The sequence below is a fragment of the Peribacillus sp. NPDC096379 genome (assembly GCF_044762875.1).
Taxonomy (GTDB): Bacteria; Bacillota; Bacilli; order Bacillales; family DSM-1321; genus Peribacillus.
Map to the genome: position 1 here is coordinate 57,672 of NZ_JBIWFD010000003.1, position 57,671 is coordinate 115,342.

49 protein-coding genes, 1 pseudogene and 1 riboswitch (2 of these 51 cut by a window edge) are annotated in these 57,671 nt (G+C 37.5%); of the genes and pseudogenes, 3 read left to right on the forward strand and 47 right to left on the reverse strand.

Features of this window, described 5'->3' with window-relative positions; all coding sequences use genetic code 11:
* From ACIQZI_RS14410 to ACIQZI_RS14490, 17 genes are all read right to left on the reverse strand, one after another.
* Positions 1-93, reverse strand: partial view of a LacI family DNA-binding transcriptional regulator gene (locus ACIQZI_RS14410; RefSeq protein ID WP_062183576.1) — the 5' end (the start) only. 915 nt of this gene lie to the left of the window's left edge; the window shows 93 of its 1,008 coding nt (coding positions 1-93); the start codon lies at positions 91-93; the stop codon falls past the left edge of the window.
* Between the two features lie 219 nt (positions 94-312).
* Positions 313-1,845 (reverse strand): multicopper oxidase family protein, encoded by a 1,533-nt coding sequence (locus ACIQZI_RS14415; RefSeq protein ID WP_403075157.1) that lies wholly within the window; start codon positions 1,843-1,845, stop codon positions 313-315.
* 301 nt (positions 1,846-2,146) lie between these two features.
* Positions 2,147-4,291 (reverse strand): M28 family peptidase, encoded by a 2,145-nt coding sequence (locus ACIQZI_RS14420; RefSeq protein WP_403074141.1) that lies wholly within the window; start codon positions 4,289-4,291, stop codon positions 2,147-2,149.
* 301 nt (positions 4,292-4,592) lie between these two features.
* Positions 4,593-5,849, reverse strand: a complete 1,257-nt coding sequence (locus ACIQZI_RS14425; protein ID WP_403074143.1) for a glycoside hydrolase family 18 protein — start codon at positions 5,847-5,849, stop codon at positions 4,593-4,595.
* 304 nt (positions 5,850-6,153) lie between these two features.
* Positions 6,154-7,224, reverse strand: coding sequence for an S-methyl-5-thioribose-1-phosphate isomerase (gene mtnA, locus ACIQZI_RS14430; protein WP_403074145.1), 1,071 nt, complete (start codon positions 7,222-7,224; stop codon positions 6,154-6,156).
* Positions 7,181-8,464 carry an S-methyl-5-thioribose kinase gene (gene mtnK, locus ACIQZI_RS14435; RefSeq protein ID WP_403074147.1) on the reverse strand — a complete coding sequence of 428 codons (1,284 nt, stop codon included), beginning with the start codon at positions 8,462-8,464 and terminating at the stop codon, positions 7,181-7,183. The genes mtnA and mtnK overlap by 44 nt, the downstream gene beginning before the upstream one ends.
* Positions 8,465-8,545: 81 nt before the next feature.
* Entirely contained in the window at positions 8,546-9,076 is a 531-nt protein-coding gene (locus ACIQZI_RS14440) for a 1,2-dihydroxy-3-keto-5-methylthiopentene dioxygenase (RefSeq protein WP_062183594.1), read from the reverse strand.
* A gap of 142 nt (positions 9,077-9,218) precedes the next feature.
* Positions 9,219-9,860, reverse strand: a complete 642-nt coding sequence (locus ACIQZI_RS14445; protein WP_403074149.1) for a methylthioribulose 1-phosphate dehydratase — start codon at positions 9,858-9,860, stop codon at positions 9,219-9,221.
* The gene (locus tag ACIQZI_RS14450) at positions 9,857-10,540 is read right to left on the reverse strand and encodes a 2-hydroxy-3-keto-5-methylthiopentenyl-1-phosphate phosphatase (RefSeq protein ID WP_403075161.1); all 684 of its coding nucleotides are present in this window, start codon (positions 10,538-10,540) and stop codon (positions 9,857-9,859) included. Before ACIQZI_RS14450 ends, ACIQZI_RS14445 begins: the two co-directional genes overlap by 4 nt.
* Complete coding sequence (locus ACIQZI_RS14455) at positions 10,537-11,760, reverse strand: 2,3-diketo-5-methylthiopentyl-1-phosphate enolase (RefSeq protein WP_403074151.1); 1,224 nt, start codon at positions 11,758-11,760, stop codon at positions 10,537-10,539. Before ACIQZI_RS14455 ends, ACIQZI_RS14450 begins: the two co-directional genes overlap by 4 nt.
* Before the next feature lie 73 nt (positions 11,761-11,833).
* A riboswitch (SAM riboswitch) is annotated at positions 11,834-11,938 on the reverse strand.
* Between the two features lie 276 nt (positions 11,939-12,214).
* Complete coding sequence (locus ACIQZI_RS14460; RefSeq protein ID WP_403074153.1) at positions 12,215-12,337, reverse strand: hypothetical protein; 123 nt, start codon at positions 12,335-12,337, stop codon at positions 12,215-12,217.
* Positions 12,338-12,438: 101 nt separating this feature from the next.
* Positions 12,439-13,575: a M20 peptidase aminoacylase family protein gene (locus tag ACIQZI_RS14465; protein ID WP_403074155.1), complete on the reverse strand. Its 1,137-nt coding sequence runs from the start codon at positions 13,573-13,575 to the stop codon at positions 12,439-12,441.
* A gap of 243 nt (positions 13,576-13,818) precedes the next feature.
* Positions 13,819-15,345, reverse strand: a complete 1,527-nt coding sequence (gene ahpF / locus ACIQZI_RS14470; RefSeq protein ID WP_403074157.1) for an alkyl hydroperoxide reductase subunit F — start codon at positions 15,343-15,345, stop codon at positions 13,819-13,821.
* A gap of 12 nt (positions 15,346-15,357) precedes the next feature.
* Positions 15,358-15,921 (reverse strand): alkyl hydroperoxide reductase subunit C, encoded by a 564-nt coding sequence (gene ahpC / locus ACIQZI_RS14475; protein WP_403074159.1) that lies wholly within the window; start codon positions 15,919-15,921, stop codon positions 15,358-15,360.
* Between the two features lie 481 nt (positions 15,922-16,402).
* Positions 16,403-17,173, reverse strand: coding sequence for a TerC family protein (locus ACIQZI_RS14480; protein WP_403074161.1), 771 nt, complete (start codon positions 17,171-17,173; stop codon positions 16,403-16,405).
* A gap of 37 nt (positions 17,174-17,210) precedes the next feature.
* Positions 17,211-17,498, reverse strand: coding sequence for a YkvA family protein (locus tag ACIQZI_RS14485; RefSeq protein WP_062185020.1), 288 nt, complete (start codon positions 17,496-17,498; stop codon positions 17,211-17,213).
* 489 nt (positions 17,499-17,987) lie between these two features.
* Positions 17,988-18,749, reverse strand: a complete 762-nt coding sequence (locus ACIQZI_RS14490) for a TerC family protein (RefSeq protein WP_403074163.1) — start codon at positions 18,747-18,749, stop codon at positions 17,988-17,990.
* Between the two features lie 498 nt (positions 18,750-19,247).
* Here ACIQZI_RS14490 and ACIQZI_RS14495 point away from each other — a divergent pair, with 498 nt between their 5' ends.
* Positions 19,248-20,129 carry an EamA family transporter gene (locus tag ACIQZI_RS14495; protein ID WP_062183613.1) on the forward strand — a complete coding sequence of 294 codons (882 nt, stop codon included), beginning with the start codon at positions 19,248-19,250 and terminating at the stop codon, positions 20,127-20,129.
* Between the two features lie 189 nt (positions 20,130-20,318).
* Here the strand turns inward: ACIQZI_RS14495 and ACIQZI_RS14500 are convergent, their stop codons facing one another.
* Entirely contained in the window at positions 20,319-20,861 is a 543-nt protein-coding gene (locus tag ACIQZI_RS14500; RefSeq protein ID WP_403074166.1) for an NADPH-dependent FMN reductase, read from the reverse strand.
* A gap of 457 nt (positions 20,862-21,318) precedes the next feature.
* Here ACIQZI_RS14500 and ACIQZI_RS14505 point away from each other — a divergent pair, with 457 nt between their 5' ends.
* A complete protein-coding gene (locus tag ACIQZI_RS14505) occupies positions 21,319-21,957 on the forward strand; it encodes a spore coat protein (protein ID WP_062183619.1) in 639 nt (212 codons plus the stop codon).
* A gap of 321 nt (positions 21,958-22,278) precedes the next feature.
* On the opposite strand, the gene ACIQZI_RS14510 is transcribed toward ACIQZI_RS14505, so the two are convergent.
* From ACIQZI_RS14510 to ACIQZI_RS14585, 16 genes and pseudogenes are all read right to left on the reverse strand, one after another.
* Complete coding sequence (locus ACIQZI_RS14510) at positions 22,279-23,139, reverse strand: DUF421 domain-containing protein (RefSeq protein ID WP_403074168.1); 861 nt, start codon at positions 23,137-23,139, stop codon at positions 22,279-22,281.
* Between the two features lie 27 nt (positions 23,140-23,166).
* Entirely contained in the window at positions 23,167-23,373 is a 207-nt protein-coding gene (locus tag ACIQZI_RS14515) for a DUF1657 domain-containing protein (RefSeq protein ID WP_062183624.1), read from the reverse strand.
* 48 nt (positions 23,374-23,421) lie between these two features.
* Complete coding sequence (gene spoVAD, locus ACIQZI_RS14520) at positions 23,422-24,432, reverse strand: stage V sporulation protein AD (RefSeq protein WP_403074171.1); 1,011 nt, start codon at positions 24,430-24,432, stop codon at positions 23,422-23,424.
* Positions 24,433-24,692: 260 nt separating this feature from the next.
* Positions 24,693-24,896 (reverse strand): DUF1657 domain-containing protein, encoded by a 204-nt coding sequence (locus ACIQZI_RS14525; protein ID WP_062183630.1) that lies wholly within the window; start codon positions 24,894-24,896, stop codon positions 24,693-24,695.
* Positions 24,897-25,234: 338 nt separating this feature from the next.
* Complete coding sequence (locus ACIQZI_RS14530) at positions 25,235-25,486, reverse strand: YkuS family protein (RefSeq protein WP_403074173.1); 252 nt, start codon at positions 25,484-25,486, stop codon at positions 25,235-25,237.
* A gap of 768 nt (positions 25,487-26,254) precedes the next feature.
* A complete protein-coding gene (locus ACIQZI_RS14535) occupies positions 26,255-26,989 on the reverse strand; it encodes a response regulator transcription factor (RefSeq protein WP_403074175.1) in 735 nt (244 codons plus the stop codon).
* Positions 26,986-28,731: a sensor histidine kinase gene (locus ACIQZI_RS14540; protein WP_403074177.1), complete on the reverse strand. Its 1,746-nt coding sequence runs from the start codon at positions 28,729-28,731 to the stop codon at positions 26,986-26,988. The genes ACIQZI_RS14535 and ACIQZI_RS14540 overlap by 4 nt, the downstream gene beginning before the upstream one ends.
* 793 nt (positions 28,732-29,524) lie before the next feature.
* A pseudogene (locus tag ACIQZI_RS14545) lies at positions 29,525-29,665 on the reverse strand (NAD(P)H-dependent oxidoreductase); the annotation flags it as partial.
* A gap of 98 nt (positions 29,666-29,763) precedes the next feature.
* Positions 29,764-32,460, reverse strand: coding sequence for an S-layer homology domain-containing protein (locus ACIQZI_RS14550; protein ID WP_403074179.1), 2,697 nt, complete (start codon positions 32,458-32,460; stop codon positions 29,764-29,766).
* Positions 32,461-32,924: 464 nt separating this feature from the next.
* Positions 32,925-33,947 (reverse strand): TRAP transporter substrate-binding protein, encoded by a 1,023-nt coding sequence (locus ACIQZI_RS14555; protein ID WP_403074181.1) that lies wholly within the window; start codon positions 33,945-33,947, stop codon positions 32,925-32,927.
* Between the two features lie 55 nt (positions 33,948-34,002).
* Positions 34,003-35,298: a TRAP transporter large permease gene (locus tag ACIQZI_RS14560; protein WP_403074183.1), complete on the reverse strand. Its 1,296-nt coding sequence runs from the start codon at positions 35,296-35,298 to the stop codon at positions 34,003-34,005.
* A 1-nt stretch (position 35,299) separates the two neighbouring features.
* Entirely contained in the window at positions 35,300-35,797 is a 498-nt protein-coding gene (locus tag ACIQZI_RS14565; protein ID WP_403074185.1) for a TRAP transporter small permease, read from the reverse strand.
* Between the two features lie 383 nt (positions 35,798-36,180).
* Positions 36,181-36,591 (reverse strand): disulfide oxidoreductase, encoded by a 411-nt coding sequence (locus tag ACIQZI_RS14570; RefSeq protein WP_403074187.1) that lies wholly within the window; start codon positions 36,589-36,591, stop codon positions 36,181-36,183.
* A gap of 3 nt (positions 36,592-36,594) precedes the next feature.
* On the reverse strand, positions 36,595-37,290 hold the full coding sequence (locus tag ACIQZI_RS14575) for a DsbA family protein (protein ID WP_403074189.1): 696 nt from the start codon (positions 37,288-37,290) through the stop codon (positions 36,595-36,597).
* A 100-nt stretch (positions 37,291-37,390) separates the two neighbouring features.
* On the reverse strand, positions 37,391-38,248 hold the full coding sequence (locus tag ACIQZI_RS14580) for a M56 family metallopeptidase (RefSeq protein ID WP_403075164.1): 858 nt from the start codon (positions 38,246-38,248) through the stop codon (positions 37,391-37,393).
* Positions 38,248-38,661, reverse strand: a complete 414-nt coding sequence (locus tag ACIQZI_RS14585) for a BlaI/MecI/CopY family transcriptional regulator (RefSeq protein WP_403074191.1) — start codon at positions 38,659-38,661, stop codon at positions 38,248-38,250. The genes ACIQZI_RS14580 and ACIQZI_RS14585 overlap by 1 nt, the downstream gene beginning before the upstream one ends.
* Positions 38,662-39,369: 708 nt before the next feature.
* On the opposite strand from ACIQZI_RS14585, the gene ACIQZI_RS14590 reads away from it, so the two are divergent.
* Positions 39,370-40,737 (forward strand): hypothetical protein, encoded by a 1,368-nt coding sequence (locus tag ACIQZI_RS14590; protein ID WP_403074193.1) that lies wholly within the window; start codon positions 39,370-39,372, stop codon positions 40,735-40,737.
* Positions 40,738-40,847: 110 nt separating this feature from the next.
* Here the strand turns inward: ACIQZI_RS14590 and ACIQZI_RS14595 are convergent, their stop codons facing one another.
* The 13 genes from ACIQZI_RS14595 to ACIQZI_RS14655 all read right to left on the reverse strand — a co-directional run.
* Positions 40,848-41,834 carry a DMT family transporter gene (locus ACIQZI_RS14595; RefSeq protein WP_403074195.1) on the reverse strand — a complete coding sequence of 329 codons (987 nt, stop codon included), beginning with the start codon at positions 41,832-41,834 and terminating at the stop codon, positions 40,848-40,850.
* A gap of 42 nt (positions 41,835-41,876) precedes the next feature.
* The gene (locus tag ACIQZI_RS14600) at positions 41,877-43,568 is read right to left on the reverse strand and encodes an amylo-alpha-1,6-glucosidase (RefSeq protein WP_403074197.1); all 1,692 of its coding nucleotides are present in this window, start codon (positions 43,566-43,568) and stop codon (positions 41,877-41,879) included.
* A 443-nt stretch (positions 43,569-44,011) separates the two neighbouring features.
* Positions 44,012-47,065 (reverse strand): glycoside hydrolase family 2 TIM barrel-domain containing protein, encoded by a 3,054-nt coding sequence (locus tag ACIQZI_RS14605; protein WP_403074199.1) that lies wholly within the window; start codon positions 47,063-47,065, stop codon positions 44,012-44,014.
* Between the two features lie 38 nt (positions 47,066-47,103).
* Entirely contained in the window at positions 47,104-47,925 is an 822-nt protein-coding gene (locus ACIQZI_RS14610; RefSeq protein WP_062183677.1) for a carbohydrate ABC transporter permease, read from the reverse strand.
* Positions 47,925-48,851 carry a carbohydrate ABC transporter permease gene (locus ACIQZI_RS14615; protein WP_403074201.1) on the reverse strand — a complete coding sequence of 309 codons (927 nt, stop codon included), beginning with the start codon at positions 48,849-48,851 and terminating at the stop codon, positions 47,925-47,927. Before ACIQZI_RS14615 ends, ACIQZI_RS14610 begins: the two co-directional genes overlap by 1 nt.
* A 199-nt stretch (positions 48,852-49,050) precedes the next feature.
* Positions 49,051-50,289: an ABC transporter substrate-binding protein gene (locus tag ACIQZI_RS14620; protein WP_403074203.1), complete on the reverse strand. Its 1,239-nt coding sequence runs from the start codon at positions 50,287-50,289 to the stop codon at positions 49,051-49,053.
* Positions 50,290-50,476: 187 nt separating this feature from the next.
* Positions 50,477-51,304, reverse strand: coding sequence for a carbohydrate ABC transporter permease (locus ACIQZI_RS14625; RefSeq protein WP_253722623.1), 828 nt, complete (start codon positions 51,302-51,304; stop codon positions 50,477-50,479).
* Between the two features lie 2 nt (positions 51,305-51,306).
* On the reverse strand, positions 51,307-52,224 hold the full coding sequence (locus tag ACIQZI_RS14630; RefSeq protein ID WP_082675130.1) for a carbohydrate ABC transporter permease: 918 nt from the start codon (positions 52,222-52,224) through the stop codon (positions 51,307-51,309).
* 83 nt (positions 52,225-52,307) lie between these two features.
* Positions 52,308-53,600, reverse strand: a complete 1,293-nt coding sequence (locus ACIQZI_RS14635) for an ABC transporter substrate-binding protein (protein WP_403074206.1) — start codon at positions 53,598-53,600, stop codon at positions 52,308-52,310.
* Between the two features lie 84 nt (positions 53,601-53,684).
* On the reverse strand, positions 53,685-55,259 hold the full coding sequence (gene gcvPB / locus ACIQZI_RS14640) for an aminomethyl-transferring glycine dehydrogenase subunit GcvPB (RefSeq protein ID WP_403074208.1): 1,575 nt from the start codon (positions 55,257-55,259) through the stop codon (positions 53,685-53,687).
* A gap of 26 nt (positions 55,260-55,285) precedes the next feature.
* Positions 55,286-56,674, reverse strand: a complete 1,389-nt coding sequence (gene gcvPA, locus ACIQZI_RS14645; RefSeq protein WP_403074210.1) for an aminomethyl-transferring glycine dehydrogenase subunit GcvPA — start codon at positions 56,672-56,674, stop codon at positions 55,286-55,288.
* Between the two features lie 55 nt (positions 56,675-56,729).
* Positions 56,730-57,509: an SDR family NAD(P)-dependent oxidoreductase gene (locus ACIQZI_RS14650; protein ID WP_403074212.1), complete on the reverse strand. Its 780-nt coding sequence runs from the start codon at positions 57,507-57,509 to the stop codon at positions 56,730-56,732.
* A gap of 58 nt (positions 57,510-57,567) precedes the next feature.
* Positions 57,568-57,671: the final stretch of a sugar ABC transporter substrate-binding protein gene (locus tag ACIQZI_RS14655; protein ID WP_403074214.1), read on the reverse strand. The gene runs 1,165 nt beyond the window's last position; the window shows 104 of its 1,269 coding nt (coding positions 1,166-1,269); its start codon lies beyond the right edge, outside the window; the stop codon is at positions 57,568-57,570.

The following is a 57,671-nucleotide window of genomic DNA, read 5'->3' on the forward strand; positions in this document are numbered from 1 at the left end:
TATCTTTTTAACAGCTTCAGGATTTCTAAGCACTCTCGACACTGTAGCTGTTGATACATTCGCCAGTTTTGCCACATCACTCATTTTCACCATCTTCTTCTACCCCTTACCTAAAATGTAATCGATTACATTTATTATCTTGATTCTAACTTGTTCGTTTTAATTACGCAATAGTTTTTTGAAAATTTAATTAATTATAACCAATCAAAAAGACTCCAAGCCTACACCCAGAGCCTTCACAAGCTTTTCTTGCTGACGATATTGAACAAATGATCATATCGTTCCTTCGTTCATTAATAAATAATAAAGGTTTTATCGGATGACCATAAACGGTCTCATCATTTCATAATCTTCGTGTTCCAGCATATGACAATGCCAAACATATAAACCTGCAAACGTATCAAAATGCATGATAATTCTCGTTACTTCGTTAGGGTTCACCCTTACTGTATCTTTCAAGCCTCTTTCTTGTGGTTCAGGCGGCATCACTTGACTCGTATAGTGTATGACTCTCTCTTTTTTAAAACGTTCTACGTCAAATGTTCTCCGGTCGAGCACCTGGAAATCTATCAAATGAATATGAATCGGGTGAGTATCTTGCGTTACGTTAATGAAATTCCATATTTCAATTGTTCCTAATTTCGGATTTTCTGATATAGGCGCTTCCCAATCTTTATTATCTAATAACATAATTTCACGACCGTATTGATCGGTCGCCTGATCCAATGTAAGATGTCTTTCCCTAGAAGCAGTTTGTTCATTCATTTTGGGAAGTGTTTCTAAATAAGATGGGATAACACTCGTATCAATACTTTTAAGGGGAAGACTCACTCTAAATTCCATCACAGTACCCGTATTTTGACTGGCTGGCTGGCCAATTGGAAATGGTGCTGGTGCATCATTTTTCATGACAATATTTTTTCCCTCAAGATTGGTAAAATCAATAATAACTTCCGCTCTTTCTGCTGGAGCCAACGTGAGTTCTTTAATTCCAATCGGGTACTCCATAAATCCTCGATCTGTTCCGATTTGATACATATGTTGCCCTGAATCAAGCCTAATTCGATAGAAACGAGAGTTAGATGCATTCAACAGCCTAAACCGATATTTACGCGCTTCTACTTTTAAATAAGGCCATACTTTCCCATTTACAAGGTTTGTGTCCCCAAAAAATTCAGGAACAATCGATGTGTCTAATTCTTGAACTGTTTTATCCGGCTGCTTTGGGTAAAATAGCGAACCATCTTCATTAAATGATTTATCCTGTATGATAAGTGGGATATCATATTGACCACTAGGTAAGTTCAATAAACGTTCCCCTTGATTTCGAATAAGATAAAAACCTGCCAAGCCCGCATAAACATTAAGTCTAGTGATGCCGAGAGCATGATCATGATACCAAAGCGTAGATGCACGCATATTATTTGTATATTGATATATTTTCTTTTTGAAATATGGACCGACTTGTTCGAACCCTTTCGTAAACCAAGACTCTGGATACCCATCACTTTCCCATTCCACACTGGCACCATGTACATGTACGACCGTTCTTACATCTGGTACATCTCGATGGGCGCCGTGCACCGTATAATCAATCGGAAAAAGATGCTTCTTAGGAAGATTATTGATCCATTTAATCCATACTCTTTCGCCACTTTCCACCTCGATTGTAGGACCAGGATAACTTCCTTCATAGCCCCATACCGTTGTTTCCATTAACTCACTATGGAGGGATTGCCTAAATTCAGTCATATTTACTTCATAATACGTATCATATTGATTTTTTTGACAAGGTTTTAAAACGGGGGGAATTAGGAGTTCATCTACAAATTTAGAAAGAATCATCATTTTACTCCTTTATAGACTGCCGACTTACTATTACTTTATTGGATTTAGAGGATAAATATGCCGTTATATATTTTGAATAAAAGATCTCAGTTCTTATACTCATTCCGGAACATAATGGCCTAAAGTACTGGGCGTTCCCACTTTTCTATTACTCTGCTTTCACATTTATATGTCGTGATCATAGATAAGTAGTCTGACATCTTTCGTTAAAGCAGGGGGAAATTAATCGTTCAATGTATATACAATCCTTCCTACACAAAAAAACCAAACAACAAAATATCTGCTGTTTGGGTACCTATTATTCTACAATTGCATTCAGTTTTTCTTCCAATGCATGAACGTCACTTACTTCTTTATCAATTGTCTGCTTTAATAGAGCCTTTTGATTTTCTTTTGCATTCTTCAATGCTTGGATTTCAGCATCCACTTTCGGGTCTTTCGTATCAGACTTCGATTGAAGACTATTGATTACGTCAAATAGGTCTTCATGTCCGATGATTTTCCCATTCCCCCAGCTTAATCGGTCTGCCCCTTGGTCTAGTACCTGGTTCGTGAAAAAGTCGAATGTTTCACGATCAAAATGATACGCATACCAGTTATTATCAACGAGCCATAAATAATTATCAAGCGCAACATTCACATTTCCTTTTTGCAAAGCGTCTAATGCATGGTCAATCGCATCAAGGTTGTTCTGGGCATGTTCATGAGGAAAAAGCGGCTCATCTTCCCATGTTAGTTTCAAGAAGTTATCTTGAGAATAACGGAAAATTTCTCGCAATTTGTCATTGAAATCCTTATTTTCAGATAGTAATTTTTCCGCCTTATTCTCATCGCCATCAACAAGTGCAGCCTTATAGTCAGCATTAATTTTATTAACTTGTTTGGTTACTTTTTCAGCAGTAGCAATCACTTTATCCAAGCCTACATTCAATTCTGCAGTATCAATTCCTGCAGTAGCATTCACATCTTTATTGATAGTTTCTTTCATCGCTTTAAAACGTTCTGTAAAATCCAACGGCATAACAGCTGTTTGATCATATGCTTGAACAAGCAAGCCGTACAGATTATGGTGGAATTCAAAAGCCTTTTCGTTATAAGTAGATTCATTATCGAATTGAGAATGATAATGAGTTTTCATAAAATCAGAGTCTTGGAAATCATTACGCTGAGCAGGAATCCCTCCAAGTGAATAGGAAAAGTCGTCAGACCATGTTCGTAATGGGGAAACTACACTGATTCCATCTTTATAGACTCCCTCTACTTTCGGTACTTCTTTCGAAAACTTTGTCAGAAACTGATCTAATTCATAAACAGATCGTATTTCATCTGCACTTGTATGCTCATAGGCAGGTAATTCAAAGTTAATGTTTGCGACAACTTGTTTCTGCCATTCTGGACGCGCTTCAAAGATTTGTCCATAGGCACCCGTGGACCAATCATATCTTGAATTAGCAATTCCCCACTCCTCTGCTGCCTGTGCTACAAATACAATGGTTTTCTCTGGTTCGTAGTTGCTGTCAATTAAGCCTTTGGCAATACCTGCCAATAATCCAATCGCAGCTGAATCATCTTGGAAGCCATCAAAATACGCATCATAATGAGCGCTTAACAGAATGATAGAATCCTTGTCTTTCCCTGGAATTTCGCCAACAATATTATACGACTTCGCATCTCTCTCAACAATCGATACGGCATCAAAAGTTACTGATACGCTTTCTTGATTCGTCTCTTTCATTAATGCAAGTAAACCGTCTGCATCTTTTCTCGAAATTGAAAACGCTGGAGTATCATCCGGTCCGCACAAATCTTGTGCATTCAATGCCTCTGGATCTATCTCCCCATATCCGCCCTTTTGTGCAGCAAGAACCGCTTTTGCTCCTTTTAAAGACGCTTGATAGGCGGGGTAATTAATCCACCATTCATCTCTTTGGTTAATATCAACTAACACTAATTTCCCTTTCACATCAAGACCTTCCAGATCCTGTTTCGTTCCTTTTCCTGCATAGACCACTTCAAACTCTTCAGGTCCATCTGTGACAAAATTCGCCTGATAGCCGCCTAAAACCAATTCATGCTTCTCATTATTATGGTCAACATATGTGAGGTCTGCTTTCTCAAACTCCCAGCTATCGACAGTTACCTCGTCCTTCGTAACATTCTTCAATCCGATCTTCTTAAACTCATCTGTCAGCATTTCTCCAGCCTCGAACTCAGCTTTCGAGCCTGCTGGTCGATAGCCTAATTTCTCGTTTGATTTATAAGTTGTTAGCCTTTTAGTCAAATCAAAAGAATAATTTGTATCTACCTTTTCAAGATATTCAGAAGCACTTGTTTCTTTTTGAGATACCTCTTTCTTCTCAGATGCTGGCTCTACTTTCAGGCTATAATACCCGGCAATTAGAAGCACGATAATAAATAAGATTGCTAAATTCCATTTTTTCAATGACGATTTTCCTCCACATGTGCTTAATTTTCTATCAATATGAAATATATCAACTATGCTATTGAACAGCAAGGCTTTTTTTGAGTGCCAGTCAACATTCGAATTTCTCCAAAAAAAAAGCAAAGGATTAAACCTTGCAACAACTAAATACAGTACAAGATTAGTGTATGAAACACTACATACTGATTTAGTGTGTGAGGTTAGACCCTTATACGCCCTCTTTCTTTGAATCCTCTTCCAATCAATAAAGATTCATCATCGACTTACTTTATAGTTTTTAATTGTTAAAGATGATTATTATTCACAATTTCTTTGTCAGAAATTCATCTACTAAATAACCTGCTTGAGGAAAGTGTAATCCTAATTGCCAAGCTCCAATTCCTTTTAACCGGTAATCAACTATCATTTGGAGTTTTTGAGCAAGAGCCTTTGCGTCTTCGAACCAAACAATATGTAGCTTACCGGATCCGTCTTGGTAGCGATAGAAAGGTTGTTGATCTTCAATGGAATATTGAATGGGTACCTGATATTTCATAGCTGTCTCGATTGCATCCATAACAGAAATAGCACGCGCGCTCATAACAGCCCCATTAGACATTGTCCAATCATATCCATACCTTGGTACACCAAGGATGATTTTATTTCTTCTCATGAACTTTTGAGCATATTCGATTGTTTTTCTAACTTCTTTTATAGGAGCGACAGGTCCAGGTGAACTACTTGCTTCATGCCAGTCATAGGCCATGATAAAGACAAAATCAACAGCTGCACCAATTCCTCCATAATCATATCCTTGTAACCAGGAAATATCATCACTTGTTTTCGCGGGCACGGCAACGGACGTATAATATCCTTCTGGCTTTAATCGCTCTCGTAACAAGCGTAAGAAACCACTATATATATCCCGATCTACCCCACGTACTCTTTCAAAATCAATATTCACTCCAGCATAATTCTTACTTTTGATCAAATTGTAAATCTGATCAATTACCCGTTGTCTTAATTCAGGATTATTTAAGATTCTCCCTACTAAATCTGGACTAAATCCCGTCTCCGTTAAATTGGTTATTACAGCCAAAGGCGCTACTTGATTCCCTCTGATTAATGTAATAAATTGCTGATCATTAGCTATTGAACTTAAACTTCCATCTTCAAGAATATGATACTCAAAAACGCCATAATAAGAAGTGATGGAGGCAAATCTTTGAATATTGATCTGATTCTTTTCTGGTGTGGAAGGAGTAAGATAACCGAAATCTTGGGCAATATATTTCAACCTGGGCGGAATATATATATTCATACCAACCAATAGGGTATCCGACCATAAACAATTTATAAGACGGATCGTTTCCACTGGAAGTAAAGCCATTTGGGCTATAGTAAAGAGAGAATCCCCTGATTGAACAATATACACATTCGTAGGGATGACTAAATCTTGTCCGGGTACCAGTCGATCTGTTTTTAATGCATTTCGAAACCGGATACTATCCATTGAAACATGATATTTTGTTGCAACGGAATATAGGGAATCACCTGCTTTAACCACATAGATAAACATACCCCACCTCATTTATCCGTTCTTCATCATTAATTAAATATATGTATTCAACTACCAAATATGATATGTAGTTCTTTTTTACATTTTTCCAAGAAGGATATATGAATTGTGGAAGCGTGTGCTTAGAATACGACCTAGTTCACCCAAACGATTCGTTTGCTTTCATTGTAGTTAACTATTTCCATGTTTTTTCACTATTATCTTCCTAAAGAAGTATGGAATTTTGACAATGAAAGCAAAAAAAATCAACCAGATAGATCTGGCTGAATACGAATGAACCCAATTAATTAACTTTGATTTTCACTTATCTTTCCTTTGTCGCCAAATTTAATAGACTATCTCTGTACGGGGGATAAGCAATTCCTTTTTCGGTGACAATCCCGGTAATGAGTTCATGGTCGGTTACATCAAAGGCTGGATTGTATGCTTTCACATTTTCAGGAGCCATTGGTTTTTCATACCATGCCTTTGTAATTTCCTCCGGATTTCGAATCTCGATTGGAATGTCATCCCCTGTTTCACACTCGATATCGACCGTAGACAGAGGTGCACATACATAAAATGGAACCCGATAATACTTAGCCAAAATCGCCAAGCCCGACGTACCAATTTTATTGGCTGTATCGCCGTTAGCAGCTACACGGTCACATCCTACTAAGACTGCCTGAACTTTTCCTTCCTTCATAACAAGCGAGGCCATGTTGTCACAAATTAAAGTAACGTCTACTCCTGCTTCTTGCAACTCCCATGCAGTTAAACGGGCTCCTTGAAGAAGAGGTCTTGTTTCATCAGCGAATACTTTGAAGTCGTACCCTTTTTCCTTGCCCAAATAAACAGGTGCGAGCGCTGTACCATACTTAGCCGTCGCGATTGTTCCTGCATTGCAGTGAGTTAAAATTCCAAAGCCAGGTTTTAATAAAGTAAGAGCATGCTCGCCAATCGACCGACACACGATTTCATCTTCTATTCGAATCTTTTCCGCTTCTTCCTTCAGTGCATTTTTTATTTCTGTTATACTTTTTTCTGCTACCTTTTGTAAGCATTCTTCCATTCGATTCAATGCCCAAAATAAATTAACTGCCGTCGGGCGGGAAGAAGCTAAGTATTGTTTATTTTTTTGAAAATCATCATATAACTCTGGAAATGTAACTGCCTTAGATTTTTTGGTTTCTAAATAAATTCCATATGCAGCGGCAATTCCTATTGCTGGTGCTCCCCGTACTTTTAAATGATAAATGGCATCCCAAATTTCTTTAATGGTTGAAAGATGCAAAAAAGCTTTTTTATTTGGCAAGAGAGTTTGGTCTAAAAGAATCAGCTCATCTTCTTGTTCATTGAGCTGCACCGATTGTATCGTTTCTACTGGTGATGTCATCGTTGTTGTTTGCCTCCTTAACTTTTCGAGCACTTTCTAGCAAGACCTTTACAAAGTCTTTGCCTATTTTGATATGTGACCGCTCGAGAATAAAGGTCTTTCCTGCTGTTAAGCAAATTTTTTCTGCTTGAACACGGTCGTTCGAATTCGATATGGATGTAATATCTTTAACATGAGCAATCCCAATAATTCTTCTGCATAGCTCAAGACCGGTAACGGCTGCTGCATCATTCATAATGGAATTTAAATATGATATTTTAAAGCCTGGTGCCGTCGCTGTTTTTTCTGCTACTTTTTCATCCCACAACTGTAAAAACTTTTCTTGAAACAATCGAATAACTTCATCAATTGTTTGTTCCAAATAGCCCAAATATTCTTCTCTTTTCGATTCATCTACGATTGTGAAACTAGCATTCACATAAGCAAACATTAGATTAGCCACTATATTGCCGACATCATAGCCAGCTGGACCATAAAAGGCAAATTCAGGATCAATAATCTTCGTGGAATTTTCCTTGATAAAAATAGATCCGGTATGGAGATCACCATGAAGCAATGACTGGGTATTCGTCATAAACTCGAACTTCAACTTGGCCGTTTCTAGTCCTAGCTGTTTATCATTCCATATATGATCTCGAATAAATTCTTTCGTCCCTTCAAATACATCATTTTGCTCACAATCGTAGAATGGTTCTGTATAGACTAAATCCTCGGTTATTTCACACAACTCTGGATTAATAAATTTCTTCACTAATTCTTTCTTTTCCTTATGCCCCATTACAACATCCGATGTAAGCAATAATGTATTAGCTAGAAACGTACTGATATGCTCCGCAAATAAAGGGTATTTTTTATAACTCAAAAGTGCTGTCCGCATAATTTCATGATCCGATAAGTCCTCCATTACACAGCAATTCATAATAGGATCATACGAATAGAAAATGGGAACAAAACCCGGAGCCAGTTCGTCATGAAGTTTCAATAGTTCACTTTCAATACGATTGCGGTCAGGAGAAACTTTAAAACTATCAGATATACGGGCTACTGGTCCCGCTTGTTTTATAATAATAGATCTACCACTCTTTGGCTCAACTACTCTAAACACATAATTTAAGTTCCCATCGCCAATTTCACGACATTCAAGCTCGGCATCATGTGCAAAGAAATCCAGTTTACTTTGCACATAATCTACGACATCTTGTTCATTCATCGTAAAATAGCTAGTCGTAAAGTCCTTCATATAAACCCCCTCCTAAACAGCCACACTCAATGAAAAATTATTTAAAACTAGTAATATGACTACTTTAAATATTGCGATAATTTAGCGTGCAGACTCTTCCTCGTAAACAGGCACCCAACCCTCTGCCGTGACAAAAACTCGTATGGCAACTACTCTGCGATCGTCATCTAATGTGAAATAATGACGAACCCCTACTGGCACAGAAATGAGGTCTCCAGGATGTAAGTGAACTTCAAAAAACGGGCCATTTTTTCCTTGAATAATAAATACACCATGCCCACTCACGATAAATCGTACTTCATCATCTGTATGGTGATGCTCACGCTGAAAATTTTTTAATAACTCGTCAAGATTAGGAGTATGCTCTGCAAGTGAAATGACGTCCCAAGCCTTGTAGCCTCGTCTTTTTGCGATATCCGTAATTTCAGGTTGGAAGACTGTTAATATTTCTTGTTTTTCTTCATCACTTAACACATACTTCTCTTGTAAGTGAGACGGTAATTTTGAAATATCCCATGATTCATAAATCACGCCTTGTTCTTGCAAAAATACAATTACTTCCTCTTGGTTATCAATTACTTCATTCGTTCCTTGAATAACAATCGTTGTCATCATATTTCCTCCTCGTAATTATAATTAGATAAAGTGAAACTTTAGTTTCTTTGTCCCTCACCTACGCTAATGCGAATTGCTCTAAACATTTGGAGAGAGCTTACTGCCCGTTAATGCGGGAGAAATAAACTAAGTAGACTAGTTAAGATAAGTGTCTTGCTCCATAAAGACCAGCTTTTGCCTGAAGTAATGTGAGCTGATACTGAAATAAAAACTCACAGGCTTCGAGAATTTTTTTAGCTTCAAAGCCATCTTTCCCCCACGCGGTGATTCCGTGATTACGAATCAACACAGCTCCCTTATTTTCATTTGCAAAGGAAGAAAAAGCTTCTGCCAATTTGGGGATATCTGCATAATTCCTGATAATTGGAATGATAAGCTCTGCATCTTCATCCCACCGGTCAAATGCCTTTATTAGCTCCTGACCTTGAAACACCACTTGTCCTTCATCGCCATACAATTCAGAAATCACATTGTTCGCTACCGTATGGACGTGGAGGCTACAGCCTGCATCCGTTTTTTTGTATATTTCACAATGTAGAAGCGTCTCAAAAGAAGGCCTCACCTTCGTGCTGCCGACAGGATTTCCACCATCATCTACAAGCAGAAAGTCCTCATTTGTTTTTCTACGTTTATCCTTGCCGCTTGCTGTGACAAGAAATTGCAATGGATCATTTTGTACTTTTATTGCTAAATTACCGCTCGTACCCATAAACCAATCTCTCTCGGCCAATTCAGCTTTTATCTCCATAAGTTCATGATGACGAGTAAGTAACACACTCATTTTCCAACCCCCTTCGTTTGACTGCTTATTTGTAATTTTTCTAAAATATCTATGCAATCATAAAACGTATCAAAAGGGTGAAATGGAATCGAAAGTTCGCCGCATTTTTCAGCTAAATAATCTCTTGCTATGACAGTATGAGAAATTTTTGAAGCTTCTAAATCTGTTACAGAATCGCCAATGACAATCGCGTGTGTATTAGTATTCGAGATTCCCCGGATTATAGCAGGTTTGCAGCATCCGCAATTTTGATTCGTACATTCCTCATCACATGAGTGAGGCCAATGTATCTTGATTTTTTCTCCACTGAAATCAGCTTCATTACAATACACTCCAGCTATCAAATCGAAGGGTGAAAGAATTGGTTTAACGAAAAAATCCATCCCACCACTTACGATATAAAGAGGGATATGTTTCTTTTTCGTATATTGAACAAATTCGCTAAACCCATCGCGAATCTCAATATTTTCTAAAACAAACTTAGTAATCTCTTGTTTTAGTGAAGATGGAAGGAGATGAAACATGTTGCCTACCCCTTCTTGGATACTGACCGAACGAGATAAAACTTGATCCTTCCACATCTCCCATTCTGGAGGAGCAAATTGCTTCATTATACTAACAATATTGTCTTTCTTTGTAACCGTACCATCAAAGTCACAAAAAATGATTGGATTATTCACTTCGTAACCACGTCCTTCCAGCCCCATAGCCGGACTGCCTCCTGAAGTTCAAATGCAGCAGTTTCTTCTGAAAACGCAGTCCCAGAAAGCACCAATTCAATTGCTTGATGAAACGCTTTTCCACCACCCTGAGCTCCTTGTGGATGTCCATGAACACCTCCACCTGCATTAATGACACAATCCTGCCCAAAATCTTGGATCAATAATGGAACAAGTCCTGGGTGAATCCCAGCCGAAGGTACAGGAAATACCGATTTAATCTGTGTTTCTTTTATTAACTCCTCTTTAACCGCCATCACCTTATCTCTGTCCAAGGCTACACTGCCATATGGTGATGGAAACAAGGAAAAGTCCGCTCCTGCCAATCTTTCCAATTTCCCTAACAGTAAGGCATGAGAAAACCCATATTTTTCTGATGAAGTAAATGCACCGCTAACGGCAGGGTGAGCCATAATTGGAAGAGCAATCTCCTCATCTTCTCGTAAACTTTGTAAGACATCGAGACCATAAGCAAAAACGTTAAATAACAAAACATCCGCACCTAAATCCTTTGCTTTTCTAGCTTGATCCCTTAGTTCGAACGTTCTTCCTGTTAAATTCACGGCATATAATGTTCGATGACCAGTTTCTTCATACACTTGATCAAGTACTTTCTTTCCTGCTGCTACTCTTTTTTCAAGAGGTGTAAGCGGGTTTTCAAAGAGGATTTCATCGTCCTTTACTAGGTCAACACCACCCAAGGCCTGTTCTCGTAATTGGTTGAGCAGATAATCTAAATCCCTCCCAATCACTCCTTTGAAAATACTCATAATTAATGGTCGATCATAGACATGGAGCTTATCGCGAATGCCTGCAATTCCGTAACGAGGACCTGGAAAATAGCTTAAAAGGTCGTGATCAAACTTTAAATCTACTAATTTAATTTCTCCATCTAGCGATAATTTTCCGAAAGTTGTCGTGAGGATAGCAGGAATATCTTTTGAAAAATTAGCCCCTGGAAAAGCAATGTGAATTTCACCAACGGTTTTTCCAGATCCCCTCTCTTCACCCACTTCTTTGATCATGACAACTCGGCCTTTATGATTTTTTAATTGTTCTTGTTCGAGCAGCGGCAGATTAGTCCAAGAACCAACCGTTAGACCAAGCGCTATTTCTTCGGCTTTTTTTTCCAAGCTTGATGAATCCGTTATAATGCTGTACACAGCTGTTACTTCGCTCATTTTCGCCACTTCTTCCTTTCAAAAAATATAAAAAACCCCTTCAATAAGAAGAGGTTTCCGAATAAAAAACAACTTCTTATCTATCAGCATTTCTGCTGCAAGAATTAGCACCGTGCTTAAAAATAAGTCGGTTGCCGGGTATCATAGGGCTTGTCCCTCCACCTGCTCTTGATAAGATTTTGTATATAAAAAATTTAAGTTTAGTGTAATTTCGTATAAATTATGCCATTATGCATGATTACTGTCAATGTATTTTTAATTATTTTTATATTTTGATTAATAGATAAAGTGAAACTTCAATCAGGCTTTACGGACAGTAGCCCCCACATAAGCTTCTTCGATTCCTCTAAGCCTTGAGATGGAGGGCCTTGACTTCCGTTAATTCGAGATAAAAAAAACAGGACGTCCTTGAATTATTAGAGGAAGATCGTCCTGTTCTGTGTCATACATTTTTTCACTTACAAGCTTTCCCCAATTCTTCAAGTAGAATTTCTACACCTCTCGGGCTCAAAATTAAATCGCTTTTCCCATATTGCTTATTCTCTGGGGTGATTTCACCTGTTATCACGTAAATCATACCTAGATTATATTTTTGCGAAATAATTTTATTTTCATCTGTAATCGGCTATAGTGTCCCTACTAGTGTTGTGAAACCAATCGACTTCAAAGGAAGGCATATTACTTCTTCCTTTCATATGCTTCAATCGTTCGCAACACGGTTCTTGCTAAAATCTCTGCCCCTGAATAGATGCAATCATGATTAAAGGTCATATGTGGATGATGTAGCCCCGGCTTTAAATCACAGCCTAAGCCAAGCATTGTCGTTTTTAAATGAGGGTTTTTTAGTGTGTAAAAATGAAAATCCTCGCCTCCAGAAGAAACAATCGGCTCCAGTACATGTTGCGCTCCAATACTCTCAACAATCGCTTTTTCCATATAACCTCTTGCCTCTTGATTGACAACTGCCGCCGCAACATATCCCTTTGCTACCAACTGGATTTTCACCCCATATAAATTCGCCAATGCGCTTGCTATTTTCTCAATTTTTTCAGTTAGCTCATCCATCACTTCATTTGTTTGTGCCCGTAAATCTATACAAAACGAAGCTTTCCCTGGAATTAGATTCCCAGAATCACCACCTGCTATAAATTTAGTCATTTTCGCTGTATAAGGAACCAATGGGTCGAGGTGAATACCCTTGATTTCTTGAATAAGGGAGGAACCGATTTCAATCGCATTCTGCCCAAGATGAGGCCGTGCACCATGAGCATCCTCGCCGATGATTACTCCTTCAATAAACTTCGCTGCACCGTGATAAATCGCGGCAACCGCTTGGCCATTCCTCAATTCTTGAATGGGTCTTAAGTGAACACCATAAAGAAAATCAACATCATCAACAACGTGCTTTTCAACCATTTTTAACGCGCCGGTTCCTTTCTCTTCAGCAGGTTGAAAAATAAACTTGAATCTTCCTTTTTGAAAAGCATTCATTTTTTTCAAAAGCAACATAGCTCCGATTGTCATCGTCATATGTGCATCATGACCACAGCTATGGTTGGCTTGAAACTGACCGTTCACTTCCTGCCAAAGCGCATCCATGTCTGTTCGCAGACCCACACAAAAATCACCACTCCCCATTTCTACAACGAGCCCTGTACAATCAACAAACATATGGACTGGAAAACCATGCGCAACGAGGATTTGCTGAATATACGCAGTTGTCTCATATTCCTTCCAACTAACCTCTGGATTCTGATGCAAATGCTCAAATATGCTATCCAGCGTCGGTTTAAGCTGTTCGATGTATTCTTTCATGTTGTCCCTCCCTCTCTGAATTTATCTAATTACTAATATAATAACATCTTTCCATTCTGATCGTTTTTAAAGCATATTACGGGTAAGTAAGCCTTTTCCCCCGTCAAGTATGTGTTTCTTCGATTTTTGTTTAGTAGAACAGGACGTATTTTTTTATTCAATAAACGGGTCATTGATGAAGTAACAAAAAAGCCCAATTTCTCAATTTTACTGAGAAATTGGGCTTTTCATATTGGGTTTTCCTTAATTGCGGATTAGATAATCGAATGCACCTAAGGCTGCATTCGCACCCGATCCCATAGAAATAATGATCTGTTTATACGGGCTATTAGTACAATCGCCTGCAGCAAACACTCCAGGTATGTTCGTAGCGCCATGTTTATCTACAACGATTTCACCGCGAGTACGTTCTACTGTTTCGCCTAACCAATCGGTATTTGGTACAAGACCGATTTGAACAAACACACCCTGCAATTCAATATGCTGGGTTTCTCCTGTATCACGATCAACGTAGGAAATACCATTTACCTTGTCAGTACCAGTAATTTCTTTTGTTTGAACGTTCGTGAGGACAGTTACATTAGGTAGACTGTATAGACGATCTTGTAGTACAGAATCAGCTTTCAACTCATGATTAAACTCAAGAACCGTTACATGTTTCACAATGCCTGCAAGATCAATCGCTGCCTCAATACCAGAATTTCCGCCGCCAATAACCGCTACGTGTTTTCCTGTAAACAATGGACCATCACAATGAGGGCAATATGCTACACCTTTGTTCTTAAACTCTTCTTCGCCGGGTACACCAACATTGCGCCAACGAGCACCCGTTGAAATGATTACGGTCTTACTCTTTAGAACTGCACCGTTTTCGAGTTCAATTTCGATGAATTCTTTCTTTTCTAAACGCTTAGCACGCTGTAAATTCATCACATCAATATCATACTCTTTAACATGTTCTTCAAGACTGGCTGCTAGCTTAGGGCCTTCAGTATACTTAACACTGATAAAGTTCTCGATGCTCATGGTGTCCATAACCTGACCGCCAAAGCGTTCAGCAACAACACCTGTACGAATGCCTTTACGTGCTGCATAGATTGCTGCACTTGCACCGGCAGGACCGCCTCCAACAACAAGTACATCAAATGGATCCTTATCAGCAAGCTCTGATGCGTCTGGAGCACTGCCTATCTTGGAGAGGATTTCCTCTAGAGACATACGGCCACTACCAAAGGATTCTCCATTGAGGAACACCGTTGGCACTGCTAGGATGTTTTTGCTTTCTACTTCTTCTTTGAATGCCGCACCATCAATCATGGTATGTGTAATGCCAGGATTAAGAATACTCATCAAGTTCAGTGCTTGTACAACATCAGGACAGTTGTGGCAACTCAGGCTGATGTAAGAGTCAAAATGATATTTGCCGTTAATGTTTTTAATTTGATCAATTACCTTTTGATCCACCTTTGGAGCTCTTCCACTAACCTGTAGCAGAGCTAATACTAATGAAGTAAATTCATGTCCCAAAGGAATACCAGCAAAAGTTACCCCAGTGTCTTCGCCGATACGATTCACACTAAAACTCGGTGTTTTTGGTAGATGTGTTTTCTCTACATTAATTTTGGATGACATAGCAGCTAATTCATCCACTAAAGCTAGCATATCATTAGATACATCATCAGCTCCTGCACTAACTTTGAGTAACACATCGCCTTCCATCAGTTGAAGATATTGGGTTAATTGTTCCTTTATGTCTGCGTCCAGTATCATTTATTGTACTCCTTAAATCTTTCCTACAAGATCAAGGCTTGGTTTAAGTGTGGTAGAACCTTCTTGCCATTTAGCTGGGCAAACTTCACCAGGATTGTTTCTAACATATTGTGCTGCTTTAACTTTGTTAACAAGAATGCTTGCATCACGGCCGATGCCACCTGCGTTAATTTCAACAGCTTGGATGATGCCTTCTGGATCGATGATAAAAGTACCGCGATCAGCAATCCCTTCAGCTTCGATCAGCACATCAAAGTTGCGAGAGATTGTATGTGAAGGATCACCGATCATTGGATAGGTAATTTTCCCAATCGTTTCTGAGCTATCATGCCATGCCTTATGTGTAAAATGAGTATCTGTTGAAACGGAATACACTTCAACCCCTAGTTCTTTTAGAGTTGAGTACTGGTTTTGTAGATCTTCAAGCTCAGTTGGACATACGAATGTAAAGTCTGCTGGATAAAAGCAAACTATACTCCATTGACCTTTTAGGTTTTCTTCAGTAACATCGACAAACTGACCATTTTGATAAGCTGATGCGTTGAAAGGTTTTATTTCTGTTCCAATTAGAGACATAATTAATTTCCTCCTGCGTGTGTTTTTGAGAATTATAAATAGTTGGTTTCAGGACATCTATCCGAAACTCTAGTTACTTATATATCGATAATTATCATCTAAATATAACAATTATTATTTAACTATAATAATTCTAATTCAATATTCATTATCGTATAAAAGTAATTGTTTTGTCAAGGAAAATGCATAACTTTACCGATCGTTGTTTTAATGGATGGTTTTCTTTGATAATGGACTTTACTTTTATTCTACCCCATCACTAATAAAATATTTCAATAGCTTCGGAATACAGTAACCTCCAATATAAAAACTTTACTACCAAAAAAATTCCACATAAGATTAAATACCCTTTTCCAGTAGAGACGTGCACTCTACTTAGTCGGGCCGGCATGATAGTAGACGGCAGAGCCTGATTCTTATATAAAGGGGTCGCCTTACTAAAATAACTGGCCGCCTTAAAGAGCGCAGCCAGTTATTCTCCTTATTCTTTTACAGGGTCCAGTTTCTCTTTTGAAAAAAACCAGCCACCTAATGCAATCAAAATCAGTACGACATAGAAGATAGTTTTCCAAGCCACTGAATGGGCAAACGCTTCAGGCAATATCGCTAACGATGGATGTGATAATGTGTAAATAGCTAGTTTCACACCGACCCAGCCGACGATCATAAATGCAGCCACTTCAAGCCCTGGTCGAGTATGCAGCAGTTTCACAAACACATTGGCCGCAAAACGCATGATAATTAATCCGATCAATCCACCTGCGAAGATTACGATAAACTTACCGCCGTCTAAGCCACCAATATTCGGTAAGTTCGTATCTGGAAGCGCCATTGCCAATGCAACGGCGGCAAGGATCGAGTCTACCGCAAACGCAATATCCGCTAGTTCCACTTTGAAAACTGTCGCCCAAAAGCCAGCTTTCTTCGTTTCCTTTTCCTCAGTAACGTTTTCTTCACTCTTCTTTACTAGAAGTTTTCTAAATATATGGTTCAAGGCAATAAATATTAAATAAATGGCGCCAATCGCTTGGACCTGCCATACATCGACAAGATATGAAATCGCAAACAGCGAGCCAAAACGGAAAACAAACGCTCCTGCAAGTCCATAGAATAACGCTTTTTTCCTTTCTTCATCCGGTAGATGCCTTACCATAATCGCCAACACAAGCGCATTATCCGCAGCTAAAAGCCCTTCAAGTGCAACCAACACAAGTAACACCCAACCATACTCAAGTAAAATTGAAAATTCCATATGTCCTAACTTCCCCTCTTTCATTTTTTTAAATAGGTTACCCCATTAGCTTATGTTTTTCCTTAAGTGTTTCCGGTGATAGCTGAACCATCCAGTTCACAACAATTCCAAAAATCATCACATCATCCACTATTCCAATGAGCGAGAAGAAATCTGGAATCAAATCAAACGGAAATACTGCGTACCCAATCATGAATACTATTCCCATCACTTTTTTATGAAGCTGAACTTCGCGTGAAATGAAGAATTCCTTTAGAAACGGAAGAACCGTCCAAAACTTAATAATAAATAGGAAACGTTTAGCAAATTTACCGACCGAACTCACCTCGCTTTTATTGAAAGTTGAAAAATAATCAAACAAAAAACCTTTACCGAAATACGGTAAAGGTTTGAAATTCTATGGTTATACCTTTACCCTTCTTCGGTAAAGGTCTTGCTAACAACATCAAGTTGCCAACAAAGCCGAGAGAAATTCTCTGAAATGACGACTTTGCTGTAAAAGCTACTCCCCTTTAGGAGAATATTCAATTATTTACCATTATTATACTATACATATCGAAGTTTTGTCAAATAAAGTGAAACTTCCATCAGTGCTTTTTTTATCCCCCACCTATTTTTTTCTTGAATCTCGCACAAAAATTGAGGTGGGGATATTACAGCCTGTTAAATTGGGATGAAATAATCTGTACCACCTCTTATATGAAACCTTCAGAAAAAAATTAAAATGCAAAAAGAAACAGAAAGCCCTGATACAAATGGCTTTCTGCTCCTAAGTATGTTCAATATTGATTAAATGGTGCCAAACACCATTATCTTAGCTCTCAGTCGAAGTAGCCGCCTTACGCTCATTTCGCTTATGAATGATAAACGTAATTACGAACGCAACAACGATGATGCCAAAAAATGCTGTATGTGGTACATGAATATTAAATACACTCAATAACATCTTAAGCGCAATAATCCCGATTAAAATGAAAGCTGTATTTTCAAGTTCAGGAATTTTATCAATTAGATTTAGAAATACTCGAGCTACTGTACGCATTAATAAAATCCCAATCATACCGCCCAATAATAGTACCCAAACTTGATCCGAAATTGCGAAGGCTGCCAGAATCGAGTCAGCCGAGAAGGCGATATCCATTCCTTCTACCATAATGACCGTTGCCCAAAACGTTCCAAATGTACGAACTAACCAAGTGTTTTTATTGAATTCTTTTACTTCATCATCCTCGCCGGATTTTTTCCGGAAATGACTGAAAGCAATCCATCCAAGATAAAGTGCACCTAATACTTTAATCCACCAGAAGTTAACTAAGTAAACGCCGATTCCGATGAAAATGAATCTAAATACATAAGCACCTAATAAGCCATACATCAATGCTTTTTTTCGTTTTTCTTCTGGAAGATGTTTAACCATGACTGCCAGCACAAGTGCATTATCAGCTGATAGTAACCCTTCCATAATAATTAATGTCCCAATTAATCCCCAAGCTACAGGATCCGTTAACACTTCTCCCCACATTTTCCAGTCGAAGAATAAAGCGTACGTACTAAACATTTGATTTAAAATTTCCAAAAAAAGATAACCTCCCTAAAATATTAAACTATAAAATCTGCTTGGATATGAAAATACAGTATCTTTCTTTTTTTAAAAGATACGCTCACAATCCGCACTACATTCCACGATAATCACGCCAACGTGATTTGTATAGTCTAAATCATACCATGAGTAAGGGAGTAGGACAATTATTAATTACTTTTTTACAAAAAAATAACACCTTTCCCTTTACGAATGGTGTTATTATCTTTAAATTTCCATTTATTTATTACTTCTGCGTAACTCTCGGTAAGTTTCACTGTACCTCAATAATTGGGCTTAACAGCCTGTTAAGCCGAGATAAAATTTCCCACTTTACAATCCATCATTACAATTTATAATAGGAAGTAATAGACTAAAAGCTGCATGGCAAGTTTGCGGCAGGTGGATTTTTCTTAAAGTTTACAACTTTACTTTTCGCCACCCATCCTTTATTAAGGGGATGGGTGGCTTTATTGTTTTATAGGAGGTTTTTTAATGGGTATATGGAAATATGCTTTACTAGTCTTTCTTGGTGGCTGTTCATACGGAGTTATCTCATCATTTGTTAAATTAGGTTATAAAAATGGTTATGGAATAAGTGATTTGACGGGCAGTCAGTATTTGCTTGGAGCTATTATGTTATGGATTATTACGATCTTTGTCCCCAAAATTAGGTTAAGTGGTAAACAATGGCTGATTTTGTTGATCAGCGGAATGCCCATGGGTTTAACTGGGATTTTTTATAATAAATCACTGGGATATGTCGATGCTTCATTTGCTATTATCCTGCTTTTGCAATTCACCTGGATCAGCATTATTTTACAATACATTTTTGATAAGAAAGTACCGGACCGTAAGAGTATTATTGCAACGGCAATCATCCTTTGCGGCTCCGTTTTAGCTTCAGGTTTTTTAAGTAGTGATCTCACCTTTTCACTTGTCGGAATCGGCTGGGGACTGCTTTCGGCATTATCCTTTGCCACCTTTATTTATGTAAGTGGTCGTGCAAGTCTTCCGATTCATCCAATCTACAAAAGTGCAATCATGACAACCGGAGCGGCACTTCTCGTGTTTACCGTACTTCCACCAGTATTTCTCCTAAACGGAGCATTGGCGGATGGATTGCTTAAATACGGTCTTCTTATTGGTTTCTTCGGTTCACTCGTCCCTCCACTTTTATTTAATATTGGCATGCCAAAAGTAGGCAGTGGTCTTGGCACCATCCTAAGTGCCTCCGAACTACCAACAGCCGTTCTCATGTCGACATTTGTGCTACACGAAGTTGTCACCCTCTCTCAATGGACTGGTGTAGCAGTGATTCTATTCGGGATTGCATATCCGAATTTTCAAAGGAGAAGACTTTCTTCTCATACCTAACTTTTTAAAATTCTTGAAAGAGGATGTTCCAAAAGGATCTGACCTAGCATCACTATACAGTTTTTCGAGTTACTTACACTTCATCTAAACTGTATGTAGTAGTGGCAAGGTCTGACCTTTTACTTATGGGACATCCTCTTTCTTCTATTATTATTGATTTTTATACTCGTCATGTACGCGCGTACTTTATTATTTAACTTTTTGAATCCAGTCCACAAAGTTATTCATTACTGTATCTAAGAATTGAATCGTCGGTTCATGGACTAGGTTTCCAGATTCATTAATTTTTTCATGTACGGCTCCGATAAATACTTCGTTCCCAGGCAGAGTGAATGCGGAAACGCCAGGTGAGTTTAAGATTTGACGAAGTTGCATTTGAGCACGAACTGTACCTAGTGCACCTGGAGAACACCCAACAATCATGACTGGCTTATTTACCATTACTTTATCCACCCTCGAAAACCAGTCAATGGCATTTTTCAAGAAACCTGATATGGAATGATTGTATTCTGGTGTTGCAATTAAGATTCCGTCACTATCCGTGATTTTTTTCTTAATGTCTGTTACTAAGGCTGGCGGGTTTAGCTCCTCATCTTCATTGTACATAGGAAGATTTTCTAGTTGCAAAATTTCAATTTCGACCTTGTCCGTATATCTTTTTTGCATAAAAGCAGTGATTTTTTTATTATACGATTCTTTACGGGTGCTTCCTACAATGGCCACTACTTTCACGATAAAATCCCTCCTTATTTTTATCGAACCAAGACGGTACAGTTTCACACGAAATTGACGAGGTTTTTAAGTTTAACTAGGATCATGTCTAAACAGCTTTTTAGATTGTTCCAAACATTCCAAACAATATCTTTTACTCGTCATTAGTAGTTTGCCTCACATCTTCTACTTTAAATCATGTAGAGAATTACACTGAACTGAATGTGAAAAAAAGCGAAATCATCTTCTTATAAAGAAGGTTCAAAAAGTCAGGTAAAAACAGCTGTCGACTTTCTCGAACAATAACAGCTCACAAAACAATATTAGCTAGACTCAATGTATATGTTATAGGTCGAAAAAATTGATTTTGTGCGATTTACTCTTTCTTTAAATTAGGCATTCTTTTGAATAACTCTTATTTCTGGACACATACTAAAGCCGAACGTGTTTTTTCATATAAGAGGAGGAATGAAAATTCATGCAAAACCAACAAGGACCCATGCATCAAAATATGCATACAGGCGCTGTGCCTCAACAACTGAATCATGGCGGTCATGAAATGTTCGATGTTCATGAAGTGTTATCAGGAACAATTGGTACCCTCAATCAATATATGCTTTTACGCCAACATGTAAAAGACCCCGAACTCATGGATATATTGAATCGCCAATATCAATTTATCCAAGATGAATACAATATTACAGTTGATTGTTTTACAACCGGCCAGGATCCACAAAAGCGGACTCAAAGTTATAAAATGAAGCAAGGTAATGACTTCATTTATGGGTTAACACCAACCCAGCCGAAGAAACCGTTACAGTCTGTAACAGAAATCACCGATGAGTGCATCTCTGGGTTAATGCTCGGAGCTGTAAAGTCATCTGCAGCCATGAAAGCAATGGCCGCTTGTGAAGTGACAAATCCAGTGGTCCGTCGGGTGCTCGCAGATTCGGTTCCCAACTGTATTGAAATGGCATACGAGATTTCCATTTATCAAAACAAACATCATTATTATCAGGTCCCACAACTGGCACAACAAGATATGCAGCAAATGATAAATGCCTTTGCACCAGCTACTATGACACCCCAAACGTCAAATCATAATTTGCCGCATTAACAACATGTCTTAAAGGGTCGGACCTCACACTCTAATTACCGTTTATTATGTCATTTACACGTAAAATAAACGATATATAGAAGATGTGGGGCCTGACCTTTTCTTCATGGGAACCGCTTTTGTCTAGTTGAAACTGCCTAATTTTCTCCAGTATTGAAAGGCAAAGTAGCATCGTTATTCCTTTAAAACGTTTGGAGCTGACTTCATCAAAAGTCAGCTCCCCAAACTACAAAACACAGTATAAAATACGTGCATGTAACACGATATACTGTGTGTAGAATACGATGTATAGTTTTTTTAGTCTTACCTTTGTGTTTTTGCCTATTCTTTTAATAAATATTCCACTTTATCAATCGCTTCTTGCAATTTTTCACTATTTTCGCGATACATCTTTTTCGCTTCTTTATTTTCCGTTCCAAGTGCGAATAATTCAAGGTCTGCTTGGCATTTTTTCATGGTTGCGATTAATAACGGTTTCTCTTGTGGAGGTGGTACTTGAAGTTTATCATCATATAGATCGACGGTTAATTGTCCATACGTATCGACTTGCCCAAAAAAGACATTTTCAAGAAGTACGCCGGTTTTTTCCAGCTCAGTCTGTAGCCAAAGTCTACTTCGCCCTGCAGTGGACAATGGTTCATCCAGTACTTTTCCATCCATAATAACCGTCTGGGATTCCTTAATGGGTGCAATAGAAAAATGTAAATCCTTCGCAGTCAATGGTTGATTTTCTTTCTTAAGTAATACACTTAAATCTCCGGTGGCTTCTAATACGGCAAACTCTACATCGGCGACCTGAAAAACTTGATTTTTTCGAAGCCCCTTCAATAACTCATCTGTCGTGTATCTTTCCTTTTTTAAATTTTCTTCCATAATCTTGCCATCTTTGATCAAAACGGTTCCTTTTCCTTCGAAAATATTTCGAAAGGATTTGCTTTTTAACGAAATGAAACTAGCTAAAAATGGGATCACTGAAATAGTTAGAATAGATAATACCCCTAAAAATATACTTGGTTCAAGTCCGATAGCAATCGCTGCTCCAATACTGCCTATCGCGATCCCAATGACGTATTCAAAGAAAGACAGTTGAGAGATTTGCTTTTTCCCTAACCATTTTGCCACTAAAAATAGAACAACTATAAATAGTAAGGAACGTCCGATTACCGCTAACCAATCTGGCACTTTTTTACACCTCCTAGCAACTATACTTTAAAACCCTTTGTATTGTGTTTCCTCGACTTCCATTTCGACAACTCGTTTTTGTATGTCGGCCACTACACCATTCACAAGGACCCTTGTCTCGCGAAGCACATGTTTCGCTTCGTCATCTGGGGTCCGTATCGCTAAGCTGGATAAATTCGCTTCAATTCCTTTGAGACTAGCTAAACATTGTTTCACTTCTGATCCGATTGTCATGACATAATGCTCCTTTTTCTTTTAGCTCTAGTGTGTGCATCACGGTTCCTATTCGCTTTCATACTCAATCGACACGGCATGGGCAATACAAGGAATCGTTTCTTTTTGCTGAAAAGTAAGCGGTGATAATAATGCTCCTGTTGCCACAACAAGCATTCGTTTTATCTCGCCTTTTTTCATTCGGTTTAATAAATGTCCATAAACAACTGTAGCAGAACACCCCGCACCACTAGCTCCTGCCAAGACTGGTTGGCCTTCCCGATAAATCATTAACCCACAATCTTGATACTGATCATCGCGGATTCTTATACCTTGTTGGTCTAATAAATCCAGTGAAACTTCATGCCCAATTCGACCGAGATCTCCGGTCACAATCAAGTCATAATAGGCTGGATCGATGTTTCGTTCCCTTAAATGGGCTTCAATTGTGTCAACGGCTGCTGGCGCCATTGCCCCTCCCATATTAAGTGGATCTGCAATCCCCATATCAATTACACGACCAATCGTAGCTGATGTGACTCTTGGACCAATTCCAGAATCACTTAACAGCGCCGCCCCCGCACCAGTCACTGTCCATTGTGCTGTAGGGGGTTTTTGTCCGCCGTATTCGGTTGGATAACGAAATTGCTTCTCAACAGCCGCATTATGGCTGGAAGCTCCCGTTAATAAATACTTGGCTCCTTTTGAATTCACAAGAAAAGCGCCTAAGGCCAACCCTTCCATAGAAGTTGAACAGGCTCCAAATAATCCAAGATATGGTGCCCCAATTGTTTTTCCAGCAAAGGTAGTTGGCGTAATTTGGTTAATTAAATCTCCAGCGAGAAGAAACTGAATCTGTTCCTTTTGAAGTTCTGCTTTTTCTATCGCTTTTTGACAGGCTTCTTCCAAAAGTACTTTATGTGCTTTCTCATAGGAATCTTGTTGCAGCCACAAATCTGCATGAAGAAGATCAAAGTCGTTCGTCAGTAATCCGTCTGCTTCAAATGGACCGCCAACAGTTCCTGTGGAAATAATGACCGGCTTTTGATCGAATACCCAAGTCCGCCTTCCTCTCAGCATAACAAGTCAACCCACTGAAACAGCGTTCGCTTCCGATACTCCTTTGGAACGGATGCCAGTTGCTTCTTTTTACGATATAACATGCGTGCAACGCCTCTTTCCACTCAATTGTTGCTTTCGATTTTATGCTTAAAAAAGGGAATGTCCTAAAAGTGAATGAAACCTCACAATCCATACACAGTTAATCGTGTTATATAACTGTGTATAGTTGTTGTGAGGTCCGACTCCTTAGTTTAGGACGGTCCCTTTTCTACTGGTCATTATTGTTTATATTGAGGCTCTTCTTCGATGATTTGCTGAACGCGTGGCGAAAGAGTATCCACAATCGTTTGTGCTTGTTGCGCTGCTTGTTGATACATTTGTTTGGCCTCTTGATTATCCGTTTGTAATGCAAAGGTCTCAAAACTAGCTTGAGCACTTTTTAACCCAGCTAACGTTTGTTGCACTTGATTAATAACAGTCATATATAAATCCTCCTTTGGTTAATTCCTTACAAATGATAGAATGCTTTATCTATGATCAATTTATGAATCCCAAATATATCCACATAAGAAGACCCATTATTTTTGTACTTCTATAACTGTTTTCATCATTTAAAAAGATAGTTTCACCAAATACTTATTTTGCGACCGAACTTCATTAGAAGTCTGGATACGTAAATGGGGCCATTATTCAAAATTCATAAATACAAACAATGGAGTGATATGGTCCCCTTAACGGTTCATTCATATAAGAAAGGAGATCAAGAAAGGCTGAACCAAAGTTATCGTATGTGTACGATACCTGATTCAGCCTACTATGTTTAATGTGAATGATTTATTTTATTTTCAAGTTCATTAATAACTTCATCTGCGGATAATCCGCTCGCTTCAATCACCGAACCCTTAGCCGAAGCCTCTTGTATGCCCATCATATTTGAATCTAGTCCAGTCACAACACAAAAGTCTACGTTTTGTGCGTCAGATTCCTGTTTTAATTCAACAACATCATAGCCCTTTTCACGTAACGCTTCGGAAATATTCGTTAATGATCCTTCTACAGCAATTTTTTGCATAGATAGTTACACCTCCTACTCGCTAAGCTTTCCTTTATTTAGTCTTAATATGTATACATTTCTTTTCAAATTGAAACTCCTGATGATTAACAATCGCATCTTAAGTATCATTCTCCATATTTTTATTCCGTTACGGTTACCGCGTACTTGTCTAATGCATCGCCATTTATAGATATCTATTGATAAATCGAGAAAAACCGCAAAATAATGCGAAAAACATAGATGGCCTCGTTTTCATTTCTTTTGTTTCCGTTTTCTTCATCATTGTTACCGATTTCAATGACATTGTTAAAATATAGCTTATATCTGATAATAGTAATATAAGTTAGAGAGGAGATGACACATATGAAAAAGCTTTTAGAATCATTAAAGGTTGGATTGGATTGGTACGCGAAATCACATGAATTAATGCGGAGAAGATAATTGCAAAACTAAAAGGTATGCATCCTAAAAATTTGAAAGGGGAAAACATAAATGAAAAAAATGTTAGAATCACTAAAAATCGGATTTATCTGGTACGCGAAATCACATGAACTAATGCGGAGAAGATAATTATTAAAGTTAAAAACGAACTAAACGGCCACGTAAACACCACACTAAAAAGCAAGATGATTAGATGATCTCTACTCATATATCTAAAAAGTGATCCATTAACCAATTCTAAAAAGTAAAAAAGAGATTTGTTTTTTTGTACTCAAAATAAATGTCGTGAAACTATCACTTCCCTTCAAGTACTATCAAAGCCCGTCCTCAACAGACATCATCGATTTACTCGTCTTTAACCTTTCGAAACTCAGATGGAGAGAAACTCGTCATTCGTTTGAAAGTATTACTGAAATACGCTATATCAGAATAGCCTAAGCGTTCGGCAATCTCAGATATTCGTAAGCTGCTCGTCTTCAGAATCTTTTTAGCCTCTTCCATTCGAAGCTCCGTCAAATAATCAACAAAATTTCGTTTTACTTGTTGTTTAAATAATTGACTTAGATAACTCGGATTGACATGCACCTTTTTAGCTGCTTCCTTTAAGTTGATTTCTCCAAGTGGAGTTTCCTGAATATATTGAAGAACTTTATCTATTGTTGAAGGAGGAAAGGATTCTTCTGCATGCCTACTCTCTAACTGAACTCCCATCCCTTTCTTCAACCAGTTTTCTAAACATTTTTTTAACTCTTCATCATCAATCGGTTTTAACAAATAATCAGTCACCCCTTTTCGCATAGCATCTTGTACAAACTGAAATTCATCGTGAACACTAATAACGATAATATCCACATTCAACTCTAAATCCCGTACTTGCTTAATAAATGTAAGTCCATCCATGATTGGCATACGAATATCAGTTATTACTAGATCTACATTATTTTGTTTGATCCAATCAAGAGCTTCCAACCCGTTATTGCATTCATGGGCAACATATATTGGAAGATTCAACTTATTTATTGTCCACTTAAGTGCGGTACGAACCCATCTCTCATCGTCAACCAGCAAGACATTTTTCATTCTTCCTCCTCCTCATCATATGCTTTCCTGATTGGCAAATGCATATCAACTGCTGTTCCAATGCCTTCTGTGCTTTGAATGGTAATCCCGTACATAGAGCCAAACAAGTAAGAAATTCTTTGGTGAACATTTATTATTCCAATATTTAATCCGTTATTAGCTGTTGTTGTTTGTTCAATTTTTTTCGTAATTTCGTTGAGAATATCTTCCTGAATTCCAACACCAGTATCTATAACGCGAATAACGATAGAACATTCTGAAACTCGAACTACAGATAAGATAATCTTCATTTTCCCCTTAATCTGATCAAAACCGTGCTTAAAACAATTTTCAATTAAAGGTTGCATCGAAAACTTCACGACCTTAAGATCCATTGCCCATTCGGGAATATCAAACATATACTCAAAACGGTCTTCAAAACGAAACTTTTGTATTTGCAAATACATCTCACAAAACTTAATCTCTTCTTTTAGACTTACAGTAAGTGAGCTATTTTTAAGATTATAACGGAGTAGCTTTCCGAGTGAAGATGACATACAGGCAATGTCCTCCCGATTTTCCTCCAATGCCATACCTCTAATTGTTTCAAGTGAATTGTATAAAAAATGAGGATTAATTTGTGACTGCAGCATCCTTAATTCAATTTCTTTTTGATTAAGGTTCATCTCTGTTTCTTTCAATTTAGAAATATATATTTCCTCCAGTAAATTGGATAGTTTTTCAACGGTATTATTAAAGCCCATTGTCAATTGTCCAATTTCATCAGTAGACTCCACTCTTACCCTGCCATTGAGATTTCCAATTTCAACTTCCTTCATAAAATGTTGAAGCCGCCGAATTGGACGAATGATGCTATTTGCAAATCCGAATCCTATGAGATAAGCAAAGAATAGTGCGACTATAATGATCCAGGAAATAGTTTTTCCAATTTGAATACTTCCTTCCATTAAATCCTCGTATGGAACCGCTGTGAAAAACCGCCAGCCAATGTTTCGAGAAAAAGAATACGTAAAAAAATCTTTGCAATCATTATCTAATATTCCAGATCCATCTTCCTCCGTTTTCAAGTTAGACAATTGATCGAATTCAACCTTTTTTCCTAGCTTAGAATAATCGCTGTGGTATACATAATGCCCTTTGGAATCTAAAATAAAGAAATAACCGTTCTTACTTAGCGTAACCTTGTTAGCAATTTCTTCAAACCTCCTGAAATTGATATCAATGATCAGCATTCCTACTGGCTGCAATGTCTTTGGATTATATAAACGTCTTGCGAGTGATATCACAGGCTGCTCGTTATTATTTTTTAATTTTAACGTTCTGCTGACTAGCATGATCATTCCGTTTCTCGGTACCGATGAATACCAATACTCCTCTTTAATTTTGGATACAGGATAGTAGTTTTCTAAACCGAGCGTATCGATGACTTGATCATTATCTAAAATGACGGTGATATTCGATATATCCGCTCTAGAATATTCTGCCTCCTTTAAGATAGCTCGTGTTGCCTTCGTAAATTCCTGATTATTTCCATGTTCTTTCGTTTCAAGTTTCAAAAAGGTAGCAAAGTGAGGAGAGCTAATAATTTTTAAGCTGGCAATCTCAAAATCTTGTAAATAATACTCAATATGTGACTCTACCTGTTCAATAATTTGTTGGCTTGATTCCCTAAACTCCTCTTCTAATTTATCAGAAGAAAGTTTATACGAAATAATTCCAACTGAAAGAACTGGAAAAATCACTAGTATACTAGACAATACACAAAGCTTTATTAAAAGCGACTGATTACTTAACAGTATGAATTTTCTGATAAAAAAAGAAAGTTTTCTCCATTGCTTCTTCATAACTTATCATTCCTACCATTTAATAACTTGTTTCCGTTTCCATATCTAATCTTAACCGAAATATCCAGCCAGGTAAATAGACATGTTTATTAGGTAAACTAATTATTTGCTATGCATCTGTTGCATCAATTGTATCACAATTTCTTTAGGTACTTTTTCATGCGCAAATGAATTCAGTCTATCACTATACTTGTACAATTCACATTCTGTTGTATTTTTTCAAAAGTTTGATTAAAACTTTTGAAAAATTCTAGTTTATCAATTTTCAAATGAAGAAGTGTTAAATTTCGAGACTTCCACTAGTATATATTGGTTTTTATTTTACTGAGAAACTACAGGCTTAGTCCCGCAAAACACATTTCTAGATAAGGAATTACTAAAACGGTGTATTATCCTTTTTTAATGATAACTAGACATACCGCACTTGGTCATACATGAACGTGGGCCATCGAATATTATTAGAGCTTTTTCATCTATAGAAACGCTTCCGTTTTTAGAAAAGCCGATTTTCGGAGATGAATTCGGGTGTTTCTCTATTGTGAAGGATTTTACTTAAACTAACCTGGCCCGTTTGTTGAAGCTCATCACCCAAAGGGGTTCTTCAAATCAAACATCTATAAGAACTTACCTAATTCTAAATAACTACAAATGGTATTGCATAAAATGACGCCTAGTAGAATAAGAGCCTTTCAACAAAATGGTCCACAGGTTCAATTCCCGTAAAATCAAATATTCCAATATCAGAAGTGACTTTCAGACCTGCTGTCATACCGATCTCATCATAATACTCATTAGGAGTACCATGAGTATTGATGATAAGATCTTTTTTTCCATTATCGTATTTCCAGGTTACCATATTAAAATCCCCTTCTTCGCTTAACAGCTTAAAAGGGGATTTACCACTTCTATTAATCTCATTTTAGTAGAGCTTTACTTTGTCTCAACTAACGCATTCACTTTAAGTAAAAATCGTTTTAACATGACAGCTGTTTGAGCGCGAGTTGCTGGTTTCTTTGGTTGGATTTCATTCGCTTGCGTTCCTTGGATGACTCCAAGTTGAACTGCCAACGCTACATCTTCTTTCGACCAATCACTAATCGACTGACGATCTGTAAACTTAGCTAATACTTGATCGGCTGTCTTAGTCGCTTCTTTTTTCTCTACAAAGTGATAGGCACGACCGATCAGTGCAGCCATTTGTTCACGAGTGATGTTCATATTAGGGCGGAATGTACCATCAGGATATCCAGTAATCAACCCTGCACTCACCGCCGCCTGTACTTCTTTTGCAAACCGATTATTTTGGTTTACATCACTAAAGTTTACTTTTTTGTTATCTTCAGTTAAACCAAGAGCACGTGCAAGTAATGCTGTAAATTCAGCTCGAGTAATGTTTTGCTCTGGCGCAAACGTATCCTTTGTTTTCCCTTTGATGATTCCTTTTGTAGCTAATAATTCAATATCCGCTTTTGCCCAGTGATTTGTGATGTCTGCAAATGTTACTTTCTCGGGGTTTGGTTCATATGACAAGCCGAAATCGTAAGCGTATGCTACACCATCTTTATTACGGTAAACATAAGAAGGATCTTCGTCATAGCCTGGTACATCACCTTTGTTGTTGTCAACTGCTTTCTGATTAGCAGGTATCGTGAATGGAAGTTTCCCGGTAGGATTAAATTCACCACGAATAACATCTACTATCGCCTCAGCCTTCACTCCAAAAGTACTTATTACTGCTGCTGCTTTTCCTTCCACATTATCAATCAGCCATGGATTGGTCATGTTTAGCGCAAGGATAGTCGGAACAGTACCTTGAATCTCATTAATTCTATCCACATCTTCGATTCCATTTTCAGCACCGATATTCAACTTTGGATTGCTAGCCTCTGGTGTGCTAGGTCGAATCCAAACGAAAGCATGTGTTGCTTCATCAAGATTATTCGTGATGGTAATAGATTTATCATAGTTTTGAATTGTTTCTATTAATCCCTTGGTATTCTTTTCATCATTTCCTTTAGAGAAAACTTCGATATAAAGCTTAACATCTTTAATTTTTTTATCATTCAATGGCAATAGATTTTCATCATTGCGCAATAGAACGATTGACTTACGATGAGCTTCATCAGCCTTTTCCTGTGATTTTGGATTAGTTGCAACTTTAAGAGCATTCTCTGGGTCTACATATGGGTCTTCAAACAGTCCTAATTGCATCATTTCTGTCAATAAGAATGTTACCGACACATCAAGTCTCTCTTCTTTAACCAATTTGTCCTTAACGGCATTGATTAAATAAGTCGGATCGGCTTCTCCAGAAAAAATATTAACCCCTGCCTCTAATGCTTTTGCATATCTTTGTTCCTTCGTTAAATCCTCGACACCCCATGGCATAGAAGTAGTAATACCTGTATCTGTGTTAACGTAACCTTTGAAGCCGAGCTTGTCACGCAATAGATCTTGAATGATCGCCTTGTTATATGCGAAGCCAACCTCTTCAAATTTCCCATCTAATTGAGGTGCACTATGTTCATTACTTGGATACGCATAGTACGGCATGATAGACGTTGTACCAGCTTCGATCGCTGCCTTGAAAGCCGGAATGTGATATTTTAGTAGACTACCTTCAGTCGGATAAGGATTGTACTGACCAAACAAATAATGAGGATCCTTCCCATCTTCACGGGCCCCACCACCAGGGAAATGCTTCGTCGTTAAAGCAACGCTATTTGGACCTAGTTTATCCCCCTGAAATCCTTTAACAACGGCAGTAATCATGTCTGCTGCAAGTTCAGGGTGCTCTCCAAATGTCCCTTCAGTCCTTGTCCATAAAGGGTCTGTAATGACATCCGCCATATACATGTAGCCTTTGCGAATGCCGGAAGCCGTCCATTCCTGTGCAGCGATTTGAGAGAATTCCTTTACAAGATCCGCGTCGCGCGTTGCTGCAAGACCTAATTCACCCGGCCAAACAGAAAATTCGCCAACCGTTTCACTAATGCCAAAAGTCTTATTCGTGTTGATATGATTCCGTGGATTCGATGTTATGACAGCTGGGATACCTAACCTAGATCCTTCTGCTACTTCTTGTATTTGGTTAAGCCATGTTGCTAAAACATCTGCACTTGGGTTTTGGCGGATAATGAAATAGCGAAGATTACGTTCAAGAATACCCTTTGTAGTCCCTGAAGCATCGAGAACCGGTGTATCGAATTTATAATTAGAGTCGCCTGGTTTAGCCCAGCGATTCGTTTCACTCCACTGGTCCGCCTCACTTAATAAATTGTCTCCTTCTGGCTTCTCGTTCATATAATGTGAGGAAATAAGCATCATCCCCGCTTTTTCCTCGAGCGTCATCTGTGATACCAGATCTTTTACCCGCTCGTCAATAGGGAGCTGCCAATTTTCATATTTGTCTAGTTGGCCGTTTCCATTTAAATCTTTGTATTCCTTCCCGTTAATTTTCAAATTTTGTTTGATACGGGCATCAAGTTTTGGCACAGATTTGTTGTTATCATCGTTAGCGGCAGATGCACGATCTATCCCTGCATATGGAAACGCAAGTGAAACTGTCAATAACGATGCGAACGAGACTTTTGCAACCTTTTTAAAACGATTTGAGACTTTCCCCATTTTACCTTCTCCTCCTCATTTCTCTCTAGTAATGCGATTCATAATAACAGGAAGTAAAATTTCGCTGCTATGTATTAAAAGACAAAATCACCTCCTTAAGTGATACACTTTATCTACGTTTCTATTAGTCCTGAGTAGGGAAAAAGTTTTAGTAACTAAATTGAATTAGAACTATCCCCTTAATATGATTCAGAATTTTCTGATTTATAATATCAAACCTATTTTTATGTAAGCGCTTAATAAGAATTATACGACTAGTGATCCGATTCATGTATGTGGTTTTTTTTAGTGAAATTTGTGTTTTTTTAAGTATCTGAATGTTGTTAGCATATGAATGAATAAACAGACATTCCTCCATATGCTATGCTTTAATTTATTTCGTTTTGTTCCCTCTAGTCGATTCTACTAGAAGAAATTCCAGGTCAAAATTTGACCTGGAATTCTTTGATTAATTACTCATTCTATTATTTAGCTGCATCAACAGCATCTAATAAATCTTTATATTTGTCTTGATATTGAGCGATGACAGGTTTAACGGCCTCTTTCCATTCAGTAAGATCTTCTACTTCAGTAAACGTTACACCAGCATCTTTTAATTTCTTTTCAGAATTTTGTTCCCACTTAGCCCATTCTTCTTTTTGGGTTGTTACGGAGTCTAGAGCAGCCTGCTTAACAATCTTTTGATCTTCTTCAGATAGTTTATTCCATGCCGTTTGACTGATTAATAGTACTTCTGGCATGCGTTGATGGTGATCCAAGATAATACTTTTTGCTTCTTGATAATGGTTAGAAGAATCAAAACTCGGTAGGTTGTTTTCCGCACCGTCGATGATTCCTGTTTGGAGACCACTAAATACTTCGCCATATGGCATAGGAGTAGCACTTGCTCCAAGAGCTGCAACTAGATCAATATTGACTTTACTTTGTTGAACACGGAGCTTTTGTCCTTTTAAGTCAGCTAAGCTTTTAACTGGCTTAGTCGAATAAAAACTACGAGAACCAGAACTGTAATAAGCTAGTCCTTTCATTTTTGATGATTCAAGACCATCCAACAATTCTGTTCCTGTTTCACTGTCTAAGAAATTCCACAAATGCTCATCACTTTCAAATACATATGGTAGGCCAAATACTGCGAAATCATCATTAAACTCGGCCAGCGGGCTAGAATTAATTCTCGTAAACTCAATTGCTCCGAGCTGAACCTGTTCAAGTACTGATTTTTCATCACCTAGTTGCCCTGATGGGAAAACCTCAATTTTAATCCGGCCATCCGTTCTTTCATTGACTAACTCAGCAAACTTTTTGTCCCCTATAACTGTCGGATAATCCACTGGATGATTATCTGCTAAGCGAAAAGTAAACTCCGCTTTCTTTGGTTTGGAATCACCGCTCACTGGAGCCGCATCCTCTTTTCCACTACATCCGGCAAGTAATCCTCCAACCATTAATGCTGTAGCTAAAAAACCTGTAATATGTTTTCTTTTCATTCTCATTACACCCCTTTTATTTTTTAAAAATTTATAATTTCACCTATGCCTCAAGTTATTTGACTACTAAACTCGGAAGCCATAATGTAACTTCAGGTATATAGGTGATAATTAACAGAACGACTAGTAATGCATAGAAAAATGGAAGCATGGCTTTCGTTCCTTGTTGAATGGAAACTTTCCCAATCGCACAGCCAACAAACAAGACCGTTCCTACAGGCGGTGTCAATAATCCAATCCCTGCATTCAAGATAAGAACAATCCCAAAATGGACAGGATCCATTCCAAAACTCGTTACAACTGGTAGAAGTATAGGTGTCATGATTAAAATCATTGGCGCCATATCCATCGGCGCACCTAGAAGTAGCAATAAGATATTAATGATTAATAGAATAACAATTGGATTGTCCGAAAAATTCAAGAACAAATCAGTTACCATAGATGGAATTTGCAAGTAGGCAAGAATCCAGCCGAAGGAAGCGGATGCTCCAATCAGGAAAAATACCATCGAAACTGTTTTTAAAGTACGTTTCAAAATATTCCAAATACTCGACATTGGAGCTTCTCTATAAACAACGAATGCCAGAATAAAAGAATATAAACAAGCTAGTGCACCTGACTCAGTTGCTGTAAACCATCCACTCATGATCCCGCCCAAGATAATGACTGCAGGGCTTAACGAAAGGAAACCGTGTAAAAGAATTCCGGCCCACTGTGATCTTGGTATAAGGTCCGATTTTTCATACCCTCGTTTCCTTGCAATAATATAAGCAGTAATCATAAGGGCAATTAACATGATCCCGCCTGGTACGATACCAGCCATAAATAAACTAGCGATTGATACCCCACCTGCTGCTAAAGAATATAATACCAGATTATGGCTCGGCGGTACGACTACCCCTTGAATAGCTGATGCAATCGTTACCCCAACTGCATAATCCGCTTCATAGCCTTTCTTTTTCATCATTGGTATCATAACAGAACCGACAGAAGAAACATCCGCTACTGCAGAGCCTGAGATATTACCGAAAAATAACGAAGCTACACTGTTTACCATAGCCAAACCGCCACGAATTCGACCAACCATTAAGCCTGCGAGATTGACAATGCGAGTAGCAAGTCCGCCTGCACTCATGATTTGTCCCGTCAAGATAAAAAATGGGATTGCAAGCAGTGAAAAGGAATTCAATCCTTGAATCATTTGCTGACCAATAATTGGCATCGGTATACCTAAATAAATAACCGTTATCAATGATGAAGCAACAAGCGTTAGAGCAATCGGAAAGCGAAGTAATATTAATAGTACAAAGCTTGAGAGTAAGATGATGACCGCAATCGTATTCGTGTCCAAATTACATTCCCTCCTCCAGATCTTTATATCTAGTTGTATCTTTATTGAACAAGTGTAGTAGGGAATAACCGCATATCATAATACCAGTGATTGGCATCGCAACATACGTAATACTGCTTGGAAGTTTCGTTGCTGGAAGAGTCGATTCCATCATCAATACAGTAAAGTCCCACCCTTGAACGACAAGGTATAAACCAAAAGCAAAAATAGAGATACTAATAACTTTATCTAATACTTTGTTAAAGACTTTTGGAAACAGATTAGTGAAAGAATCAATCCCCAAATGGATGTGCTCTCGAAATCCTATCGCAATCGCCATAAAAGCAAACCAGCCAAGCAATAGCAAGGTCACTTCTTCTGACCAAAAGAAAACAAAGTTAAATAATTTCCTTGTTGCCACTTGAGTCGTAACGACTAGGACTAAGGCAACCAGAGACGTAAGGGCGAGTTTCTCAAAAATAGAATCGATGAAAACCCCCACTTTTTTGATAAGTTTCATGTGCTTCCCCCCTATTTTATTGATATTACTTGTTCCCACTTCTACGGAAAACGTTTTCATAAGCTAATATTACGAATATTTAGCATGTTTTTAAAGAGAGTTTTTTTAGAAGATTTTGTGTTTTTTTTAGGTGATAAGCTCTTATTTTCAAAATAAACATAGGTATATGTATCTACCCTCTTTTTAAAATCAGGACTTCCGCACCAAATCTACGCTCTTATTATGAAAATATCACCATACAAAATTAGTATCCATCATCAACATTGTTAATTAATGCCTACATGTCCATATATGCGCCACCTTTAAGCATAAAAAAAAAGCGCCTATCAGTTTTTCAATACCGATAGACGAATATTTCTATTAATGGTTAGTCCCTTTTCGACTTAACCATTTCTATGCTTACGAGCAAGTACCACCATACTAACAGTAATGAACAAGAAAGCAACAAAAGCTAGTAAAGGGATTGTAATAAACCCTAACCAGTTAATATACTCTCCTGAACATGGGACACCGCTCGTACACATTTCGAATTGTTGAAGTGCCGGGATTTTTTGAAGACTGTAATGATAACCAGAAACGAGCATCCCTAAAATAGACAGCGGCAGAATATAAGCATAGATTTTACTATTTCCTTCATAAAAAGCTCTTCCTAATAATAACACCAGTGGATACATGAGAATTCTTTGATACCAGCAAAACGTACAAGGGATAAAATGGAGATACTCACTAAAGAAAAGACTCCCTATTGTCGCAACAATGGAAATAATCCAGGAAAATAGCAGTGGCTTATTCATAGATTATTTCCCCTTTGCGGCTTCATCAACCATTTGTTCTAAGTCCTCAAATGTGTTTCCTGCAAACTTTTTCCCGTTAACAAAAATGGAAGGCGTTCCAGTTACATTCAAACTATTCGCAGTGGACATATCCTTTTTCCAGTCTTTTTCAGAAGTGTTCGCTTTAAATGCCTTAACGACTTTCGCTACATCAGAACTATCGGCGATTTCTGCCAATGTTTCTTCTAAAAATTTATCGGTAAACACATCCATTTTCTCATACTTTAGATCATCGGGTTGTTTACTATATAATAGCTTATGAAATTTCCAGAAGGTTTCATTTCCTAATTCTTTATAAACCGTCTCCGCAAATTTAGCTGAACGGATTGAATCCACATTAATAAATGAAAAATTCATGAAATAAAATTGAACTTTTCCAGTGTCTATCAAATTCTCTTGAATGTGTGGGAAGAAATTTTCCTCAAAACTCTTACAGATCGGACATTTATAGTCACCAAATTGAACAATTTGAACAGGCGCCGTTGAATCTCCAATTACAGGCTGCGCTTTATAGTCGAAAGCAGCTACTTGTTCTTTTCCGTTAGACAAAAATATCAAGCCGATGATACAAACTGCGATCAAGCCAATTACCCAAAAGATAAATTTCGATGATTGCTTTTGTTTCTTGTACGTTTGTTTTTTTGATTTTTTATTAGCCATTGTATAACCTCCATACTTTAGAATTCGTTTTTCTTTCTTAACTTACACACTACATTATGTAGTGTGCATAGGCATAAAAACATGGTGACAACTACTACAATTACGTAATCGTCACGAATATCATCCCCATTATGAGGAGCAATACATATATCGATATGATCATCGAGGTTGTTTTCAGCCTTACCGGGATGGACTTCTTTGGTTCTACTAATTGCTGTAATCGATAATTGACCGATTCATCCGAAAAATGAACCAAGACCGGGGTAGAGTTCCCCTTAAAATAATTTTTAATTAACTTAAACAACGCACTGCTTAGGCCTAATTCAGAACCCATTCTTTGAATTGCATATTCATCAGCCAATAATTCGCTAATAATTTTATAATTTTGATATGACCATTTCGTAAGGGGAATAAACCATAGAGACTGTGAGATTAGTTGTAAAACGAAAATCAACAAAGTATCATGATTCCTTTGGTGAAAGGTTTCATGTTCCACAACAGCTTCCAGTTCATCACGATCCAATATCGCGATTAAACCACTAGAAAGGACAATCCTAGGTCTTCTAAATCCAAAAGTAAATGCGAGCGACTCCTTACGATCAATGACGATAATGTCTTGATGTAGACGCTCAAACTTTCTATTCAAAGCGATCGTTAATCCTAGATTTTGTTGAGCAAAAATCTTCTTTTTAAACCTTTTCAACAACATACATTGTCCAATAATCTTGATCAGTGTAATTAAGATTGTATAGGCTATTAATACATTCAAGATTATCGTAACCAAAAAATAATAAAATGAATGTTCCCTAAACAAACTAATGCAAAACTTAAAGACATTCACATGAAGGTTTACTCCAAACAGAAGGTGAGCGACGTACATCCCCATCTGACTCCAGATTAAAACAGCAATCAAAAGACTCAATCCTATGACAAAAAGGGACCGTTTCTTCCACCACATCACGACTTATCCTCTTTAAGCTGTTTAATCTTTTGCTCCAATTTATCGAGCAAAGTTTGGTCAACTTCTTCCATAGCATCTAGCATATGATTAATGACGACGCCACCAAATCCATCAAGTAGATTCTCTGTGATTTTCTTCGACTGATCTTTAATAAAGTCTTCTTTAGATTGAACGGGATGAAACAATGAGACCCTGCCTTGTATCCTCTTTCTCAAAACTCCTTTTCCTACCAACCGATTCATCACGGTCATGACCGTATTGAAATTGATTGGTTTATCTTGATCCAAACGTTGTTGAACTTCCTTTATGCTTCGTTCTTGTTCCCAAAGGAGTTCCATGATTTTCGCTTCTAGGGGTCCAAAGAAACGATTTAGCCCTACCTCATCGTATTTAAAGTTATTGATATCCATACTCCTCCCCCTCACCACAACACACTACAAATTGTAGTGTATTAACTTCGCCATTTCAAGTTTATTTAATTCGTTAAATGAAGATTACAAAGCAACCACTGTCTTCCGCAAAGAAATGATGTTTGTAAAAATCAATGGGTCGCAAGTTAAGGCTACATTCGTAAATTCATTTACACTAGCAAAAGAACGAAGAGAGTCAATTTTTTGTTCTTTTTCAAAAAAACATTAAATATGAACTTATTGGCCAGTAATATTCAAGATTTTGGGTCATGGAACTATCGGGCTACATTATCTAAACTTCCAAAAAAGTCCATTTATTCACCTTGACATTTCTCCTTATGACTGTAAAAATACGTATAAACCGTGCGTGTCCCTTATTTCAAATGATGAACCACTTTGTTAATTTGATAAAAGAAGGTGAACAAACTTACTAACATCATTAAAGACATTGAGCATCTACTCGTCCATTTAGAAACTATGACTAATTGTCTAAATGATTGGGCTTAAAGGAATCGAAGGTCAAAGGCTTAATTGGCCTAATACTATTCCCTTTAACAACTAAACTATTTTTTAATGACTCTATCAATCAGTTCAGTATGTTCTACCCCTTTAACTGGTCTATCTATTTCATGTCGATGGAGTCGTTTGAATATAGCTAATTTTTTGTCTATTCCCTATAAAATAAAACCCCTTAGGAGAACGCAGATCATGATCTTGTTATATAGCTTACTAATCATATGTTATTTTCTGAATCTATTTATTCATTCAACATTCCTTACCTATATCATTGGTATACTAGCACTTTTTTCTTTGATATTTTCCCTGAAAGCAGCAACAAGATTATATAAAGTCGTTGGTATTATTTTTTTTGTGATCGGATTTTTCATTTTTATCTACCAGCAAAGGTCATTCACTGAAGTTCCACTCTACATGACTACAACAGTTTCGCTGCTTGCAGTGTTCTATGTCCTTCCTTTTATTAACAGTATTATCATTGTTGGCCGGTATGACCAACAAGTAAATAAGTTATTAAGAGTCCGGATTCACCATTTAGGGCAATTATACTATCGTAGTTCTTTTTCCGCCTTTTTATTAGGTGGTTTTCTAAATATCGCTACCCTCCCTTTGCTTAAAACGGTCGTTCAAAAAAATCTTGTGGGAGAAACTCAAAACATCAAAAACCGATTTATTTCACAATCCTTGCTTAGAGGATATTCTTTAAGTCTACTCATAAGTCCAATGGAGCTACTTGTTGTCTTAAGTGTTGAGTATACTCACATACCCTATCCTGTCTATCTACCTTGGTTAATTTTGATTACAGCCGTGCTGTTTATCCTTAATTGGATAATCGGGTTTAAGTCTTTTAAACGTTATGAATTGCCTAACGAAACAAGTGATCGCAAAACAGAGACTCAGTCAACAACCGAGACAGGAATTAACACGCGCATGTCTCGAAAAATCTTCTCACTTCTTCTCTATTTAATCGGTTTTATGATGATCATTGTGCTAGTTAATCACATCTTAGATATGGGTTTTCTTCAAACAGTCGCTTTGATTATTATTCCCTTTTCATTTGTCTGGGCTCTCTCCATTAGACGGTTGAAGTCATATATCGCCTATTGCTTACCATTATGGCAGATCCGAACATTGTCTTTAACCAATAATATGGTACTTTTTTTATCAGTTGGATTCTTTACAAGTAATTTAAATGATTCGATCTTTATGAACTACATCCAAAAACCGTTTGAATACTTAACAACCACACCTATTTTACTTTTTGTATTTATTCAAATTTTGTTTATTGGGCTTGCGATGATTGGGTTTCATCCCCTTGTAACGATAAGTATACTTGGTGGAGTACTTGAACCAATTATACATTCAATAAATCCGGTTAGTGTCGGTCTCGTTTTAATGACCTCAGGCTTATCGACTACAATTGCCGGACCTTTTAATCTTTCTGTATCGTTAACCGCTAATCTCCTATCCATCAATTCATACAAAGTTTCGTCTTGGAATTTAGGATATGCATTGATCATGAGCAGCATTGGAACAATCATTGCCATCATTTTATTATAATCTTTCGGATTTATATGATTGAAATCAGGCAATCTTTTACGTTAACAATTCATCTATCGTAATAAGCAGTCTCACAAAAAAGAATATGCCCAAAACAAGGCATATTCTTGCTATTTATACATTTGCTGATAAGTTTGTCGCCGCTTTTTAAAGAACAGCCAATCGCTGTTCCCTTTTCGATTGACAGTTGCTATACCTACAGCTACAAGGATCAATGCAATAAAAATATTAAACGTTAAAAGTTCGTCCTGAATGAATATGGCGGATAAAATGGTACCGGCAACTGGCACAACAAATTTATAAAGAGACACTTCTCCAGCTTTGTTGTACTTTAGCAATGATGTCCATAATGCGAAAGATGCTGCGGATAGTAATACAGCATAAATTAGCAGCCACCAAGCTTTGGTTGTAAAGATCATAGCATTCGCCTCAAGACCTGGAGTCCCAATGAGAAGCATAAGAAACGAGCCTACAAACATTTGCCAGCCAGTCAATGCAACTGGGTGTATTTCAGCGGATAGGCGCTTGGACAAAAAGGTTCCCAACGCACCGGCTAATCCTGAAAGGAGCATAAAGCCTTCTCCGAAGAAAGACAAATTAAGTGAGGCATTCTGACCCCAGTTCGCAAGTATAATCCCGACAAACCCTGCAACCAAACCAAATATTTTTCGCCAATCCAAGCGATCGTCTGAGTAAATAAAATGAGCTAGGAACACGACAAAAAATGTTTCGCTTGAATTTAAAATAGCTGCTTTCATTCCCGAGGTATGAGCCAATCCGTTATAAAAAAAGAAATACTGTAAACTTGTTGATAGTAGCCCTAAGCCAATAATGGCAGGCAATTGACGCCATCTCAATTTCAGCGCTTTTTTATTATAGAAGAACATGATAACAAGCAACAGCAGAGACGCCATCATAAAACGCATTCCAGCTAAAACAATTTTTGCTGCTAAATCATCTTCTGCCATGCCAAGTTCTTCATAACTAAATTTTAGAACAGGAAAAGCACTTCCCCATAAGATAGAGCAAAATACCGCAATTGCGATGACCCAATATCTATTTGATAAGAAGCGATTACCATGCTTTGGTTGTCTCAAATAGGTCACCTCCAAATTTATCCATCCATCTCCACTATCCGATTATTCGTGTGCGTCTTTCGCTTTTGTTCTATCATCTAATAGTAAAAGAAATACACTTGAAGTCCATGTAAAAGATGTGTCCACTAAACCTTTTCCAGTAAGCGGATCGAAGTTTTCCGCCATTCCTCCAACAAGGGTAAGATCTAGGAATTTATCTCTAATTCGATTCCCTACTTCTTGATAGCCAAAATTTTGCAAAGCATCTATAAAGAGATATGTAACAGGCGCCCAAATTGGTCCGAGCCAATATCCATTATCTTTATAGTACTTACTATTTACACTTTCAGTGGCTAATCCATACTTCGTTTCAAAATTCCCTTCAAGATCTGATACTAATTGATCCATCATGCTTTTCTCTAATCTATACCCAATAATAACTGGTAGTCTTAGTATTAAGCTTGTTCTAATACTTATTTTCCTACCATCTTTGCCAACTCGTCCGTAAAAACCATCCTCATCATAAAGCCTCTCCATTAGAAGCTCAAAAAGGGCGTCTGCTCTTTCTTTAAATCTCACTGATTCGTCTTTTTCACCTAGAATTTCTGCAAAAGAGGACAGGATATCATAAGTTCGAATTAAAAAACTAGTAAGGTCCGGCGCTTCTACAGGCATACCCATATGAAATAAAGATGCGTTATCCCACCCAGAATCATTCCCATGCTTATAGTGTGGCAATCTTCCTTCAAATGTTCTATATTGGTCAAAATATCCCATTACTTTTTTAGTAGACTCATAAACAGTTTTTAATCGATGTTCATCCTTAAAGTAATCATTCATTTTCATTAGCTTTTCATAGACATAAGCAAAGATAGGCGGTTTAATGCAGTTATATGATATGAATTTATCATTTACAAAATCCGGATATGCACCTGATTCGTCTTGAGTCTCCATGAATATTTTCAACTGTGCGTACGCTAGTTCAGGGTGGCTTTTTCCTAAATTCAACGCATTAAAACAATTATCCCATGACCAAATATTATACATCCAAAGCTTCGACATATACATGGCATACTCTTTTAACATCCCATGTGGATGAACAACACTAGACCAAGTGATATAAGAAGCCCTCTCTAAAGAAAGTTGATAATCTGTATTTCCCTTTTTCATATTATCAAACCATTCTTTATAAAGCTGTTCTATTTTTTCTTTTCCTTTATTAAAAGGGGCATACTCTTTTTGTTGATAGACAGTTCTATAGCTTTCGATTACAAACTGCCCACTTTTCATTCGAATATCAATAAAATCATTACCAATAATATTCCAAGGTGCATCAACAGACATTTCACCCGAAAGATTTAAAATCATTAATTTTAATTCCTTCGGATAAATATGGTATTCATACATCCCATCTTCTAATTCCATTAAAGAATCATATTTCCCTTTTGTAGCGCTCAATCTAAATTCTACATCCTGTACTTCAAGATGGATCTCATCTTCTTTTGGAATAATGATTTCTGCATAACCTTCATCATTATCTTTTAAGGAGAATATTAAGGATGTTTCAGAAGCTTGCACTTCAAACTCCTTTTCAACCCCATCTTTTAAAATATCAATTTTGAATAGGTTTGATGGTGCATCATCTCCACCGTGTACATCCCTTATAAATATTTCCTCAGAATCCTTCTCCTTGGAAATACAGAAATAAGATCCAAATCTTGAAAAAGGTATTTCTCTTATATTTAATTTCATCATCTTTCTCCTCGTATCGGTTATTAGTTGATCAGTGACTTATCAGCGTATCGACAAAATTCAACCATGATTTCTTACTTAAATAAGCAGGGTTTCCCCTGCCTATTGATTCCCTACTTTTTATCCCGCATTAACGGAAAGTCAAGCCCTCCACCTCAAGGCTTGGAGGAATCGAAGAAGCATCGTAGGTGGGGGACAACTGCCCGTAAAAGCCCGATTGGTGAGATACAGTGAAACTTACCTTTGTGGTCTTCAAAGGTATAGTTGAGGCCCACAAGGATGTGGGTCACACAGACGTTGCCGCAGGACGCGGCGTACTTAGTTTGTGATTCATTTTCGGGTTCGTACTGTCGTTTAATCGAAGCGTTTGCTGCGATCTTAGCGACAGTAGAACGGGACTAACAATCAATGGGGGATGAAGAACCCCCACTGATTGAAGTTTCACTTTATCTAGCTCTGAAAAATTTACTCTCTTCTATAAGGTCTTTGTTATGAATACTTCTTATTTCGAGTCCTATTTCAAAATCCTCTATTTGCACTCGATATTTTGGAAGCTGCTCTTCACCACAGCTATTACTTCCTAATCCACTTTGTCTATAGTCTATCGTTAAAACATTGTATGGTGATTTTTCAATTTTCCCTCGATGCTTTGCTTCTTCCAATCCACTTGTTTCATAATCATGGATTGTAAAATCTCTTAACTCTTTAAAATTAAATAAAATGGATTGGTTCCCCTTCGTGAGCGCTAAGAAAGAGGTATCACATCTTGAACCATTTTCCTGCGGATATACATAATCTGTGTGCATTTCCTCTACGCTTTTACGATAAAGACCAATACTTTGGCTTCTCTTACTATCTTGATAACTCTCTGAATCTCCTCTTCCATACCAAGTCACATCATTGTACTCATTGTTAAGATTTAGCGTAATTCCTATTCTTGGAAGCATTTGAGGTATTTCATTACCTCTCAATACCTTTTCACCCTTCAAGTGAAGATTTAAAACACCATCTTGAGTGATTCTATAATGATAGGTAAGATGAAAACCCCATGCTTGGTTTACACTAGACAAATACTTTTTAATCTCAACATCTGCAAAGCCTTTGTTCATTTCATATGTGAGGGAAACGAACTGTTCCTTAGCGTTTTTTAAGAAGTATTTGTTAATCCAATCATCTTTCTTATACATATCATTATCGATGACAGCTCTCCATAGCGTTAGTTCAGGCCCCTTCTGAATAATTTCCTCACCATTTATTTGATAGGATAAAAGAATTCCATGAACCTTTGAAAAAGCTGTTCTGAATTGATCGTTTTCGAGGATCAGCTGTGTCTGATCTTCCTCGATTTTCATTTCAGCATCTAAAGATTTAGAGATGTATTCTTTTTCTACCTTTGTAGCAGGTATTAGAAAGCTCTCACTCGTAATAAGATGGCCTTCATTTGCATAGAGAGTATTCTCCGGCTCTACATAACTTAAATAAATGCGAGCATCATCGTATTTTAAAGCGTTCTCAAGATTTATAGGTAATGTGAACTCCATTTCGTCCTGAGCGTTTATACTTTGTAAGGAGATCGTCTTTTCTTCAATCAACTGATCAAAAGAATTAACCTTAATGTGTAAAAGGATCCCACTTAGATTTCTAAAGTCATATCTGTTTTTCACCTTAATCTTTAAATGATTGAGGTCTATCACTTCAGTAACAATTGGTTCGATGACTTTCTTGTATTCAATCAGTCCAGGTGACGGTGTTCGGTCTGGAAATACTAACCCATCAATACAGAAGTTTCCGTTTGTAGGAAAGTCTCCATAATCGCCGCCGTATAAATAATATACATCCCCATTTTCATCTACTTGTTGAATACCATGGTCATACCATTCCCAGACGAATCCACCTTGCAGTCTTGGATATTTCCTCATTATTTCTTGGTATTCTGTCAATCCACCAGGTCCATTCCCCATTGCATGGGCATATTCGCATAATATATGTGGCTTTTTCCCTTCGGAATCCTTACCTATTTCTTCAAGTGCATTTAATCTCGTGTACATCGTTGTATAAATATCACTATAGGCAGCAACACGATCGCCTTCATAATGCACTAATCTAGTAGAATCAATTTCTTTTATCGCATCATACATTGCTGTGAAATTTCTACCAGCACCTGATTCATTACCTAAGGACCACATGATGACACTTGGATGATTTCGATCTCTTTTTACCATTCTGACTGCTCGATCAACATATTGCTTTTCCCACAATTCATTATCACTGATCCAATTATAATTACCTGTGTTTTCAAATCCATGGCATTCAAGATCCGCTTCATCAATGACATATAACCCATATTTATCGCATAAATCATAAAACACATCATTATTCGGATAATGTGCTGCTCTAACGGCATTTATATTATGCTTCTTCATTAAAAGAACATCTTGAAGCATATCGTCATACGTTACAGTCCTACCCATTGTAGGATTGAAATCATGTCGATTTACTCCATTAAAGAATATTCTTTTTCCATTTAATCTAATTTCATTATCAATAACATTAATAGATCTGACCCCGAATCTTACTGGGATGAGCTCTTTTTCGCCATTTTCTAATTCATATTCAAGGGTAGCAACATATAGATTCGGCTCCTCCGCATTCCATAATAACGGATTTACCATATTTCTTAGCACTTGGAATTTGCCGTTTTCAACTTCTATCTTAAATTCATCTACCTTTTCATCCTTTTGATAAAGGTTAGCCTTCATTTCTGTAACTTCACTAGTTAAAAACTTACCAGCTAATTTTAGAGTAAAGTTTTTATAATCTTCGTCTGGTAATGTTTCAATATAAACATCTTCTAAAGTATTCTTATTCATTCTAAATAACTCAACACTTCTAAAAATACCTGAAAGCCACCACATATCCTGATCTTCTAAGTATGTTCCATCCGAAAACTGGTAAACTCTAACTGTTAATCGATTACTACCGTTTCTTACATATTTCGTTATATCAAATTCTGAAGGCATTCTAGATCCTTTACTAAAGCCAACATGATGTCCATTGACATATAGATCAAATGCTGAATCCACACCATTAAATTTTAAGACGATTTTTTCGTCTTTAATATTTTCTAAAATAAGATCTTTGAAATATATACCTGTCGGATTTTCCTGTGGTACAAAAGGTGGATTAATAGGAAATGGATATAGTACATCTGTATAGTGCATCTTTCCATATCCATGTATTTGCCAGCATGACGGAACTTCAATTGAATCTAAACTATTAACCTCAAAGTCTTCTGTTTCAAAGCTCAGTGGTGAAAACTCTGGCGCTTCTAGAAAAAGAAATTTCCATTCTCCATCAAGCAATAGATAACCTTTACTCATTTCTTTATTTAATTTAAATGCCTCACTAAATTCACGATATCTATAAAAATCAGTATGTGCTGATAACCTGTTTATTCCTGTAAGATGGACGTTTTCCCATCTCTTCATTTCACGTTGCATTTCATTTTCCTCCGCATTCTTTCTGTAATAATAAAAAATTACTTAATTGATCCGCTAACACCTTCAACAATATATTTCTGCGCAAAGGCAAATACGATAACCGGCGGAATAATCATGACTAAAGTCATCGCCATAATAGGTATGATTTGCAGCTCATGAACCCCCTGGAAAGACGCTAATCCAAGAGCCATCGTATATTTTGACTGGTCGTTTAAATAAATTAATGGTCCTAAGTAGTCATTCCAAACTAATAAAATATTTAAGACAGCGATCAAAGTTAAAGGTCCCTTCATAATCGGAAGGAAGATTTTATAAAATATTTGGAATTCATTGGCACCATCAATTCTAGCTGCACTTTCCAAATCCTTAGGTATATTCATTAAAAACTGTCTAAGCAAAAAGATATTATAAGCAGAACCGAAGAAGGCTGGGACAATTAATGGTTTTAAAGTGTTGATCCATCCAAATAAATTAAATTCCATATAAAGTGGAATCATCGTAACATCCCACGGAATCATCATTGTTGACAGAAGAAGGATAAACAAAGTATTTTTATATTTAAAATCATATCTTGCAAAGCCATAAGCCACTAATGAACAAGATATGATTTGTCCGATCGTAGTCATCACCGTAACAATGACTGAGTTCTTAAAATATGTTCCAAACGGCTGACTTTTCCACGCTTCGATGAAATTGCCGAACTGCGGAACATCTGGGATAAACTTAGGAGGAAAGCTAAATGCTTCCCCTTCTGTTTTTAGCGCTGTTATTAACGCCCATGCAAATGGAAATAGGAAGTAAAGTGAAAAAATGACAAGAATACTATAGACGATTATTTTATGGCTTTTTGTAATTCTCATTATTTTTTACCTCCTTTTTTCATTTCAGCTTCATAGAACACCCATGTTGATGACGATTTAAAGATGATCATTGTCAATATTAGAATAATAATAAACATAAACCATGCGTTTGCACTTGCATAACCGAGCTGATGATGCTTAAATGCGTTGTTATAAACAAATAATCCATAAAAATATGTTGATTTTAAAGGTCCTCCACCAGTCAAAAGTAAAACTAGGGTTAATTGTTGTAAAGCTGCAATAACCGATGTAATGACATTAAAAAGGATTGTTGGTGTTATCGTCGGAATTGTTATACTAAAAAACTGTCTTAACGGTCCAGCTCCATCAATTGATGCTGCCTCATAAAGTTCAGGGGGGATCCCCTTAATATCCGTATAGAATATCAGCATCATTGTTCCTACTCCCCAAGCACTCGCGATAACAATTGTTACGATTGCCCACTTTGGATCAATGAGCCAACTTGGTCCTTCAATACCAATGAGTGATAATAAATAGTTTAGAACTCCAAATTCAGAATTAAAAATCCAACCCCATATGATTGATACTGCAACACCTGATACAACAGCAGGAAGATAGAAGATTGTCCTAAATATCTTAACTCCCTTGACTGGTTGTGTAATGAGGAGTGCAAGCACCAATGCAGCGATTAGGTTAAGTGGTACGAAAATCGCCGCAAATTTAAATGTGATTACTAAGGAATCATAAAACTGGGGGTCAGCTGTAAACATCTTAGTAAAGTTATTAAGACCAATAAACTTTGCTTCTCCTGTTATCGGCCAATCAAACAAACTCATGATTAATGAAGATACTAAAGGTCCTAAAGTGAACACTAAAAATCCGATGATCCATGGTAGGATAAACAAATATGGTACTCTTTTACGTACTAATGTAAAACTAGGTTTTTTTTCCTTTTTTTTCAACATAAATATTCCCTCTTTTAGAATGACCTATGGAAAATAAGATTCCTATCATAGCTTGATATTGATAACAAGGGCTATGTAATTAAGCCCTTGTTAAGATGAGGAGAATATATTCTCACCCGACCGCTTACTTTTTTAGTAATTGGTAAACTTTATCCCGCATTAACGGAAAGTCAAGTCCCCCACTGATTGAAGTTTCACTTTATTTAGCAGCTTCATTTAGAGCTTTTTTCGGATCAACTCGCGTACTTGGATTAAAGATTTGCTCAAAGGAAAACTCCAAATTTTCTGATACTTGACTCCAGTTTTCAGTAATAAATGACGCTGGTGTATAGCCTTCACTTTGTTCTAGCATTGAGTAGAATACACTTTTAACTGGATCCTCTTGCAGCTTTTCTTCTTCTACTACACTCTTTAAGACTGGTAGTTCAAATGCTATTCTTGCTTTATTTGCTTCTTTTCCTGTCCAAAACTTCATAAATTCAAAAGCAGCTTCTTTATGTTTAGAACTCTTTGACATAGCTATACCTGACGAACTAACAATACTTACACTTTTACCATTTTCAAAAGTCGGTACCTCAACAACACCATAATTAATACCCGCTTCTTTCAATGGAGAAAGGTACCAAGCACCATTAATAAACATTCCTACTTTTCCTGATTTCATTTCAGTATCGCCTGAACCTTCAGTTGTGATCGCGTACCCGTCTTTTAACATGTCTTGGAACATTGCGAATGTTTCAATTGATTTCGTTGAATTCAGATTACCTTTTAACTTTCCATCACTGTCTACGTAAGAAGCACCATTTCCCCATAAGTACATTTCAAAATCATATGGATCAGGTTTACCAGGGAAAGCAAATCCGCTAATCTTCTTTTCTTTATCCGTTAACTTCTTTGCTGTTTCTTGAAGATCTTCCCACGTCCAGCCAGCCTTTGGATAGTCAAGTCCTTTTTTATCAAAAAGATCTTTATTATAGTAAACAACATGGGTTGTATAGCCTACTGGAAGTCCTAGTGTTTCTCCACCAACAGAGTTATAGTTCCATAAAGATTCATAAAAATCAGACTTATGTTCTTCTCCGTTTTTATCAATATAAGAATCAAGTGGCTCTAAAGCATTCTTATATTGCGGGTAATTCCACATATACATCACATCCGGCGCATCCTTTGCACCCATACCTGCAGTGATTTTAGTGTCAAACTCCGATCCATAGGCTTCTAAAACTACTTCAATGTTTTCATTTTTAGCATTGAATTCATCAATTAATTTTTGTTGTAAAGTAACGTCATTTCCTACATCCCAAGTAGCAAACCTTATCTTTACTTTCCCGTCTTCTATTGCTTCATCACCATTACCTTTTGTTGAGTTACATGCTGATAATAATAATGCTAGTGCGATAGTAAGTAGTAAAATTAATTTCATTTTGGATAATTTCATATTATCTCTCCTCTGTAGTTTATGATCTTAAGTTTTTTACAGTAGTCCCCACTTCGTGCATCGTCCGCTTCTGCCACCTTACAAGATATGAAGCTGACAAGAGCGCGGGACGATTGGTCGTTTATATCATCAGTATGAATGTCTTCTAAGTATTTTTACCTGTTTCATAATTTCACACCTTTTACATTCATTCTTTGACAGATCCACCTAAAATCCCAGAGATAAAATGTTTTTGCAGTAATAAGAAAAAGATCATAATTGGAATCGTGGATAAGGTAGTTCCTAGCATCAATTGTCCATAATCAATCCTCGCCATTCCGATTAAACTTGATAATGCAACAGGAAGCGTAAACATTTCTTTTGAATTTAACGTAATAAGCGGCCAGAGTAAGCTATTCCATTGAGACATAAATAGAAAAATAGCAACGGCAGCCATCGCAGGTCTTGTAACAGGCAAGATGACTGTAAAAAATATTTTTAATTCCCCTGCCCCGTCTATTCGAGAGGCCTCCATAATTGAGTCTGGAATCGCCTTCATATTCTGCCTCATTAAATAAATGGCAAAAGGAGAAGCCAGGGTTGGTAAAATAATGGCTTGATACGTATTTAACCAATTAAAGGTAACCATCATTTCAAACAAAGGAATCAATGTCACTTGTGAAGGAATCATTAATGTGCATAAAATAATGAAAAAGAAAAAGTTCTTTCCTTTAAATTTAAATTTTGCAAAAGCGTATCCAGCCATTGCACTAATAAGCGTGCTAATCAATGTATAAACAAGCGCTATAAATAATGAATTCCAAAATATTTTTGCAATTCCTAATGACTCATTAAGCGTTTGAAAGTTCTTTGCTAAATAATCCCCTGGAAGAAGCCTAGGTGGAACACGAAAGATTTCTCCTGACGGCAATGTAGAACCGACAATCATCCAATAGAACGGTGCAATCGATAAGACAACGCCTGCGATCAACAAAATATAAATGATTATTTTTGAGGATATCTTCTTAGAAGCCACGATTATTCATCACCTACCAATTTCATCTGAACCCAGGAAATGATTGCCGTAATGATGACAAGCACATAAGCAATCGCGGACGCATATCCAAAGTCAAAAAACCTAAATCCTGTTTCATATAAATAAACCGTGATTGTCATCGTAGCATTATTAGGACCGCCCCCAGTCAAAATGAACGGCTCATCAAATAGTTGAAGAGTACCGATTGTTGACAAGACAACCGTGAAAATAAATACTGGCTTTAATTGTGGAATTGTAATCATGAAAAATTGCTTTACTTTACTTGCCCCATCAATACTTGCTGCTTCATATAGGTCTGATGGAATATTCTGTAATCCCGCCAAAAATATGACCATATTATATCCTGCCCATCTCCATGTCATTACAAGGATCACGGAAACCTTTGCCCAAAATGGAGTTGTTAACCAAGGGATGGAATCAACACCAAGGAAGGATAAGAAATAGTTTACGAGTCCGAAATTCTCATCTAATAAAATCATAAAAACAATCGAAGCAGCAACAAGTGCTGTGATCGCAGGCATAAAGTAAGAGATTCGGAAAAACGCTTTCCCTTTTAACATGGAAGAATGCAGTCCCACAGCAATTAGTAAAGAGAGGAAGAGCATGATAGGAACCTGGACAATTAAAATTTGAAAGGTATTTAAAAGAGATTTATAGAATATAGGATCTTGAAATAAGCGCGAATAATTAGAAAATCCTACAAATATTTTCTCCACACCACGTACCTCTTGAAAGCTTAAGATAAACGATGAGATTACTGGATAAACGGTAAAAATCAAAATTAGTAGAAACGCTGGTCCGATAAAGAAATATGGAACATTTTTAGGTGTTAATAAACTCTTTCTTGTTTTGACTCGAAAGTTTGTTTTAGCATTTACAACCTTTTCTGTTTGCGCCAACCGAGCCACCTTCCTAACTTCAAGGAATCTTAGAATGAGAGAGCTGAGTGGGGTTGGAACATCCTCTCTAGCTCTCTACAAAACTATTTCTTTCGTTCATTTTCTAATTGTTTTTTAGCTTCATTTAATCTAGTATCAACCGATTGATTTTCAAGTAAAATGGCTGCTTGAGCATTACTTATAAGACTGCTGGCTTTTGCAAAGTTTTCGTTTACGTTAATTTGTGGAACTTGATCGACAATATCTGCAAAGTTTTTGAAAATCGGACTATTATTAAAGTACTCGTTGTTTTCAGTAAATTGTGGCGCAGTGTAGGTTTCCTTCAAAGATGGGAAAAGTCCATATTTCTCAAAACCTAACAGCTGTGATTCTGTATCAGTTGTAAAGAATTCAACAAAGGCATAGGCAGCCGATTGGTTTTTGCTTGATGAAGGAATCAACACGGATGATCCTCCTACGTTTGCATATCTTGTACCGCCATCAAAGCTCGGAAGATAAAAAACATCCCATTTCCCTTTTAAATCCGGTGCTTGGTCCATGATGGTACCTGCATACCATACACCATAAGGAACGGTGGCAACACTACCATTTACTGTAGCAGTTACAATGCCATCCCAACCTTTATTATTTAAAATTAAATCCTCATCATGAAGCTTTTTGATTACTTCCATAGCACGGATAGCTTCCTTAGATTCTAGTGCAATTTTGTCATCTTTATCAAAATAAGAAAGTCCTTGCGATTGCATCATCATTTGGAAGACACCATCATAATTAGGTATATCAATTGGTAATAGCTGCGCGCCAGTGGCTTCTTTAATCTTCTTCCCTGCTTCAATATAGTCATCCCATGTTTGGATGGAATTTGGATCAACATTTGCTTTTTCAAAGTAATCAACACGGTAGAACACTCCAGCAGGACCAATATCCCATGGAGCCGCGATAAAATCTCCATCCTCATTCTGTACAGCAGCAACCTTAGCTAAATTGAACGAATCTTTGTATTTTTCATACCCAAGCTTATTTAAATTCAAAAATCCTTGTGGAAACTGATGCAAATATCCTGGGATTCTTTCATCCTCCATTAATACAACATCTGGAAGCCCTGAGCCTCTTGCTGCTAGACCAACCGTTAACTTATCATATAGATCAGCACTATTAAAATCCTCTACCTTCACATCTACGTCTGGATATTGTTTCTGAAACTTCTCCACTGCTGCTTTCATAGTTGCTGCTGCAACATCCCATCCCCATACAGTAATGGACCCAGACGGATTTTTAGAATTTCCCGTTTGCCCTTCATCCCCCGCTGTTTTATTGGAGCAAGCTGACAGCAATAATAGAAGCATAACTAGCATAACCGTCATATACTTTTTCATTTTTTATCCCCCTATTTTCTTATACCATCATCCTTAAGATATAAATTCTTACAGTATAAAAAAATGTCGTACTAACTGTTTAGATTATTTAACCAGATCATATGCTTTCGTATTCTTTAAATAAGTTCGCCAAGTGATACACCATTTATCTGGATTGTCTAAATAATCTTGCTCGTCAATTTTGTGGATTGTACTATTATGCGGCGCAGTTTTGATAATTTCCGGATCTTCATAGGCTTCTTTAGAAATTTGCTCGAGCGCATGAATATATTCATCTAAATCCTCTTTCGAATAGGACTCAGTCGGCTCAAGGGTAAACGGCTGTTTCACAATATAGGGGTGATGGCTAGTCCAGTAGTGGAGGCCGAAATCCGTCATTCTTAACGTAATATCCTCTGTTGTGACCCCTGTTTCCTGCGTCAACTGTTCCCAGCTATATCGAACTTGCTCGAGTCGATGCCCCTTGACATACGGTGCACTAGCCCCGCGAATCTCTAAAACCCTATGATACATATAGTTATTGTTTAATACGGCAATTTTCGCTACCTCTTTAAGACCCTCAGCCCCAAGTGCCCGAATCCATGCATAGGCACGTAATACCGTTTGGGCTACACCATGAAAGGAGCGAACCTTACCAATAGAATGCGCTAAATCATTCTTGAGCGAATATTTCCCCTCATGATATTCGACAATCGGTGCTGGCAAGTACTCTTTCAACTCTGCTGTTACACCAAGCGCACCTGTTGCTGGTCCACCACACATATGTGGCGCAGCAAATGTTTTGTGAAGATTAAAGAAACACATATCAAACCCTGCTTCTTTTGCTCTTGTAATCCCTAAGAGGCCATTCGCATTCGCTTGGTCGTAAAAGCAAAGACCACCAGCTTGATGAATAATATCTGTAAACTCCTTAATTTTGGGATTGAAAATGCCAGTATCTTCTGGGTTTGCAACAACAAAACCTGCTGTTCTTTCCGATACGGCTGCTTTTAACTTTTCAATATCAGGGAAGCCATTTTCATCCGGATGCAGGGTAATAATTTTATAGCCCTTTACAGCTGCCGTTGCCGCTTGAGATGGGTGGGAGAAGATCGTTGTAATGATTTCATCTCGCTTATCGCCTTCACCGTTTTGCTCATGGTATTTCCTTACAATCGAAGCCATCGCAAATAGCGCTTGTGTCCCGCTGCTTGGCTGGAAGGAGAAACAATCCATTCCCGAAATTTCTCTCATGCATAAATCAAGCTTGTAAAAAACCTCAAGCATCCCTTGAACAGTTTCTTCATTTTGTAATGGATGAAGCTCCATCATTTTAGGATCACGGACTAACAATTCATTGATTTTTGGAATATACTTCATCGTACAAGTGCCTTGTCCGATTTCAACATTAAAATCTGAGCCAAGTGTTTCTTGAGAAAGTCTGAGATAATGTCGTAATACACGCGCCTGTCCAATTTCCGGAAGATTCGGCTTATTATTCCTCTGCATTGATGCTGGAATGACCGATGTTCCATCTCCAACTGATAATGCAACTTTTTCGTTTACAGGCGGCAATTCGACGCCCTTTTCTCCAGGCTGATGGAGTTCAAAAATAATCGGTTCATTCCATTTGGCTTGATGAAAATCCCTTGTTTTGCTTTTAGATTGAATCCTTCTCATGTTTAAATGCTCCTCTCTTCTTTTAATTATTTCGCTAAAATATCCTTAAGCGCCTGAACTAAACCGTCAATGTCCTCTTTCGTATGAACCTCTGTTACACAAAATAATGCCGTTTGACCAAACTCAGGAAACTCTAGTGAAAGATCCTTCCCACCAAAAATCTTCTTTTCTAGCAATTTTTGATTTATTTGTTCGACGGTATCCCCTGTCTGATTAAAATCGACGATAAATTCTTTAAAAAACGCTGACTCAAAATGGGATCCTTTTACATTGGCAATTTGATTTAATTGTTGAACAGCGTACTGACTATTTTGCATAATGGTTTGGCCAACCTCCTGCATACCATCTGGACCGAGTAATGCTAAATAGACTCCGGCAGTAATTCCCCATAATGCTGTCTGCGTTCCAACAGACTCTTTTCCTTTTTCTCGTTGTGCAAATGAAGTTCGTTCATAAGCCACATCGCCAAATCCGTATTCTCCTTCTTTTACAGTTGGGACGATACCAAACAAACGAGATGGGTATTCATTAACAAATTTCAGCTCATTATGTGTAGCAATGAAGCCTGATTGTCCACCGCTGTAATTCATATGCATGCCAAGAGGCTGCAAATCTCCACAGACAATATCCGCACCATAATGACTCGGCGGTGCTAGCACACCAAGAGAAATTGGATCAACCCCTACAACCATTAACGATTCGTTTTCCTTTAATAGATTGGATATCTCTTGCCCTTGCTCCTCAATAAACCCAAGGTAGGATGGATTTTCAAAATAAAGGGCCGCGACATCTTCCGTTAATTTTGTTTTTAAATCCTCTAAGTCCATTGCTCCTGATTTCGTATCAAATTGAACATATTCGAATTCTAATTTGGGAGTTCCGTAGTTGATGATAATTTTGCTTCGTTCTGGTGCAACCGTTTTGGCTAATAAGACTTTCTTTCTTCCGGTAATACGGGCCGCCATTCGAATTGATGTTGCTGCCGCCTGCCCCCAGTCAAAGGTTGGAACATTGACAACATCCATATCTACTAATTCAGCTAGTAAACTTTGATACTCAAATAGCGCCTGGAAGCGTCCATGATCCTCATACGGTTCACCTGCATACGCTGTTAAAAATTCAGAACGTTGATTTATTTCATCACACACCGCTGGAATAAAATGTTGCCAGCAGCCAGCACCTAGGAAGTTTACATATTCCTTTGTACTTGTGTTCTTATTAAGAATTCCTTCAATATGACGTCTAAGCTCATACTCTGTTAATGCAGGCGGCAACTGTAGGTTTTCTTTAAGTTGCAGCTCCTCAGGGATACATGAATATAGCTCCATAATCGATTCAGCGCCGATTACCTTTAACATCTCCGCTTGTACTTCTGGTACCATATTTGGTATATAAGGGTGTACCTTTTGTGACATGAAAATTACCTCCTTGTAGTCATATAAAATGAATTTTATTTAAAGTTTAAAAATATTAAGCTAAACCTCCGCCATCTACAATTAAGTCTGTACCTGTTACCCATGCTGATAAGTCACTTGCAAGGAATAAAACTCCTTTTGCAATATCTCTCGGCGTTCCAAGTCTTTCTAAAGGTCGTCCTTTTGCAGAAGATACTAAAAATGCATCCTCTTGCTGTTTCAATTGCTTTGCTTCTTCTCTTAATAACGGAGTATCGGTATCACCAGGACAAATACAATTCACACGAATATTTTGCGGTCCATGATCGATTGCCATTGCCTTCGTTAAATTCACAACTCCGGCTTTCGCTGCGCAATAAGCGACTGCTTGATCTCCACCTTTGATTCCCCATCCAGAACCGGTATTAATGATACTTCCTCCACCACTCTCCGCCATAAGAGGAATTAAATATTTTGAAAGGAGATAAACCCCTTTTAAAGAGACATCAATTACTAAATCCCAATCAGATTCTTCCAAATCAACAACTGTTTTTCTTCTAATCACACCAGCATTGTTAAAAAGAACATCGATAGTCTCGTAATTTTTTTCGATATAATCTCTTACGGCGATACAATCGTTTCCCTTTGTAACATCACATTTTAAGAACTCAACCTGATAATCTTTCTTTTGCAGCTCAGCGACAGCCTTCTTACCGTTTTCTTCATTAATATCAAGCATAATTACCTTTGCACCGACTTCTGCCAAAAGTGTTGCTGTAGCTAGACCTATCCCTGAAGCTCCTCCTGTAACAACGCACACCTTATCCTCTAAACCAAAATAATCTTGTATTAACATCCCTAAACCCTCCTGAAATCATTTTGTTAATCTATTTTAATAATCGTAAATCTCTTTCTTACTGCCCTAGATATTTCTCAGAATCCTTCACAGCATTATTCAATAATGTATCTGCATCTTGCTCGAGCAAGGTGGCATTTATTGCTGCAGATAAATTCCGAT

Coding starts and splice junctions, on each gene's coding strand:
- ACIQZI_RS14415 (WP_403075157.1), bottom strand. CDS start 1,845: ATGATTCTTTCTAAATTTGTAGATGAACTCCTAATTCCCCCCGTTTTA.
- ACIQZI_RS14425 (WP_403074143.1), bottom strand. CDS start 5,849: ATGTTTATCTATGTGGTTAAAGCAGGTGATTCCCTATATTCCGTTGCA.
- mtnA (WP_403074145.1), bottom strand. CDS start 7,224: ATGACATCACCAGTAGAAACGATACAATCGGTGCAGCTCAATGAACAA.
- mtnK (WP_403074147.1), bottom strand. CDS start 8,464: ATGAAGGACTTTACGACTAGCTATTTTACGATGAATGAACAAGATGTC.
- ACIQZI_RS14440 (WP_062183594.1), bottom strand. CDS start 9,076: ATGACAACGATTGTTATTCAAGGAACGAATGAAGTAATTGATAACCAA.
- ACIQZI_RS14445 (WP_403074149.1), bottom strand. CDS start 9,860: ATGAGTGTGTTACTTACTCGTCATCATGAACTTATGGAGATAAAAGCT.
- ACIQZI_RS14455 (WP_403074151.1), bottom strand. CDS start 11,760: ATGAGCGAAGTAACAGCTGTGTACAGCATTATAACGGATTCATCAAGC.
- ACIQZI_RS14460 (WP_403074153.1), bottom strand. CDS start 12,337: ATGATTTACGTGATAACAGGTGAAATCACCCCAGAGAATAAGCAATAT.
- ACIQZI_RS14465 (WP_403074155.1), bottom strand. CDS start 13,575: ATGAAAGAATACATCGAACAGCTTAAACCGACGCTGGATAGCATATTT.
- ahpF (WP_403074157.1), bottom strand. CDS start 15,345: ATGATACTGGACGCAGACATAAAGGAACAATTAACCCAATATCTTCAA.
- ahpC (WP_403074159.1), bottom strand. CDS start 15,921: ATGTCTCTAATTGGAACAGAAATAAAACCTTTCAACGCATCAGCTTAT.
- ACIQZI_RS14480 (WP_403074161.1), bottom strand. CDS start 17,173: ATGGAATTTTCAATTTTACTTGAGTATGGTTGGGTGTTACTTGTGTTG.
- ACIQZI_RS14495 (WP_062183613.1), top strand. CDS start 19,248: ATGGGTATATGGAAATATGCTTTACTAGTCTTTCTTGGTGGCTGTTCA.
- ACIQZI_RS14505 (WP_062183619.1), top strand. CDS start 21,319: ATGCAAAACCAACAAGGACCCATGCATCAAAATATGCATACAGGCGCT.
- ACIQZI_RS14515 (WP_062183624.1), bottom strand. CDS start 23,373: ATGACAATCGGATCAGAAGTGAAACAATGTTTAGCTAGTCTCAAAGGA.
- spoVAD (WP_403074171.1), bottom strand. CDS start 24,432: ATGCTGAGAGGAAGGCGGACTTGGGTATTCGATCAAAAGCCGGTCATT.
- ACIQZI_RS14525 (WP_062183630.1), bottom strand. CDS start 24,896: ATGACTGTTATTAATCAAGTGCAACAAACGTTAGCTGGGTTAAAAAGT.
- ACIQZI_RS14530 (WP_403074173.1), bottom strand. CDS start 25,486: ATGCAAAAAATTGCTGTAGAAGGATCATTAACGAATATTTCCGAAGCG.
- ACIQZI_RS14535 (WP_403074175.1), bottom strand. CDS start 26,989: ATGAAAAATGTCTTGCTGGTTGACGATGAGAGATGGGTTCGTACCGCA.
- ACIQZI_RS14550 (WP_403074179.1), bottom strand. CDS start 32,460: ATGGGGAAAGTCTCAAATCGTTTTAAAAAGGTTGCAAAAGTCTCGTTC.
- ACIQZI_RS14555 (WP_403074181.1), bottom strand. CDS start 33,947: ATGAAAAGAAAACATATTACAGGTTTTTTAGCTACAGCATTAATGGTT.
- ACIQZI_RS14565 (WP_403074185.1), bottom strand. CDS start 35,797: ATGAAACTTATCAAAAAAGTGGGGGTTTTCATCGATTCTATTTTTGAG.
- ACIQZI_RS14570 (WP_403074187.1), bottom strand. CDS start 36,591: ATGAATAAGCCACTGCTATTTTCCTGGATTATTTCCATTGTTGCGACA.
- ACIQZI_RS14575 (WP_403074189.1), bottom strand. CDS start 37,290: ATGGCTAATAAAAAATCAAAAAAACAAACGTACAAGAAACAAAAGCAA.
- ACIQZI_RS14580 (WP_403075164.1), bottom strand. CDS start 38,248: ATGTGGTGGAAGAAACGGTCCCTTTTTGTCATAGGATTGAGTCTTTTG.
- ACIQZI_RS14585 (WP_403074191.1), bottom strand. CDS start 38,661: ATGGATATCAATAACTTTAAATACGATGAGGTAGGGCTAAATCGTTTC.
- ACIQZI_RS14590 (WP_403074193.1), top strand. CDS start 39,370: ATGATCTTGTTATATAGCTTACTAATCATATGTTATTTTCTGAATCTA.
- ACIQZI_RS14600 (WP_403074197.1), bottom strand. CDS start 43,568: ATGATGAAATTAAATATAAGAGAAATACCTTTTTCAAGATTTGGATCT.
- ACIQZI_RS14605 (WP_403074199.1), bottom strand. CDS start 47,065: ATGCAACGTGAAATGAAGAGATGGGAAAACGTCCATCTTACAGGAATA.
- ACIQZI_RS14610 (WP_062183677.1), bottom strand. CDS start 47,925: ATGAGAATTACAAAAAGCCATAAAATAATCGTCTATAGTATTCTTGTC.
- ACIQZI_RS14615 (WP_403074201.1), bottom strand. CDS start 48,851: ATGTTGAAAAAAAAGGAAAAAAAACCTAGTTTTACATTAGTACGTAAA.
- ACIQZI_RS14620 (WP_403074203.1), bottom strand. CDS start 50,289: ATGAAATTATCCAAAATGAAATTAATTTTACTACTTACTATCGCACTA.
- ACIQZI_RS14635 (WP_403074206.1), bottom strand. CDS start 53,600: ATGAAAAAGTATATGACGGTTATGCTAGTTATGCTTCTATTATTGCTG.
- gcvPB (WP_403074208.1), bottom strand. CDS start 55,259: ATGAGAAGGATTCAATCTAAAAGCAAAACAAGGGATTTTCATCAAGCC.
- gcvPA (WP_403074210.1), bottom strand. CDS start 56,674: ATGTCACAAAAGGTACACCCTTATATACCAAATATGGTACCAGAAGTA.
- ACIQZI_RS14650 (WP_403074212.1), bottom strand. CDS start 57,509: ATGTTAATACAAGATTATTTTGGTTTAGAGGATAAGGTGTGCGTTGTT.